Raw genomic sequence first — 55,768 nt, forward strand, 5'->3', positions numbered from 1 at the left:
CTCAGTGGCCAGAGCCATGATGAGTTACACCACTTCCTGGGACACGATCAAATGACTGTCCAAAAAAACTCATATTTCCTACGCGGTTCAGGCATGGGGGAATATTGCTTGCGCCAAACGTCGGGGCTACTGCTCAAGTGTCGCTGCAAATTCAGCGACACGGGTTTGAACGCCCGGAAATGAATAGGCGCACAGCGCCGCGAAAGCGGTATTTTTGTGCTCGCGTTATGGCGGGCTGTGCGCAGGAGGCTTCGGCCTGCCGGTTCCTATTCCCGGTCGTTCAACCTGCGTACGGTCCGCCACCTTTTGTTTGAACGCGGAAAGTGGCGAACTCCTGAACCCGAATAGGAATGCCGCTATATCACCCCCGATCCGCCTGTCGTTTGCAAAACCCTCAGCACTGCGGATAAAGAGACATACCTGCGTAAGCTCCCGGACACTCCATCCAACGAATCCGAACCAGCCCCCGCAAACACCCCCCGTTTGCTCGATACCCTCGCATTCACCTGCGCCAAACCCGTCACCCCCGAAGCCCCGTACAAACCCACGCTATTCGCCATCCAACCCGGCATCACCGCCCAGGACGCCCTGGTCTACGTTTCCAATCTGCTCGAAACGGCGGAACTCAATGGCGACGAAATCAGCCTGCACACCAACCCCGTCGAGCGGACATTGTTCTGGGGCATGCTGCATTCGGTGGAGGTAGCGCGTGCGGTGGTGGACGCCTTGCTGGAGGGTGCGTCTCCCTCCAATCAGCTATCGCCGGCGTTGGGCAACCCTCCAGATGGTTGAGGTCGCCGGCCCATAAAGCGCCCCCGTTTCCAAGGCCTGGAGTATGGAATCTTGGGAGCAACAGGAGTAAAAAATACCTTACCTGCCTCAACCCGAGGATGTGCCAATGGTCATTACGGTCAAAGAACGCGATGAAGATCACATGTCCCACGACGCCAATAACGCGGGCGTCAGGATGTGGGATGTCTATCAAGGTGATGTGCTGGTCGGCGTCTATCACAGTGAAGCGGATGCGTTGAAGTACAAGGCTTTGCTGGAGAGCGGTCGGTTGGATAACCTCAAGGCGCCTCCGAAAAACTGAGGTCAAGGCATGAAAAAGCCCAGCTTGATGCTGGGCTTTGTTTTTTCGGGAGAAACAGTGAGGCGAACCCGATTAAATCCCGGTGTCGCCCCGGGCCTGCCGCGCTGCCTTTTCCTTTTTATGGTTCTTCATGTCCTGCCTGATGCCCCAGGCGATGACAACGATCCCAAAGATAGCCATCAGAATGATTTGACTGGTAGGCATAACCCGCTCCTTGCAAAAAACGCCCATTGAACGCGTTACCCCCGCCCCTGCCAAATCGAGGGGGTTACAGAATATTTCAATGGGCGCTGCTTACCGGCTGATGGCCTTCGCCGCCTGCGCCAAACGCAGGGTCGCCTGGCGGATCTCATCCCGGTCCAGCGAGGCAAAGCCCAAGCGCAGCGCATTCTCCGCTTGGTCCATGGGCGAGAAGTGGCGGCTGTTACGTACCACCAGGTCGAGCTCCAGGGCTTTCTCCACCAGTCGGCCGACGTTTATTTCCTCGGCAAAACGGACCCACAGCGCCAGGCCGCCTTCGGGCTCCTGCACGGAAATCCGCTCGCCAAAACCCTCCACCAGGCAACGCTGCAGGGTTTCCCGACGCCGTCGATATTCCTTCGAAACCCGACGCAGGTGCTTCTTCAATTCGCCGTCATTGATCAGGTCCGTGAGCATCTGCTGCGCCACCGCATCCCCCTGGCCGAGTATCAACGCGGCATTTCGATTCAGCACCTCGATCACATTGGCGGGCGCCACCACATAGCTGCAACGGAACGTCGAGCCCAGTGACTTGGACAGCGAGCCGATATAGATCACATGCCGCTGGCTGCTGTCGCTGGCGAGGGGCAGATAGGGCCGACCGTCAAAGTGATACTCGTAGTCGTAGTCTTCCTCGATCACGCAGAAGTCATGCTGCTTGGCCAGCGCCAGCAACTGTTGCCGACGCCCGGCGTGCAGGCTGACCGTGGTGGGGAACTGGTGATGGGGCGTGAGATAGATCATCCGCACCTTATGCTGGCGACACAGCTCATCGATCTGATCGACCCGGCAGCCTTCGTTGTCCAGGTCCACGGTCACCAATTGCGCTCCCAGTCTGCGGAATATCTCCCACGCCGGCGGATAGCTCAGGCGTTCCACCAGCACCACGTCACCGGGTTCCAGCAGCGCGCTGGCGCTCAGGTACAGCGACATCTGGACGCCCTGGGTCAGGCAGATCTGCTCGGCCTCGACGGCCAGGCCGCGATTGTTGCGCAGCATCTCGGCCAGTGCCCGGCGCAACGCATGACTGGTGCCGTCGCTACCGTGGCGCACGGTATTGGACACGAAGCTCTTGCGCAGCGCATTGCGGTAGTAGCGATGCAGGACGGCTTGCGGCAGCAGACGGTGGTCACAGGCGCCATTATCGAAGAACAGCGCCCCGGGCTGATATTGCAGTGCCGTCGCTTGCTGGCCCGGAGTGAAATACGCCACGGCGGGTTGCGCCCGCAGTTCCAGCGCGAAGGACGGCGGGGCGCCGCGGGTCTTGGCCATGGGCGCCAGTTGCGCGTTGACGAAGGTGCCCCGGCGCGGTTCGCTGACCAGCCAGCCCTTGGTCATGGCTTCCTCGTACGCCAGGATCACGGTCTTGCGGTTGACGTCGAGCAGCCGCGCCATTTCCCGCGTCCCCGGCAGCAGCGTCCCGGGTGTGAGGCGCCCGTCGACAATCGCGCTCACGAGGCCTTCGACAATCTTGCGGTAGGACGCTTGAGCCGTGGTCTCCTCCAGCTTGAGCAAGGGTCGCCATTTACGCATCTGGACCATCTGAATTATCCAAAACTGGAGGTTTTAATGGTCCTAGTCTAACGCAACAATTGCACCTCATTCACCCCGAGGTCCTTATGCACACACGCCATGTCATTGAGTTGTCGCCCTCGGGCAAAACCTTCGAAGCCGGTGAAGAGTTGTTGCTCGATGCCATGCTTGCCAGCGGCTTGTCGGTGCCGTTCTCGTGCCGTCGCGGGGCCTGTGGTTCGTGCAAGGTCAAGGTGCTGGCGGGGCAGTATCGTGACAAGCTCCTGGCCGCGGATGCCCCGGCCCCTTCCTACCCGCTTGCCGCCGATGAAATGCTCTTGTGCCAGAGCCACGCCTGCGCCGATATGCGCCTGGAAATCCCCGGCTGGTCGCTGGACACGCCCACGCTGGAAATCCCCGCACGGGTCCTGAGCAAGCGCGCACTGGGCGGCGATATCACCGAGCTGGTGCTGATGCCGGAAACGCTGGCGCCGCTTGAGGTGCGCGCCGGCCAGTACGTCAGGTTTCGTCTCGACGATGGCGACAGCCGTTGTTTCTCGATTGCCAATCTCCCGGCAGAGGAGGGTGGCCGGTTGGTCTTCCAGATTCGCCGGGTCAGCGGTGGACTGTTTTCCGAGCAGATCCTGGCAACGCTGGACGTCGGTCACGCGTTGACCCTCGAAGGCCCATTGGGGGCTTGTACCTGGCAGCACGAAGACGCTCTTCCCGTGCTGCTGTTTGCCACGGGAACCGGCTACGCCGGGGTCAAGCCGCTGCTGCTGACCGCACTGGCCCGGGATGCCGAGGTGACGTTGTACTGGGGCGGCTCGCAACCGGAGGACTTTTACGACCGTGAATTCCTCGACCAGGCCTGTACCGAGCACCCGCGTTTTTCCTGGCATCCTGTGCTGTCGTCGGCGGGTCGGGTGCAGCAGGTTGCCTTTGCGCGGGCGCATCCTTGGGCGGATGCCCAGGTCTATGCCTGCGGTAACGGCTCGATGATCCGCGCGGTCCGTGAGCACTGCCTCGCGGCGGGCGTGCCGGCTCACCGGTTTGTCGCGGAAGCCTTTGTGCCCAGTGGCCTGTCGCGAGCCGAGTCGGCGGCCAAATCGCTGGATCCGGTCTGGGAAAAAGTCGGCCCGCGCTATTCCCTGGACGGCATGCTGGCCGCCCGCGAGCAATCGGTCCGCGCCCTGGCCTCGATTGCCAGTCGACTGCGGGTCGGCATGAGCACCGCCGAGGCGCTTGAGATGGCCGACCGGCAACTGCGGGCCATGGGCGCGTCGCACACTTGGCATCCGACCTACATCCGCTTTGGCGAAGACACCGTGCGCACGCCACGCCAGGGCATCGATCCGCAACGCAAGCTGCGCGCGACCGATATCGCCGTGGTCGATCTCGGCCCGGTCTGGGATGGCTATGAAGGCGACTATGGCGACACCTTCGTGTTCGGTGAACACCCGTTGCACCAGGCGTGCGTCAAGGCCTTGCACGAAGTGTTCGACGAAACCCGCGAGGCCTGGCACCAGGGGCTGACCGGCCGCGAGCTGTATGACTTCGCCGAACGCAGTGCCGCCTCGAAGGGCTGGCGGCTGGAGCGCAACCTGGCCGGACACCGTATCGCCGATTTCCCCCACGCCTTGTTCGGGCAGGAGAAGCTGGCCGAGCTGGAGCTCGTGCCGAGCGAGATGGTCTGGGTCCTGGAAATCCAGCTATGCCATCCCACCGAAGCGGTGGGGGCATTCTTCGAGGATATCCTGATCGGCGAGGGCGGCTGATGCTTGTCGCCCTTTTGCGTTCAAGCGCAAACCGCCGGCTTTAGCGCCGCCCCTCGACGACCATGCGCACGGCCAGGCCGGTAAGGACCGTGCTCATCAGCCAGCGCTGGACGATCTGCCACACCGGCCTGTTGGCGAGAAATGCCGCGATGGAGCCCGCCATGATGGCAATCACCGCGTTGACACTGACGCTGATGACGATCTGGGTAAAGCCGAGTGCAAGGGATTGCGTCAGCACGCTGTCGTGGCCGACCGGGTCGATGAATTGGGGCAACAATGACAAATACATGACCGCGACTTTGGGATTCAACAGGTTGGTGACAAAGCCCATGGTGAACAGCTTGCGCGGGCTGTCCTTGGGCAGGTCGCGCACCTGGAACGGCGAGCGGCCGCCGGGCTTGACCGCCTGCCAGGCCAGGTAGAGCAGGTAGAGCGCGCCGCCGAGGCGCAGGACGTCATAGGCGTAGGGAACCGCCAGGAGCAGGGCGGTGATGCCCAATGCGGCGCAAAACATGTAGACGACGAAACCCAAGGCCACGCCGCCCAGGGAAATCAGTCCGGCCATGCGGCCCTGGCAGATCGACCGCGAGATGAGGTAGATCATGTTCGGCCCGGGAGTCAGCACCATGCCGAGTGAGATCAGGCCGTAGGCAAGCAGGTTGGACAGTTCGGGCATGGCGTAACTCCTGGAGGCAGATGGTAGGCATCTGATGGAGCGCACGATAATAGGGCGGGCAAAGCGAGTATGTTAGATACAGATTGACCAACAAAACGTCATACAGCGCTCGCACTATTGAGCATTTGGGGGAAACGAGATGAGCGTGTCATGGCTGACCCGCCCGGCGCTGGCGTGGATGCGAGTGGAGCCAAGATGAAGCTTCTCACGCAAGGCTTCAGTAGTTTCCTGCGCCGCCGCCGCGCCCTGCGGCATTTCCGCCGGCGGCCGATGCTCGGTACCCTGGCCGCCGGCCATGCGCCGGCGGCGTCCGGGCAGCTCGCCGTCGACCTGCTGCGCGCCGCCGCCGAGCCGCAAGCCGAGGCACTGCTCCGGCTGGGTTCCGGCGTCGCGGGCCTGGCGCTCGGCGAGGCCGCCAAACGCCTGGCGCACGACGGTCCCAACGAGGTGGACCACGATAAGCCGTTGCCGGGCTGGCTACGGCTGTGGCGTTGTTACCTGAACCCGTTCAACCTGCTGCTGACGGTGCTGGCCGGCCTGTCCTGGCTGAGCGCGGACGCCAGGGCCACGCTGGTCATCGGCCTGATGGTGAGCCTGAGCACGCTGCTGCGCTTCGTGCAGGAAGGCCGCTCGCACAAGGCCGCCGAGGGCTTGCGCTCGCTGGTGGGCAATACCGCCAGCGTGATTCGCCATCAGGTCGCCACGCCGAATACCCCGCTGCGGCAAGACATCCCGGTGCGCGAACTGGTGGCCGGCGACCTGGTGGTGCTGTCCGCGGGCGACATGGTCCCGGCCGATTGCCGCGTGCTGACGGCGCGCGACCTGTTCGTGGCGCAAGCGGCGATGACCGGCGAATCCGCGCCGGTGGAGAAGTTCGTCGCGCCGCCGGAGGTTGCGGCCGGGCCGCTGGAGGCGCTGAACCTGCTGTTCATGGGCACCAGCATCGTCTCCGGCTCCGCCACGGCTCTGGTCCTGACGACCGGCTCGCGCACCTACTTCGGCGTGCTCGCGGCCAGCGCCCTGACGGTCGACCCGATGCCCAATGCCTTCCAGGCCGGGGTCAACAGCGTGAGTTGGCTGCTGATCCGCTTCGCCGCGGTCATGGTGCCCATCGTCTTCGTCCTCAACGGCTTGACCAAGGGCGACTGGCTGCAGGCGTTCCTCTTCGCCGTATCGGTCGCGGTGGGCCTTACCCCCGAAATGCTGCCGATGATAGTCACCTCCACGCTGGCCAAGGGCGCGGTGCTGCTGTCGCGCCGCAAGGTGGTGGTCAAGCGCCTGGATGCGATCCAGAACCTCGGGGCGATGGACGTGTTGTGCACCGACAAGACCGGGACGCTGACCCAGGACAAGATCGCCGTCGCACGCCACACCGATGCCTACGGCCAGGTTTCGGTTGAAGTCCTGAATTTTGCCTTTCTCAACAGCTACTACCAGACCGGCCTGAAAAACCTGCTCGACCATGCGGTGCTCGATAACGTCGAACTGGCCGAGGAGCTCAAGCTCGAGGAGGCCTACCGCAAGATCGACGAGATTCCCTTCGACTTCGTGCGCCGGCGCATGTCGGTGGTGGTGGCCGAGCGCGACGAGCGGGGCGAGCACCACGAGTTGATCTGCAAGGGCGCGCTGGAGGAGGTGCTGTCGATCTGCAGCCATGTCCGTGTCGCCCCGGCCGGCCCGCTGTCCGCGGATGCGCCGCTGGATGCCGCGGCGCTTGCTCGTGTGCAGGCCTACACCCGCGAGCTGGGTGCCGAGGGCCTGCGGGTGGTCGCGGTGGCCATGAAGGAACTGCCGCCGGAACAGACGACCTATGCCGTGGCCGATGAGGCCGGCCTGGTGCTGGTGGGCATCATCGCCTTCCTCGACCCGCCCAAGGAGTCCGCCGCTCCGGCACTCAAGGCCCTGGCCGCGCACGGCATCCGGGTCAAGGTGCTGAGCGGCGACAACGCCGCCGTGACCGCGCACGTGTGCGCCCAGGTCGGCTTGCCGAGCACGCCGATATTGCTCGGTGCGCAGGTGGAGGCCATGGATGACGCCGCCCTGCAGGTCGCCGCCGAGCAGCACGACGTGTTCAGCAAGCTCGCGCCGTTGCACAAGGAGCGTATCGTCCGGGCCCTGCGCGCCAAGGGCCACATCGTCGGCTTCATCGGCGACGGCATCAACGACGCACCGGCCCTGCGCGCCGCCGACATCGGTATCTCGGTGGACACAGCGGTGGACATCGCCAAGGAGGCGGCCGACATCATCCTGCTGGAAAAGAGCCTGCTGGTGCTGGATGAAGGGGTGATCGAGGGCCGCACCACCTTCTGCAACATGCTCAAGTACATCCGCATGACCGCCAGTTCGAACTTCGGTAACGTGCTCTCGGTGCTGGTGGCCAGTGCCTTGTTGCCATTCCTGCCGATGCTGCCGTTGCAGTTACTGCTGCAGAACCTGCTCTACGACGTGTCGCAGACCGGCATTCCATTCGACCGGGTGGATGCCGAGCTGGTGGCCAGGCCGTTGCAGTGGAACCCGGCCGATATCGGCCGTTTCATGCTGTTCTTCGGGCCGTTGTCGTCATTGTTCGACATCGTCGCCTTCGGCGTGATGTGGTGGGTGTTCGCCGCCGACAGCGTCGCGCGGCAAGGGCTGTTCCAGACCGGCTGGTTCGTCGTCGGTCTGTTGACCCAGACACTGATCGTGCACCTCATCCGCACGCCCCGGCTACCCTTCGTGCAGAGTTGGGCGGCTGCGCCGCTGCTGGTGATGACCGGGGTGATCATGCTGCTGGGCCTGTGGCTGCCGATGGGCGCGCTGGCGCCATACTTCAAGCTGCAGGCTCTGCCATTGGCCTATTTCGGCTGGCTGGCTGCCATCCTGCTGGGCTATTTCGGTCTCACGACGCTGATGAAACGTTACTACATTCGTCGCTTCGGCTGGCAGTGAGCGGTTTGGACGGCGCGCGTCCGGTCGAAACAGCTTTCCAATTTCTCAATGGAAGAATAATGTAGGTATATCTACATTTTTACGATCTGATGCTACATGAAAAATTGGCTGATTCTGATCCTGGGATTACCGACCGCAAATGCGACCGAGCGCATGCGCGCCTGGCGTGCGCTGAAAGCTTCCGGGGCCGCGGTTTTGCGCGATGGTGCCTACCTGTTGCCAGATACCGCTGCCTGTCGAGAGGCGTTGGTCGCGGTTGAGCGCGATATCTTGGCCATCAATGGCACCGCCTATGTCCTGCCTGTGGTGGATCCAGACGGTGAACGTTTTATCGGATTGTTCGATCGCAACGAGGATTACAGCAAGCTGCGTACTGAAATCGAGGAATGTCGGGGACAACTCACTGCCGAGAATGCACTGTCCAGCACAAAGCAGATTCGCAAGCTGCGCAAAAGCTACGAACAGCTGGCCAGCATCGACTACTTTCCTGGCCAACCGAAGCAGCAAGTCGACGCGGCCTTGCAGGCGCTTGAGACGGCGGTCAGCAGGGCCTTGTCGACGGACGAACCCCATAGCCGAGACCTGCCCATAACCGTACTCAACCCAGGCGATTACCAGGGGCGTGTCTGGGCAACCCGCAAGCGGCCCTGGGTTGACCGCCTGGCTTGTGCCTGGTTGATCCGTCGGTTCATTGACCCCGGCGCTCGGATCCTCTGGCTGGACAGCCCGCAGGATTGTCCGGTCGACGCGCTGGGTTTTGATTTCGATGAAGCGACCTTCAGTCACGTCGGCAACCGCGTGACCTTCGAAACCCTGCAAGCCTGTTTTGAACTCCATGCGCCCGGTCTGGGGCGCGTGGCTGCCCTGGTGCATTACCTCGACATCGGCGGTGTCCAGCCGGTCGAGGCGGTGGGGATCGAACGGGTGCTGGCCGGATTACGTGAAACCATTGGTCACGACGACCATCTGCTGGCGGCTGCGAGTGCCATCTTCGACGGTCTGCTCGCGGTGTTTGTGAAAGAGGAACAGCACAATGAGTAAGGTTTCCCCATCAGTCCTTGAAGAGGACCTGCCAAGACCTGAAACGATCAGTTTGCGTGAGGCGTTCTGGTTCTGGTTGAAGCTCGGCTTCATCAGCTTCGGTGGGCCTGCGGGGCAGATCTCGATCATGCACCAGGAGTTGGTGGAGCGACGGCGCTGGATCTCCGAACGGCGCTTCCTGCATGCCCTCAACTTCTGCATGTTGCTCCCCGGGCCGGAGGCTCAGCAGTTGGCAACCTACATCGGCTGGCTGATGCATCGAACCCGGGGCGGCGTGATTGCCGGAGGGCTCTTCATATTGCCCTCGTTGTTCATCCTGATTGCCTTGTCCTGGATGTACATCGCGTTCGGCGACGTCCCTGCGGTGGCGGGTCTTTTCTATGGCATCAAGCCGGCCGTCACGGCCATCGTGGTGCAGGCGGCTCATCGGATCGGTTCCCGAGCGTTGAAGAGCGGTTGGCTGTGGGCCATTGCGGCTGCCTCATTCGTGGCGATATTTGCCTTTGATGTTCCTTTCCCGCTGATCGTGCTGAGCGCGGCGTTGCTCGGTTACCTGGGTGGACGCCTTGCCCCGGAAAAGTTCAGGGTCGGCGGGCATAGCGCCGCCAAGAAGTCTTATGGCCCGGCCTTGATCGATGACGATACCCCGTCCCCTGAGCATGCCCGATTCAGCTGGGTAAAACTGGCCGTGCTGGTACTCGTCGGCGCTACGTTGTGGGCGTTGCCAATGGGCGTCCTGACCGTGCTCTTTGGCTGGGAAGGCACCTTGACCCAGATGGGCTGGTTCTTTACCAAGGCGGCGCTGCTGACGTTTGGGGGGGCTTATGCGGTGCTGCCTTATGTCTACCAGGGCGCGGTCGGTCACTATGGATGGCTGACCCCAACGCAGATGATCGATGGCCTGGCCCTGGGTGAAACCACCCCCGGGCCGTTGATCATGGTGGTGGCTTTCGTCGGCTTTGTCGGCGCCTATGTCTCCCAGGTGTTCGGTGCCGACCAGGTATTTCTGGCCGGAGCCCTCGCCGCCACGCTGGTGACCTGGTTTACCTTTCTACCATCGTTCCTGTTCATTCTCGTGGGTGGTCCGCTGGTGGAGGCCACGCACAACGAACTCAAGTTCACCGCGCCGCTGACCGGGATTACCGCCGCCGTGGTTGGGGTGATTCTCAATCTAGCGGTGTTCTTCGGCTATCACGTGCTGTGGCCAAAAGGGTTCAGCGACACCCTCGATTGGCCCTCTGCGTTGATCGCGATTGCGGCGGCGATTGCCTTGTTTCGCTTCAAACGTGGGGTGATTCAGGTCCTGCTGGCCTGTGCTCTGGTTGGTTTGGTCGTGCACCTGCTGCGCTAGAGCGCGCAATGCTCAACGATTCCCTGGCGGGCACCGGGCCTGCCAGATCATCCAGCCTACCATGTTCACCGGCGCGATCCTTTCCAGGCGCCAGAGCGGCATGTTGTTGGTCGGGCTGGGGTTGACGCTGCGCTGATCAGAACGGGCGGCGATTTGGTTTTCCTCGCCTTCCAGGCGCTGCTCGGCAGTGATTTTTGACTCATATCAGGTTCCTCTCGATTAAGGCCGAGGGCGGCGCTCGCCGGCCAAAACGGAGCGCTGCCGTCGTGCTATGTTCCAACGATTGCACACCGTGTGCGGCTTGATTGGCGTGTCGGCAGTCTGGGTGAAAATGCTCGATGGTCGTGTGCGTGTACGAGTTTGGTCCATCGAATCGCTGAGGAATGACTCATGCAGTTTCTTGAGAACGCACCGCGCTTTCTGTTCTTCACCGGCAAAGGTGGTGTCGGCAAAACCTCGATTGCCTGTGCCACGGCGTTGCAGCTGACCGCCCAAGGCAAGCGCGTACTGCTGGTGAGTACCGACCCGGCCTCCAACGTGGGTCAGGTATTTGGTCTCAGCATTGGCAACCAGATCACCCCTGTACCGGCCGTGGCCCATTTGTCCGCGCTCGAAATCGATCCGCAAGCCGCCGTCCAGGCCTACCGTGATCGGATTGTCGGGCCGGCGCGCGGCGTGCTGGACGCTGATGTGGTCAAAGGCATGGAAGAGCAGTTGTCCGGGGCCTGCACAACGGAAATCGCATCCTTTGATGAGTTCACCGGGTTGCTGGTGGGCTCCCGGCAGACCGCTGACTTTGACCATATCATCTTTGATACCGCACCGACCGGGCACACCATTCGCCTGCTCCAGCTGCCCGGGGCCTGGAGCGGTTTCCTCGAGGCGGGGCAAGGTGATGCTTCCTGCCTGGGGCCACTGGCGGGGCTCGACAAACAGCGGGATCAATATCGTCAAGCGGTTGCGGCGCTGGCCGATCCGGCCCGCACTCGACTGGTTTTGGTGGCCAGGGCCCAGGCGACCACCCTGCGCGAGGCGGCACGGACCCATGAGGAACTCGCGCGCATCGGTCTGAGCAAGCAGTACCTGGTGGTCAACGGCGTATTGCCTGCCACCGAGGCCGAGTCGGACCCCTTGGCCGCGGCCGTGTATGCTCGGGAGCAGGCCGCCCTGGCTGATATGCCGGAGGCACTCAAGGCCCTGCCCAGGGATCAACTGCCGCTGAAAGCCTTCGATCTGGTCGGCATCGAGGCGCTCAAGCAGTTGCTTGGTGAAGCGGTTCAAGCCGTTGAAGGATTGGAACCCGCAACGGTCGAGATGCATGCCCCCAGCTTGAGTGATCTGGTCGATGAGATTGCCGCCGATGAGCATGGGCTGGTGATGGTCATGGGCAAGGGCGGTGTCGGTAAAACCACCCTGGCGGCGGCGGTGGCCGTCGAGTTGGCGCACCGGGGGTTGCCGGTTCACCTCACCACGTCCGATCCGGCGGCCCACCTGGCCGAGACCCTGGTCGGCTCAATGAGCAACCTCACGCTCAGCCGCATTGATCCCCACGTTGAAACCCAACGTTATCGCGATCAAGTGATGGCCTCCAAGGGCGCGGGCCTTGATGAGCAAGGAAAAGCGCTGTTGGCCGAGGATCTACGCTCGCCCTGCACCGAAGAAATCGCGGTCTTCCAGGCGTTCTCGAGGGTTATTCGGGAGGCGGGTAAAAAGTTTGTGGTCATGGATACGGCACCCACCGGGCACACGCTGTTGTTGCTCGATGCCACGGGCGCCTACCATCGCGATATCGCTCGGCAAATGGCAGGCAGCAACCGGCATTTCAGTACGCCGATGATGCAACTTCAAGACCCGAAGCGAACCAAGGTCTTGCTGGTCACCCTGGCCGAGACCACACCGGTACTCGAAGCGGCCAATCTGGAAGCGGATCTGCGTCGTGCCGGCATTGAGCCCTGGGCCTGGGTGATCAACAACAGCATCGCCGCCGCCAGGACCCGATCACCTTTGCTGCGCAGGCGTGCACGTAATGAACTCAAGGAAATCGAGCAGGTGGCCCGCGAACACGCCCGACGCTATGCGGTGATTCCCTTGATGGCCGAGGAACCTATCGGGGTGGATCGGTTGCTCAGGCTCAGCGAGAGACAGAGCTGACAGACCATGCTCATGACTCAGTTCAAACGCTGATAGGCCAGCAGACGGCGTTCTGCCAATCGAAATACACCCACCAGCGCGCACGCCAGCAACATGTAGAGCAGGGCGGCAATCCCGTAGGCCTGAAAGGTCTTGAAGGTGGCGGCGTTGACATCCGTGGCGATTTTCAGGATGTCGGGAACGGTTGCGGTAAAGGCAATGGCCGTGGCGTGCAGGACAAAAATTACTTCGTTACTGTACGCGGGGAGTGCTCGGCGCAACATGCTCGGTATCAGTACGAGAACGAACAGTTGGCTACGGCTCATGCCGAGTGCCAGGGCTGCCTCGATCTCGCCGCGCGGGGTGGTGCGCAGCACGCCGGCGAGAATTTCGACGGTATAAGCGCATGTATTCAAGGCCAAAGCCAGAATCACGCAATGCATGCCGTCACGAAAGAACCACCACAGGCTCGAGGATTCTCTTATAAGGCTCAAGCTGGCCAGCCCGCTATAGATGATCAGCAGTTGCACGAACAGTGGCGTACCACGAAACACCAGGGTATAGAGCCGGATGGGCAGTGCCAGCCACTGACTGCCGTAGGTGCGTATCAGTGCCAGTGGTATCGCCGCGCACAAACCGATGACGGCTGACGTCACCAATAGCCAGAGCGTGACGGACAGACCGCTCCAGCGGTAACCGTCGGACCACAGGAAGTTCGGCCCGAACTCTTTCAGTATCTCGATCATGACGCTCTCCGTGGTGGTTCGACGTTGTAGCGTCGCTCAAGGTGTTTGAGCGCAAGACTCGAAAAGATCGCAAAGGCAAAAAATATCGCGGCAATCACCAGGTAGAAAAACATCTGCCTTGAGGTCGCATTGCCTGCCTGTTTGGCGACCTGAACCATGTCATTGAGGCCCAGCAGCGAAATCAGACCGGCACTTTTCAACAGCACTTGCCAGATATTGCCGATGCCGGGCAAGGCGAAACGCATCATTTGCGGGAACCGGATACGCCGCAGCACTTGCCAGTGGTTCATGCCATAGGCTCGCGCTGCTTCCAGTTGCCCGAACGGGATGGCCTGGAATGCGCCGCGAAAGGTCTCGGCGCAGTAGGCACCGTAGATGAATCCGAGCGTACCGATTGCCGTGCCGTAAGGGTTCAACTGGAACGTTTCCTGGTCGAACGCTTCCGCCACCTGGTTCAGCCCGATTTGCGCGCTGTAGTAAATGAGCAGCATCAACACCAGGTCCGGAACACTGCGTACCAGCGTGGTATAGACCGTGGCGAGCAGCCGTAGCGGCGCCAGGGGCGAGAGTTTGGCCAACGCGCCCAGCAGCCCCAGCGCGATGGCCACGCAGGCCGCCCAGGTGGCCACCTGGACGGTCAACCACGCGCCCTGGAAAATGAGATGGCCGTATCCCTCAAGAAACATGGTTCCAGGCTCCGCCAGGGTGGTTTATTTCGGCGAGATATCGAAGTCGAAGTATTTTTTGGCGATGCGCTCATAGGTGCCGTTCTGGTGGATCCGCTCCAGCGCCTGATTGATTTCGCCAGCCAGGGCGGTATCGTTCTTGCGCAAGCCGATCCCGGTTCCGGGGCCGAAGATTTCCGGGGATTTGACGACGTCCCCGGCATACCCGAAGCCCTTGCCGATCGGCTTTTTGAGCAACCCTTCGGAGATCGCGATGGCATCATCGAAGGCGGCGTCCAGTCGCCCGTTGATCAAGTCCGAATAGGTCAAGTCACTGCTTTGATAGGGCACGATCTCAACGCCCTTCAGGCCCCACATCCGCTTGGCATAGGTTTCGAAAACACTGCCCTGTTGCACGCCGATGCGTTTTCCGCGCAAGGATTCGGCTGTTGGCTGCAAGGGACTGCCTTCAGGGGTCACCAGGCGAGCCGGGGTGTCATAAAGGGTGTTGGAGAAAGCGATTTCGGCTTTGCGCTCTTCGGTGATCGACAGGGCCGACAGGATGCCGTCGAACTTCTTGCCTTTAAGGGCCGAGACCATCCCGTCGAAGGCGTTTTCCACCCAGACACAATGACGTTTCAGCTCGGTGCACAGGCTTTCACCCAACTCGATATCGAAACCTGTCAGCGAACCGTCCGGTTGCTTGGACTCAAAGGGCGGGTAGGTGGGGTCGACCCCGAAACGCAACTCTTGGCTGGCGCCCCAGCTCATCAGCGGACTGGCCACGAGCATCAAACCGATCAGACATTTTTTCATCGACAGGGTATCCACGACAGGTTGGTTGAACAGCCCTGGGGTTGGCCCGGGGCAGCATGCGTCAGCCTTGAGTGTTCAAGGCTTGTTTCAATTGCTCGGACCGTTCTGCGTCCAGGGCTTGAGCATGGCCAAAGCCACCGCTCCAGCCACACACTCGGGCGGCATAATCGACGCCTTGCAACAGGCACTCCGCGAGGCTGTGCCGGGCTTGCCAGGCCAGCAGAAACGCCGCGATGAAGCCGTCGCCGGCGCCCATGCTGTCGACAAACACGCAAGGCCGGCTGGGTTGTTCCTGCAAACCCTGTGCGTCGACCGCGAGGGCGCCCAGAGCCCCGCGAGTGATGACTACAATTGCCGGGCCCAGGGCCCGCATCGAGAGCGCCAGCTCATAGGCTTTCTGCGCAGGCAGGTCGGCTGCCGAGAAAAAAGCGATATCGACATGCTTGATCAGCGCCGGCCAATCGAACTCGACCCAGTTGTCCGAGAAGTCGAAGGACAGGCAGCCGCTAGCATGCCGAATCTGCGCCAGTTGATCTTCGAGACCGCTGTAGAGGCTGCTATGTGCCAGTGGGAATTGCCTGAGATAGGCCAGATCCTCGGCATTGAGGCGCAATTGTCGACACACACCGGGATCGCTGCCGAGAAACACCCGCTCACCCTCGCGGCTGTCGACACAGGCCCAGCCATTGGTCCCCGGCAGCGTTTGGCAACGGGAAGTATCCACGCCTTCCTTTTTCAGGCAATCGAGCAAGTGCCGGCCATGCCGATCATCGCCCACACAGCCCAGGTAGGCGCTGCGGGCGCCAAGTCGGGAAGCGAATACCGCGACGTTCAGCGCATTCCCGCCCGGATATTCGATATTGCGATCCAGGTACACATCCACGGTGTTATCGCCGACCGCGATCAAGCTGGTCATGCTCAGTACTCCGTTTTCCACATGTAGCGGCGAGTCGTCAGCGGTTGCTGGTGCCAGACCGCCAGATGGGCGGCGATACGTTCAGCGGCGATGCCGACGACGTAGGGCGCGACAATCGCGCGGATCTCCGGGTCGATGCCGGGCATCGGGAAATCCTTGGAGTCGTAGACCATGACCCGTTCGGTATAGCGCTGGCAGAAGCTCACGACGCGTTCCATCTGTGCTCGACTGGGATCTTCACCGACCAGCAGAAGCAGCGGGGTGGAGGCGTCGATGGCTTCGAACGGGCCATGGAAAAACTCCGCGGCCTCCACCGGCAGGCAGTGCAGCCATTGGCTTTCCATCACCACACAGACGCCGAACACATAGGCGGTGGTGAACATCGGCCCCGACGCGAGGAAGTACATGACACGATCATCTTTATAGAGGCGTGCCTCTTCGCTGGCCCGTTGGTCGTTGTTGATCGCCGCATCGGCCAACGCCTGCGGCAGCGCTTTGAGTGAGCGAGTGAGCTTGTCCAGCAGTGGCCAGCCTTCGCGCTTGGCCAGAATACCGCCGATCAATGCCTGAAGGATCATGAAGCAGCCAAAGTAAGCCTCGTCGGTGCGTCCCAGCAGGAAACAATGTTGAACGGCTTGGGCCAGCGGCAGCTCGGCGGTTTGCGTCACGCCCACCGTCAGGCATGGCTTGCCTTGCAGGAAGCGTGCGGCGGTGATGGTTTCCCGGGTTGTTCCGGACTTGGACGCGAGGACCACCAGGGTGCGCTCGTCCAGGCGCGGCGGATCGATATCGATGAAGTCGGCCGGGAAGTAACGACGCACTTCCAGTGAATGGCTATAGCGCTCAAGCCAGTACTGCAGGCCAAGCATGATGCGGTTGGGAGCGCCGCAGCTGACGAAATAGATGCGGTCAATCCGCGTTGCCAGCTCCTGGCCAAATTGCTGGGCGTCGTCGACGATTTGAACGGATTGCTGCAAGGAAGCGATAAAACCTTCCCGGTTGAACTGGATCGCCATGTGGGCTCCTTGGTGCCTTGTTGCGGTGGTTCAAGTTGCTGCTTATGACCACCATTTAGACCAAAAGCTATACCATGAAAAATACCATTACAAGGCTTTTTTCCCGTGGTCTAATGGACTGAACAGGCGGCTTCCAGGGTTTTCCTGAGCCGGGTTTCCTTTGTTATTGTCAAGTTGGCGGGTTTGCGTCGGTTTTTGTTTTTTACAGTCGCAATGGATCGCCAGAAAAAATAATCCAGGATGTAGACCATGAAAGTGCCCCCTCCCAAACCCTCCGATGTGGCGTTTCCCGTGCCCCAACGCAAACAGGTTGCCTGGCAGGCCGTACAAGCGCTGCTGGAAATGCTGGAGCGCCCTGAGTTCGGACCGACTGAGCGGATCCCGGCGGAAAGGGATCTGGCCGAACACCTGGGGATCAGCCGGATGACCTTGCGCAAGGCGCTGCAAACCCTGATCGATCGCGGGGTTCTCGAGCGTCGAGGTAATCGCGGAACCTTCGTGACCGCTCCGGGTGTCGAGCGGCCACTCAACACCGTGGCGCGCAAAGGCATCGCCGAAGTGGTTGAGCAAGCCGGGGCCCGGCCCGGCAGCAAATTGCTCTACTTCGAACAAACCCTGGCCAGCGCCCGCGTCGCCAAGCTGCTGAAAATTCGGGAAGGGGATGTGTTACTGACCATCAGGCGTCTGCGCACCGTGGACCAAAAGCCGTTCTGCATCGAGACCAGCTATATTCCTGCTGCCCGCGTGCCGGAACTGGTTGCGGGGGATCTGATCGAGGGGGCCTCGTTGTATGCCTTGTTGTTGGCGCGGTATCAGATTGAAATAGACAGCGACGAGGGGACGCTAAGCGTTGCCACAATGAATGATCAGGAGGCGCGGTTGCTGGAAGTCGATCCCGGGACGTCCGCTCTGGTTTATCGGGGGGTGATATTCGACACCCAGGGGCAGCCGGTGGAGTATCTGGTCTCGATCAATCACCCGCGGCGTGTGGTATTCAAGCTGGCGGACAGTCGGCTTGGCAGCTTTCATTCCAGTGAGTAAAGCCGCTCGAGGGTGTGGGTACCGTGCAAGCTTTGGTCAGCCTGACTTCCTCCGAAAAAACAGTTTGAAATAAGCGGCTTTTATCGCTTTCCCGTTTCAAGCCGATAATCCGCTGGAATCTCCTGGGCGATGAAGTGCTGCATATGCTGCAGAAAGCGGGCCTGCAGCTTCGACGTCGGTCCCTGAACCGGCAGCAGCATGCTGAAGTCCATTTCGATCGCCGGTTCGAACGCCCGGAATACGATGCCACTGCCGCGGTACTCGACGGCGCTGATGGCATCGACCAGGGCGACCCCCAATCCCTGTTCGACGAACATGCACATAGGCAGTGACAGCTGGGTTTCCAGGCGCAGTTCACGCTCGACCCCATGTGCGGCAAATATCGAGTCGATGTGTTGACGCGAACCGATGGATTGCGGATAGGAGATAAATGCCTCGCCGCGCAGATCCTCCGGCCGGATCGTGGCCTTGTCCTGTAGGCGGTGGTTCGCCGGCAGGGCACAGAGCATGCGGGTGGCCAACAGTTTCTCGGCCCGCGGGCTGGGGTAGGTGTTGGGCAGCACGATGATACCCAGGTCGCAGCGCTGGCCGACCACCAGGTCCACCACCTCCCGCGATGACTGCACCACCAGCGAAATCTGCACCTGGTCATGCTCGGCCATGAAGGCCGCGATGGCGCGCGGCAGGAACGACAGGCCCATGGCCGGCGCGCAGGCAATGTGCAGTGAACCGCGTTTCAAGCTGCGGATATCTTGCGCGGTCCGCGCTATACGCTCGACGCCAAGCAGTGAGCGTTGCACTTCCTGATACAGCGTCATGGCTTCGGGGGTGGGCTGGAGCCGGCCTTTGATACGGTCGAACAGGCTGAAGCCGATGTCCTCCTCGAGGCTGGCAATCAGTCGGGTCGCCGCCGGTTGCGAGATGTGCAGCATCTCGGCGGCGCGAGTCACGGTCTGGCCCAGAATCACCGCGCGAAAAGCTTCCAGCTGACGAAGGTTCATGGCGCTATCCCTTGGGAAAATCCATAACAAAAAGACATGGTCTTGCCAAAATAAAGCATTTTTCAAGCCGCTGTCAGCTCTCTAGGATCGTTTAAATCAAGATTATCCAGGCGTAATGCCTGCGCTGAGGGTGATTCCTCCGCGTGTGAGAGCGATAGCGGGACTCATGCAAAAAACTGATGTCATTGTCGTCGGCGCAGGTTTGGTGGGGTTGTCCATTGCCTATGGGCTGGCCCTGCTCGGTCGCCAGGTCAGCATCCTGGATGAAGGGGACGAGGCCTTTCGGGCCGCGCGCGGCAACTTCGGCCTGTTGTGGGTGCAGGGCAAGGGCTATGGGATGAGTCCCTATGCGCAATGGACACGTGAGTCGGTGGTGTTGTGGCCACGTTTCGCCGCCTCATTGCAGGCCGATACCGGTATTGACATCCACCTGCGCCAGGCCGGTGGATTCCAGCTGTGCCTGAGTGACGATGAGCTGGCCGAAGAAAGCCGCCGGATGCACTGGCTGCGTGAAGCCATGAACGGCGATTATCCGTTCGAACTGCTCGATTCGGCACAACTGCGCGCCCGCTTGCCTGGCGTCGGGCCGACGGTGGTGGGGGGCTGCTATTCGCCCCTGGACGGTCACGTCAATCCGTTGAAGTTGTTGCGTGCCCTGTATGCCGCCTGCCGGCTGCGCGGGGTCAGGATCATCAATGGCCAGCGGGTCGGTGCCATTGGTCAGCGCGCCTCGGGCTTTGAACTGCACGCCGGTGAACAGCGCTGGCACGCCGGGCAGGTCATCCTTGCTGCCGGACTCGGTAACCGCGAACTGGGCGCGCAGTTGGGGCTCGATGTGCCGGTGCGTCCCAATCGCGGGCAGATCCTGGTCACCGAGCGGCTCCAGCCTTTTCTGCATTACCCCACCACCTATGTGCGCCAGACCGACGAAGGCACGGTGCAGTTGGGCGATTCCCACGAGTCCGTGGGATTCGACGACGCTACCGGCAGTGCAGTGATGGGTGCCATCGCCGCGCGTGCCGTGCGCTGCTTTCCGCAGTTGGCGCAGGTACGGTTGGTTCGGGCCTGGGGGGCGCTGCGGGTGTTGAGCGCGGACGGTTTTCCAATCTACGAAGCGTCGCCGGCCTGCCCGGGGGCGGTTGTTGCCAGTTGCCACAGCGGCGTGACCCTGGCGGCGATCCACGCCTTGCGCCTGGCGCCCTGGATTGGCGGGGAGTTCGATGATCCGGCGGTGGGCGCTTTCGGTTTGCAGCGTTTCAGTCTCAAACAGGAGGGGCGTCATGTCGGCTGACACCTTGTTCCGGACCTTGGGACCTGCGGGAAAATCCGTGCGGATCGAATTCGAAGGCGCGTCGTTGTCGGTGCCCGAGGGCATTTCCCTGGCCGCTGCATTACTGCTCAGCGGCGTCACTCATACCCGTGAAAGCGCGGTCAGCGGCAGGCCCGGCGCACCCTATTGCATGATGGGCGTGTGCTTCGAGTGTCTGGTCGAGGTGGATGGGCAAGCCAATTGTCAGGCGTGCCTGTTGCCGGTTCGAGCCGGCATGCGTGTGTTCAGGCAGCGCGGTGCTCGCGATTTCCTGCTCGCCGAGCAAGGCGAGGAGGGCGCTGATGAATAAGCAAGCGCTCGACCTGATTGTGATCGGCGCCGGCCCCGCGGGAATGAGCGCCGCCCTTGAAGCCAGGCGATATGGGCTTTCGGTGGTGGTGCTGGATGAACAGGGCAGCCCCGGTGGGCAGATCTATCGCAACATCCGGCAAGCCGATGCCCGCAGTCGCGGCATATTGGGCGATGACTATGCGGCGGGGGCCGAGCTCGTCGCGCAGTTCCTCGCCTGCGGCGCCCGTTACCTGGCCAATGCGGCGATCTGGCAGGTGACGCCGCAGCGTCAGGTGCATTACCTGATCGAGGGGCGCGCGGAAATCCTGCAGGGGCGGCATGTCCTGATCGCCAGCGGTGCGTTCGAACGACCAATGCCGGTTCCCGGTTGGACCCTGCCCGGGGTCATGAGCGCCGGAGCCGGGCAGATCCTGCTCAAGAGCGCGGCGATGGTGCCGGACGGGCCGCTGCTGTTGGCGGGCTGCGGGCCGTTGTTGTACCTGCTGGCGGTGCAATACCTGCGTGCCGGCATCAGGATCGAAGCGCTGGTGGACACCAGTGGCCCGGGCGACCTGCGGCGGGCCTGGCGCAAAGTCCCTGGCGCCTTGCGCGGTTGGCGCGACTTGCTCAAGGGGCTGCGCTTGCTGGTCGCATTGAAACGCGCCGGGGTCAGGCATTTTCGGGCTGCCCGGGACTTGCGTATCGAAGGTCAGGCGCAGGCCCGGGCGCTGAGTTTCGACAGCAATGGGCGTCGCTGGACGATTCCCGCCTCCCTGGTTTTGCTGCATCAAGGTGTGGTGCCCAACACCCAGGTCAGTTGGTCATTGCGCCTCGAACATGACTGGAGCGAACAGCAGCTGTGCTGGGTTGCCCGCCGCGACAGCTGGGGTGAAAGCAGCCTGCCGGGAGTTTTTATCGCGGGTGACGGTGGGGCCATCGGCGGCGTTCAAGTGGCGCGGCTCGAAGGTCGTCTGGCCGGGCTGGCGATGGCCGCAAGGTCGGGAAAAATTGATGCGCGACAGCTGCTGCAACTCGCCACCCCTTATCGAAAGGCCTTGCGCCAACAACGTGCGGCACGGCCACTGATCGATGCCTTGTACCGCCCGCAGCAACAGAACCGTATTCCAGACGACGAGGTGATTGTCTGCCGTTGCGAGGAAGTCAGCGCCGGTGAGATCCGCCGGCACGTCGCACTCGGTTGTCTGGGCCCCAATCAGGCCAAGGCTTTCGGGCGCTGCGGCATGGGGCCTTGCCAGGGGCGCCTGTGTGGTTTGAGTGTTACTGAAATCATTGCCGGACAGCGCCAGGTCCCCGCCGCGGAGGTCGGCTACTACCGCATTCGATCGCCGCTCAAACCCATCACGCTTGCCCAACTGGCCAGCGAGACAGCCCACACCCAGGAGCACTTATGAGTCGTATTCAACGCATCGAAAGCAATCCCCGCCTGAGCCGCAGTGTCGTGCATAACGGCGTGGCCTGGCTCAGCGGCATCGTCGCCGCCGATTGCAGCCAGGACATCCAGGGCCAGACGCGCCAGGTTCTACAACGGCTCGACGAACTGCTGGAAGTCTCCGGCAGCGACAAGAGCCGTCTGCTCAGCGTGCAGATCTGGATGAAAGACATGGCTGCCGATTTCACTGGCATGAATGAAACCTGGAGCGCCTGGGTCGATGCCGGGCAGACGCCGGCACGGGCCACCGCCCAGGTGATGTTCGATGACCCGCGGATCCTCCTGGAGCTGATCGTCACCGCCGCCGTCTGAGTTTCACCGTGGTACCCGCTGCGCCAGGTCGAACCTTGCGCAACGACACAGTAGTCGACCGCCAGAGTCGCCACTCCCGCCAGTTCACATTGCTGCTGCCATAACGGACGCCTTCGCTTGCGGAGCATCCGACATAAACAACATCGCATCTGGAGCTATGAATGAACGTAAAAAGTCTTGTCCTGAAAGTCAGTCTTGCCTCGCTGCTGGCGTTTGCGGTCAACCTGCAGGCGGCGGAGCAACCGCTACGTATCGGCATCGAAGCGGCTTACCCGCCGTTTGCTTCGAAGACCCCGGATAACACCATCGTCGGCTTCGACTACGACATCGGCCAGGCGCTCTGTGCCGAGATGAAAGTCCAATGCCTGTGGCAGGAACAGGAGTTCGACGGGCTGATCCCCGCGCTCAAGGTGAAGAAAGTCGATGCGGTGATTTCATCGGTCTCCATCACCCCCGAGCGGCTGAAATCGGTCGATTTTACCGATCGCTACTACCGTATTCCGGCACGCCTGGTATTCCGCAAGGGCAGTGCTATCAGCGATATCCCCGCTCAGCTCAAAGGCAAGCGGATCGGCGTGCAGCGCGCGACCAACTTCGATCGCTACGTGACCGAAAAATTCGCGCCGGCCGGCGCCGAGGTGATCCGTTACGGGTCGCAGAACGAAGTGTTCCTCGACCTGTTGGGCGGGCGGCTCGATGCCACCATGGCCAGTTCGGTGGTGATCGATGAAAGCCTGTTGAAACGCCCGGAAGGGCGGGACTTCGAGTTCGTCGGACCGAATTTTACCGAAGAGCAATTCTTCGGTACCGGTATCGGTATTGCGGTGCGCAAGAACGATCCGCTGGCCGCTCGTTTCAATCGGGCGCTGGCGACGATTCGAGCCAATGGCACCTACGATAAAATTCGCCAGAAGTACTTCGATTTCGACATCTACGGCGAGTAACGATCGGGCGTTGTTTCGGCCCGCATGCTTGGGCATGCGGGCGTTTTCTTTATCAGTCGGAGTCAAGATGCAAACCAAGGCGTTACTGAGTGAACAGCAGGTGTCGCAATTGCTCTCGGCGGCCAAGGATCTGGCCCGGGAGCGCAACTGGCCCGTGGCGATTTGCGTGGTCGATGACGGCGGTCATCCATTGGGCCTGTTGCGCCTCGATCATACGGCGCCGATTGCCGGTTATATCGCCACGGAAAAAGCCCGCACCGCGGCGTTGGGGCGTCGCGACAGCAAGGTTTATGAAGAGATGATCAACGGCGGGCGCCCGGCATTTCTGAGTGCGCCAAACCTGCAAGGGATGCTTGAAGGCGGTGTCGCCATCTGGCACCAGGGCCACTGCATCGGTGCCATTGGGGTGTCCGGGGTCAAGGCGGAACAGGATGCCGAACTGGCTCGCTTGGTGATTGACACCCTGTTGAGTGGCGCGCTCGAAGACAGCGGACTTCACCGATGAGCGGGTGATCCGCAGCCTTGACCTGGCTCAAGCGCATCGCCGGCAATTGATGGCTGAATACGCACACAGTATCCAGTCATGTTTGCGGCATCCTCTGAGGGGAGCAATTGATGAGTGATCCGGGCTCCCAGGCAAAACCCGCGGTAGCGGTGCAATTTCCACTCGGGCTGATCACGGCATGCCTTGCCTTGGTGATCGTGTTGATACTGCCGCTACCCGCGGATTTACCTATAGTCGGGCAACGGATGTTGGCCATTCTCGTCTTCGCGGTGACGGTCTGGGTCACCGAGGCGGTGTCTTACGAAGCCAGTGCGATCATGATTACGTCGCTGATGGCGATTCTGCTCGGTACCGCCCCGACGCTGCAGAACCCCGCATTGACCTACGGCTCTTCGGCCGGCATCACCATGGCGCTCAGCGGGTTTTCCAATCCGGCCCTGGCGCTGGTGGTCGGTGCACTGTTTATCGCCGCCGCGATGACGCACACCGGGCTGGACCGGCGTATCGCGCTGGTGACGCTGGCGAAAGTCGGCGGCAGTACCCGGCGGGTATTGCTCGGGGCCATGGTGGTCATCGTCTTGCTCAGCCTGGTGGTGCCCAGCGCAACGGCGCGTAGCGCTTGCGTGGTGCCGATCATGATGGGCGTGATTGCGGCCTTCGGCGTTGCCAAACGCTCCAATATCGCGGCGGGAATCATGATCATCGTCGCGCAGGGAACGAGTATCTGGAACGTCGGTATTCAAACGGCCGCCGCGCAGAACCTGTTGACCGTCGGCTTCATGGACAAGATGCTCGGCCAGCGCGTGTCATGGATCGACTGGTTTATCGCCGGGGCGCCCTGGGCCATCGTCATGTCGGTGGTGTTGATCATCATTGTCCTGAAAATATTGCCCCCCGAAACCGACCAGGTGCCCGGTGGCAAAGCCGCTATCCTGGCCAGCCTGGCGGAGCTGGGGCCAATGACCGGCGCGCAGAAGCGCTTGGCGGTTGTTTCTGGCCTGCTGCTCCTGGCCTGGGCGACCGAAGGCAAACTGCATGCTTTCGATACGACCTCGACGACTTATGCCGGGCTGGTGCTGTTGCTGCTGCCGCGTTTCGGGGTCATGACCTGGAAGGACGTGCAAGCGCGCATCCCGTGGGGCACGGTGATTGTCTTCGGCGTCGGCATCAGCCTGGGCACCGCGCTGTTGACCACCCAGGCAGGGCAGTGGCTGGGTGCCCAGGTCGTCGGGCACACCGGCTTGGACAAAATCGGCACGCTGGGGGTTTTTGCCGTGCTCAGCGGCTTCCTGATCCTGATCCACCTGGGGTTCGCCAGTGCCACCGCGCTGACCTCGGCGCTGCTGCCGATCCTGATGGCGGTCCTGCACAACCTGCCGGGGGATTTCAGTCGGTTGGGCATGACCATGCTTTTGGGGTTCGTCGTCAGCTTCGGCTTCATACTGCCCATCAATGCGCCGCAGAATATGGTGTGCCTGGGCACGGAGACCTTCAATCCGAAACAATTCGCCCGGGTTGGCGTGGTGATTACGCTGATCGGTTATGCCTTGCTATTGGTGTTTGCCAGTACCTACTGGGCATGGCTGGGGTGGATGTGAGCGGCGTCGGGGTCGACGCTCCTCTGATGAAGTTCAGCCCAATCGGCAACGATTGGGCTTTCTCATACCGTGGGGAGCTCCTGCTTGGCCCCACGCTGCCTAGTGCTCTTGCGGCCCGTCATGCAGCAGATGAAAGATCTCCCGCTTCATCCGGATAAACCCCGGCTCCATGACCATGTCCAGGGTTCTCGGCCGGCCTATTGGAACGTCCAGCACCTCCTTGATCCGCCCCGGGCGGGCGCCCATGACGAAAATGCGGTCACCCAGCAGGATGGCTTCGTCGATGTCATGGGTCACGAACAGCACGGTCTTCTTGGTGTGTTCCCAGACCTTGAGCAGCAGTTGCTGCATTTGCAGGCGGGTCTGGCTGTCCAGTGCGCCGAAGGGCTCGTCCATCAGCAGGATCTGCGGGTCGTTGGCCAGTGCGCGGGCAATCGCGACCCGTTGCATCATGCCCCCCGAAAGCTGCTTGGAATAGTTATCGGCAAACTTCAGCAAGCCGACCTCGTTCAGGTAGTAGTCCACCGTCTCGCGGCGCTCGGCGGCGGCGATGCCACGGCGCTTGAGGCCGAACTCGATGTTCTTGCGCACCGTCAGCCAGGGAAACAGGGTGTAGCTCTGGAACACCATGCCACGGTCGGCACCCGGGCCGTCGACCAGTTGGCCGCCGACGTAGATGTCGCCCGAGGTCGGCTCGGCCAGCCCCGCCGTCAGGTAGAGCAGGCTGGACTTGCCGCAGCCCGAAGGCCCGACCAGGACCGCGAACTGCTGGTCGGGGACTTCGAACGACACGTTCTCCAGGGCGGTGAAGGTCCCGCCCGAAGGCGTCTTGTAGTGCAGGCTGACACTGTCGACGCGTAGGCGCGGGGCGGTGCTGGGGGCGATGCTCATCGGCGTGACGAGCCTGGGGGTTGTTGCCGTTACTGAGCCCATGCGGCCACCTTCAAGCGAAGAAGTCTGAACAGTTGATCGGTGACCAGCCCCAACAGGCCGATAACAGCGATCGCCAGGAAAATCACGTCGACCTGGAAGCCGCGCATGGCCTTGAGGCTGAGGTAGCCCAGGCCGCTGGAGGCGGCCACCAGTTCAGCCACCACCAGGTAGGTCCAGGCCCAGCCCATGGTCACCCGCAAGGTGTCCAGCACTCCCGGCAGCGAGGCCGGGGCGATCACGTGCACCACCGCATCCACGCGGCTGGAGCCCAGGGTGTAGGAGGCGTTGACCAGGTCCTTGGAGATGCCCTTGGACACGTCGGCGATCATCACCAGTTGCTGGAAAAACACCCCGAAGATAATCACCGAGACCCGTTGCTCCAGGCCGATGCCGATCCACAGGATGAACAGCGGCACGAACGAGGTGACCGGCAGGTAGCGGATAAAGTTGACCAGCGGTTCCAGGAACGCCTGGACCACCCGGAAACTACCCATCAGCAAGCCGATGGGCACCGCCACCACTGAAGAGATGACAAAGCCGACCATCACCACTTCGACACTGGCCCAGACATGCGGCCCCAGGGTGCCGTCGCGGCTCAGGCGCAGCGCCGCGTCGAGCACGGCGCCCGGGGTCGGCAGGAACATCGCCGGCACCACGCCGCCATAGGACAGCACGGCCCACAGCCCGATCAGCAGCGCCCAGGCCAGCCCGCTGGCGCTCCAGATCACCTGGATCGGCAAGCCGGTCTTGGGCGTGAGGCAGCGGTTCAACCACGAGTTACGCTTGGACATGCCGCCTCCTATTTCGGGGTAATGAAGCGGTTGTCGATCAGGTCGGCGTAGCTGACGTTGTAAGGCTTGCCTTGCAACTCGCTGGCGGTCTCGTTGGCCAGCTTGAGCACGCCCTCGGCGGCACCCTTGCTGCCATTACTGCCCAGCAGCGCCTCGCTCATGGCCTGGTCATAGAAGCGCACGCCCTTGGCGGCCGAGGCCAGTTCCGCCGGGTCCGCCAGGTAACCGCCGACACCCTTGGCCATGATCGCGTAGGCTTCCTGCGGGTGCTCCTGGGTGTAGCGCACCGCCTTGTACAAGCCGGCGACCAGGGCCTTGACATCCTCCGGTTGTTTTTCGACGACCTCGCAGTTCAAGGCCACGACATCGACGATCACCCCCGGGGTGCTGCTGCTGTCGACCAGCACTTTGCCGGTGTGCTTTTCACGCACGGTGGACAGGTGCGGCTCCCAGGTCACGGCGGCCGGTACGCGGCCGGCGATAAAGGCGGTGGCCGCGTCGTCGGCGGTCATGTTCTGGATGGTCAGGTCGCTCATCTTCATGCCGGCGTTCTTCAGCAGGTAGTTGAGCCAGAACTGCGAGACGGAGCCTTCGTTGACGGCCACGGCCTTGCCCTTGAGCTCCTGCAGGCTGTTGACCTCCTTGCCCACCAGCACACCGTCGCCGCCATGGCTTTCATCCAGGGCCGCAACCGCCTTGAAGCAGAACTGCGGGCGGTACTTGAGGATTTCATCCAGGGTCGAGGCCGAGCCGGACAGCTTGCCCGAGGCCTGCGCGGCCATGTACATGGAGGCTTCTTCGATGGTCGGCAGTTCCACGCTCAGGCCCTTTTCCTTGAAGTAGCCAAGGTCCTGGGCCAGGTACAGGGTGCCGTAGCCGACCCAGGTGGTATGACCGATCGACAAGCTGCCGGCCTGGGCACCCCCGGCAACGCCGACGGCGATCGCGGTCAAGGCCAGTGGACGTATGCAGCGCGAGACGAAAGACTTGATCATTGTGCACTCCCGGAATGTTGGTTTTTTAGTTGGTATATCTCGGGGCAGTGAGGCAAGACGCCAAAAACTGAACAACCTGGGTCTCTGACGGACCTTGTGCCTCTGTTGGGGCGAGATTGATATTGGCTGATGTGGCGGGCCAGGAAAATTAGTAAATATGTCGTCGCTAAAGAGGAAAAAGCTGGCTAGGCGTGCCGGGGCGCAAAGCCTCTGCGGCGGGGGTTCTGGCGCACGGGCAAGCGGGAAAGCGCCGCCGCCCGGTTGCGGGTGGCAGCGTTTTTCTGGAGCGGGCGGCGATCAGTCGGTCAGGAGCTTGTTGCTCTGAGCGCTCGTGGTTGTCAGGGGCGCGTGCAGCAGGATCAGGTCGGCGGCTTTCTCGCCGATCATGATGCACGGCGCATTGGTGTTGCCGCTGATCAGGCTCGGCATGATCGAGGCGTCGACTACCCGCAACCCCTTCAAGCCATGGACCTTCAAGTCCGGGCCGACCACGCTCATGGGGTCGACACCCATCTTGCAGGTGCCCACCGGGTGAAACACCGTCGAGGCGTAGTCACGCACGTAGGTCATCAATTGTTCGTCGCTCTGCACGGCTTCGCCGGGCAGCATCTCCTTGCCGCGAATGCCATCGAACTGCGGCGCGGCGAGAATGCGTCGGGCCAGCTTCAAGCCTTCGATCAGCACCTTGGCGTCGGCGGGGTCGGCGAGAAAGTTGAAATCGATGACCAGCTTGCGCTCACGGTCCAGGTGCAGCGCGCCGATGCTCTTGGGGCGCAAGACGCAGGTGTGCACGGCGTAGCCGTGGCCCCATTCGAACAGCCGGCCACGGTGGCTGCGATAACCGGGCACGAAGTGGAATTGCACGTCCGGCAGGGCGTCCGCCAGGGGCGTTCGGGCAAAGCCGCCGGCCTCGACGTAGTTGGTGGTCAGCCAGCCCTTGCGGGCCAGCAGGTAGCGCAGCGGTGCGCTGAGGATGCTGGGTAGAGACCCGAGGGAAAAGCCCAGGGTCAGCGGGCTCCTGGAACGAACGGTGACCAGGCCGTCGAGATGGTCCTGGAGGTTCTTGCCGACGCCGGGCAGGTCGTGCTCGACCGGGATCCCGGCGGCTTGCAGCTCCTGTGCCGGGCCGATGCCGGAGGCCAGCAGCAGCTGTGGGCTGCCCAGGGCGCCGGCGCAAAGGATGACTTCACGGTTGGCGTGCAGGGTCTGTTGGTTGCCGCCCACCTCGACCCTGACGCCCTTGGCCGTGCGCCGCTCGAGGATCAGCGAATGCACGGCGCAGTCGGTCAGCACGGTCAGGTTCGGGCGAGCGATCACCGGCGCGACGAAGGCCCGGTAGCTGGACAGGCGCCGGGCATCCTTTTGCGTCAGGTTGTAGATCCCGCAGCCTTCGAGCCGGTCGCCGTTGAAGTCATCGTTGCGACGCAGGCCCAGGCGTTCGGCGGCTTGCACGAACAGCTTCGACACTGGATTGGGATCGCGCGCGGCCTCGACATTCAGCTCACCGCGGCTGCCATGCAGGCGCGGGTCCTGGCCGAGCCGGTTGTTCTCGGATTTCTTGAAGTAGGGCAGCAGGCTGGCCCAGTCCCAGCCCGGGCAACCGGCTTGCGCCCAGCGATCGTAGTCGCTGGCGTGGCCGCGAATGTAGATCATGCTGTTCATCGAGCTGGAGCCGCCGAGGGCCTTGCCCCGTGGCGTGTGCAGCGTACGGCCGGCGAGGTTTTTCTGCGGGGCGGAGAAGAAGTTCCAGCTGTACTTTTTGCTCTTGTAGAGGGTGATGGTACCGGCCGGCGTCTGGATCCGAGGGCTGTTGTCGTGGCCGCCGGCTTCGATCAGGCACACGCTGATCGAAGGGTCGGCACTCAAGCGGTTCGCCAGCACGCAGCCCGATGAACCGGCGCCGACGATGACGTAGTCGAAATGCGTCTTCATGCGCTTTTCCCTGCTAGTTGATGGGTTGACGCGGGCGGCGGCGCCGCCCCGCGAGGTCGGGGCTACCCGGGATTCAGCGCAACTGAAACCAGGTGGTCTTCAACTGGGTGTATTTGTCGAACGAATGCAGCGACAGGTCGCGGCCAAAGCCGGACTGCTTGCCGCCGCCAAAGGGCACGCTGACGTCCAGGGCATCGACGGTGTTGACCGAGACGGTGCCGGCATTCAAGCGCGCCGCGACGCGGTGGGCGCGATTGAGGTCGTCGCTCCACAGCGAGGCGGCCAGGCCGTAGATATGCTGGTTGGCCATCTGCACGGCCTGGTCTTCATCGTCGAAGGCAGTGATCGCCAGCACCGGCCCGAAGACTTCCTCGCGGGACAGGCGCATATCGGGAGTGACCTGGGTGAACAGCGTCGGCTGGATGAAGTTGTCCGAACCGTTGATCGTCACCCGTTCACCACCGGCCACCCGGCGTGCGCCGTCGCTACTGGCCTGGTCGATGTACGCCATCACCCGTGCCGTCTGCCGGGCGTCGACCATGGCGCCCATCCGGCTGGCCGGGTCGAGCGGATCGCCCGGTTGCCAGTGGCGGGCCTGTTCCTGCAGGCGCTCGACGAACTCATCGTGAATGCAGCGCTCGACCAGCAGCCGCGAGTTGGCCGAGCAGACTTCACCCTGGTTGAAGAAGATCCCGAAGGCGGCCTTTTCCGCTGCCAGATCGAGGTCCTGGCAATCGGCGAACACCAGGTTCGGGCTCTTGCCGCCACATTCCAGCCAGACCTGCTTGAGGTTGGATTGCGCCGCGTACTGCATGAAGTATTTGCCGACCTGGGTCGAGCCGGTAAAGGCCAGCGCGTCGATATCCGGGTGCAGGCCCAAGGCGCGCCCGGCCTGTTCGCCGAGGCCGGTGAGCACATTGAACACACCGGGCGGCACACCGGCCTCAAGCGTCAGTTCGGCCAGGCGCAGGGCGGAGAAGGGCGATTGCTCGGCGGGTTTGAGAATCACGCTGTTGCCTGCCGCCAGGGCCGGCGCGAGTTTCCAGGCGGCCATGTCCAGCGGGAAGTTCCACGGCACCACGGCGGCGATCACACCCAACGGCACCCGTGTGATGGTCGCCAGGGTGCCGGGGCCGGTGGGCGCCACCTGGTCGTACAGCTTGTCGAGGCTTTCGGCGTACCAGGCAAAGACCTGGGCCGCGCCGGGTACATCGATGTTGTAGGCGTCCATCACCGGCTTGCCCATACTCAGCGAGTCGAGCAATGCCAGCTCCGCGCGATGGGCCAGGATCAGTTCGCTCAGTCGCAGCAGGACCGCCTTGCGTTCCCTGGGATGCATCCGTGCCCAGGGGCCGTTTTCGAAACGGTCGCGGGCCACGCGCACGGCCAGGTCGATATCGCTGTCCGAGCAGGCGGCGACCTGGGCGAGCAAGGCGCTGGTAGCCGGGTTGATCACGGCGAACGTGGCGCCGTCCCGCGCTGCGTGGGCCCGTCCGTCAATCCAGGCGGTATCGATCAGCCGCTGCTGCCCCGCCAGGCGCTGCCAGGTGTTCAAGTCAGTCACTGCACTCTCCAGAATAGCCGGCGATGGGCTATGTTCACGATCAGTGGTCCCGATAGTGGAGCAAGTGTTGGGGGGCACGAAATTAGTAAAAATGTCTTCGCTATCGATAAAAAAACTCACCAGGCATGCACCGGGATGGCGCACGCCTGGGCAGCTTTTTTAACGTCAGGTCCCAGGAAATAACTGGTTTCCCGTGCCTCGCGAACACCGCAAAATCGGCTCGATGCTCAAGTCGTCAGGGCCGGACGCGCAGTACGGTTCTGATCGGGGACGTATAAGCTTCTGGCAACCCGGCCCGATTCTTGATGGGTGATGTCGATGCATTCGCTTTGCCACTTCCGAGGTAGCCATGGCCGCTTACAACTTGCGACAACTCAAATATTTCGTCACCACTGTCGAGTGCGGCAGCGTCGCCGAAGCGTCGCGCAAGCTCTATATCGCCCAGCCCTCGGTGTCGACCGCGATCAAGCACCTGGAAGAAAGCTTTGCCGTGCAGTTGTTTATCCGCCATCACGCCCAGGGCGTGTCGTTGACCCCCAGCGGCGCGCGCTTCTACCGCAAGGCCCAGGAGCTGTTGCGGGTGGCCCACGAGTTCGAGCAGAACGCCCTGGCGGACAACGATGTGGTCGCCGGGCAGATCGATATCGGCTGTTTCGAAACCGTCGCGCCGCTCTACCTGCCGCGCCTGATCGCCGGTTTCCGCGACCGCTGGCCGGGGGTGGAAATCCGTATTCGCGATGGCGAGCAACAGGAGCTGGTGCAGGCGCTGACTTCGGGCAGCATCGATCTGGCCATCCTCTATGAGCATGACCTGGACAGCACGATCGACACCGTGCCGTTGATGGCCCCGCAGCAACCTTATGCGTTGCTGCCGGAAGGGCACCGTTTCGCCCACCAGGCCAAGGTGTCGTTGCACGACCTGGTGCTGGAGCCGATGGTGCTGCTGGATGTGCAACCGAGCCGGACCTACTTTGTGAGCATCTTCGAGGAGCTGGGGCTGACCCCGCATATCCTGTTCAGCTCACCGTCGATTGAAATGGTCCGCGGCATGGTCGGGCGCGGCTTCGGTTTTTCGATCCTGGTGACCCGGCCGTACTCCGATTACACCTATGATGGGCAGAAGGTGGTGCGCGTGCCGTTGGCCGAACAGGTCACCGGCTCCGGGTTGTCCGCCGCCTGGCTGCGTCGCGGGCAACTGACCAAGCCGGCGCAGTTGTTTGTCGACCATTGCCGCGAGGTGCTGGCGCCCAAGCCGGACGCCTGAGGCATCAGCTTCGCAGCGCCTGGACCAGGCGCTCGAGCATCGCCTCGCATCCCTGGAGCTGTTCGAGGCTGACGAATTCATCGGGCTTGTGGCCCTGGTCCATGCTGCCGGGGCCGCAGACCACGGTGGGGATGCCGATGGCGTCGAACAGTCCGCCTTCGGTACCGAACGCCACGGTGCTGAACTCGCTGGATCCGCAGAACTCGGCGATCAAGCGCGCCGCCTGGCCCCGTGGGTCGGTGGCCAGCCCCGGATAAGCCGACAGCTCGGAAAAGTGAATGCTGCTGCCCTCGTCAACGGCGCGCATCTTCGGCAGCACCTGCTGTTCCGCGTACAGTTCGAGCTGCTGGGCAACCTCATGGGGATCGAGGTTGGGGAGGGCGCGCACTTCGAAATCGAAGCAACAGTCGGCGGGGACGATATTCAGCGCCTTGCCACCGCTGATCAGCCCGGTCTGCACGGTGCTGAAGGGCGGATCGAAGCGCGAATCATGCAAGTGCGGGGCGCGCAGCCGCGAGCCGATACGGCCCAGTTCGCCGATCAATTCGGCGGCGTATTCGATGGCATTGACACCCTGCGGCGCATACGCCGAGTGACAGGCCGCGCCATGGACAGCGCAGCGCATCGCCAGCTTGCCCTTGTGGCCGAGCACCGGCTTGAGTTCAGTGGGCTCGCCGATGATGCACAGTAGCGGCTTGTGCGCCCGCTGTGCCAGTTCGGCGAGCAGCGAGCGCACACCCAGGCAACCGACTTCTTCGTCATAGGACAGGACAATGTGCACCGGCATGCGCAACGGTGCGGCCAGCAGTGCCGGTACGGCCGCCAGCACGCAGGCGATATAGCCCTTCATGTCGGCGCTGCCGCGGCCGTAGAGCCTGCCGTCCTTTTCGCTCAACTCGAACGGCGGCACAGTCCAGGGCTGGGCGTCCACCGGCACCACATCGGTATGGCCGGAGAGCACGATACCCGGACGGTCGTCCGGGCCCAGGGTGGCGAACAGGTTGGCCTTGCTGCGCTCGTCGTTGAAGATCAGTTCACAAGGAACCTCGAACCGCGCCAGGTAGTCGCGGACGAACTCGATCAATTGCAGGTTGGATTCGCGACTGGTGGTGTCGAAGGCGATCAGCGCGGCCAGTAGATCGCGGCTGCTGTTCATCTACTCATCCCCGGGTACGCCATAGCTGGGCGCCTTGGTCGGGTCGAGGGCGCGGACGATGTAATCCTGCACCTGCGGACTGTAGGCGGCCCACAGTTGCGCGAGCTGGCCGACCGGGTCTTCGTCCGCCCAGTCGACCCTCAGGTCGATGATCGGCCAGATCAACTCGCCGACCACCACCATGGCCGCCGAATGCACCGGGCCGGCTTCGCCACCGGCCGCCACCGCGGCTTGCATGGCGACGATCAGGCGGTCGGCGAGTTGCCCGCCGCTGGTCTCGAAGGTGTGCACCAGGGCTTCGATCACCGCCGGATTTGCCAGCATATTGCCGGCGGCGACGCACTGCTCGCCGGACAACGCATTGTGGCAGCCGAGGGTTTCAGCGCCACTGAAATGCGCGGTATTGCCCAGGTGATCGATGGCGGTCAGTTGGCGGAATTGACTGTAGCCGTTACTGGTCAGCGCCTTGTCCAGCGCTTGCGCCGGCGACAGTCCGTGCTCCAGCTGGTCGAGCACCTGCGGGCCGAGGGCGGGAAGGGTGATGTTCTGGGTGGCGACCGCCCCCACGCTGGGGCGCAGCCAGGGGCAGCGGGCGCCCACGGCAATGCTCGAAGAACTGATGGCGATGCCCAATTGACCTGTTTCGGCACAACGGGCGACGATTGAAAACGTCATGGTGGGTTGATCCTGTTTCCGTCCGGAGTCGCCATCCACGCCCCGGACAGCCTGCGCAGAGGCTGCCCGGGCCGGGAGTGGGTATGACTGCATTCTGTCCATCGGTGGCAGCGGGCGAAACGAGGTTTTTTATCGCGCTTGGTTAAGTAAAAACTTCTCAATAGGCCGTCGGACTTTACAGGCGGCCATACTCGCGCGCCGTGCGATCGACCGCGATGCGGGTCTTGTCCACCAGCTCATCGAGCTCGGCGCGTGTGGCGATCAGGGCCGGTGCCATGATCATCCGGCCCAGGGTCGAGCGGATGATCAGGCCTTCTTCAAAGCCGATGGTGCGGCAGCGCCAGGCGATCTCGTTCTCGTTGGCAAAGCGCTTGCGGCTGGCCTTGTCCTCGGCGAACTGCAGCGCGGCGACCAGACCGACGCCCTGGATTTCACCCACCAGCGGATGCTGGCCGAAGACTTCCCGCAGGCAGTTCTGCAGATAAGGCCCGGTATCGGTTTTCACCTGCCGCACCACACCTTCGTCGCGCAGGGCCTTGAGGTTGGCAATGGCCACCGCCGCCGCCACCGGGTGGCCGGAGTAGGTCAGCCCGTGGGCGAACACGCCGCCCTTTTCCACCAGGGCTTCGGCCATGCGCCGCGACAGGATCAAACCGCCCATGGGGATGTAGCCCGAGGTCAGGCCCTTGGCAATCGACAGCGTGTCGGGTTCGAAGCCGAACGTCTGGTGGGCGAACCATTCGCCGGTGCGGCCAAAGCCGCCGATGACTTCGTCGGCGCACAACAGCACATCGTATTGACGGCAGATGCGCTGGATTTCCGGCCAATAGCTGGCGGGCGGAATGATCATGCCGCCGGCGCCCTGGAACGGCTCGGCGACGAAGGCGGCGACTTTGTCGGCGCCCAGTTCGAGGATTTTCTCTTCCAGCTGGCGGGCTGCGCGCAGGCCGAATTCCTCCGGGCTCAGGTCGCCGTCGTGGGCGAACCAGTAGGGCTCGTCGATGTGCGCTACGTCCGGGATGGTGCCACCCATTTCATGCATGAATTTCATGCCGCCCAGGGCCGTCGCCGCCAGGGTCGAGCCGTGGTAGCCGTTCCAGCGGCCGATCATGATTTTTTTCTCCGGCTTGCCCATCACCTGCCAGAACCGGCGCACCGTGCGGATCAGCACCTCATTGGCCTCGGAGCCGGAGTTGGTGTAGATGGCGTGGCTGTAGTGCCCCGGCAGCAGGCTGAACAGCAGCTCGGAGAGTTCGATCACCGCCGGGTGGGTGGTGTGGAAGAACATATTGTAATAGGGCAACTGTTCCAGCTGCGCGCTGGCGGCGGCGGCGAGGTCCTTGCGGCCATAACCGAGGTTGGTGCACCACAGGCCCGACATGCCGTCCAGGTAGCGCTGGCCATCGTTGTCCCAGAGCGTCAGGCGGTCGCCGCCGACCATCACCCGCGGGCCCTCGGCATTGAGTGCTTTCTGGTCGACGAATGCATGGATGTGGTGGGCGGCGTCGGCGGCCTGGTAGTCGCGGGTGCTGCGATTGGGGTCGAGTTCGGCGGACATGGTTTATCTCCAGGGGTGGGGTGACTGAATAATATTTGGCATTGGAAAATATTTTTGTAAAGAAAATATTTGTTGGTGGAAATATATTTCCGTAGGCTGGGACCTATCGCCCAATCACATCAGGACCTACATGAGCGGACTCAGGGAGCGGCAAAAGGAACAGCGTCGGCAGGTGATCGCCGAGGCCGCGCTGGCGCTGTTCAAGGCCAACGGTTTCGCGGCCACCAGCCTGGAGCAGATCGCCAACCAGGCCGGTGTCTCGGCGCCCACGGTGGTGAATTATTTCGGCGGCAAGCAGGAAATTCTCGTGGCCTTGCTCAAGGCCCCCGACGAGCAGGCGATGCGCGAGGCGCGCGCCCATCTCGACGACAACAGCGACCCGCTGGAGGCCCTGTGCGAGCTGGAAGGGCTGATGACCCATTACCAGTTGCAGGCCATGCCCGCTTCCCTGTGGCGCGAGCTGGCGCCATCGCTGTTCACCGGCGAGTTGTCCCAGGCCTTGCAGCCGTGGAACAGCGCTGTGATTGAAGAAACCAAGGCCTTGCTCCTGCACTTCCAGCGTTTGGGAAAAGTGCGCCCGAGCGTGGATATCGAGGTGGCCGCGACGCTATTCAATCAATACGCGAATGTCGCCTTTATCCGCCTGGCCACCGAGCCGAGCCCCGACCGTGACGCCCATGCCCGGCACATGCGCAGTGTCCTGGGGTTGCTGTGTCACGGCATGCTGGTCGAGCAGGGCATCGCCGCTCCGGCGTCGGCCTGAGGTTTCCCTAGGCCTAGTTTTTTCCTGTGTTGCGACGACAAAAAACATAATTTCGCTATTCCCTGTATCTGCACAGAATGCCTGCACACCCGTCTTCGAGAAGGACACAGGCATGACAGCTGGAATCATTGAAATCGATACGCTTGTTGTGGGCGCCGGTCAGGCCGGCGTGGCCATGAGCGAGCATTTGAGCAAACTGGGCGTGCCACACCTGGTGCTTGAACGCAACCGCATCGCCGAAGCCTGGCGCAGCGGCCGCTGGGATTCGCTGGTGGCCAATGGGCCGGCCTGGCACGATCGCTTTCCCGGCCTGGAGTTCGATGACCTCAGCCCGGACGCCTTCGCGCCCAAGGAGCGGGTGGCGGATTATTTCGAGGCCTATGCGCGCAAGTTCAATGCGCCGATCCGCACCGGCGTGGAGGTCAGGACGGTCGAGCGCAACAGTGGCCGGCCGGGCTTTACCGTGGAAACTTCCGAGGGCGTGATCGAGGCCAAGCGCATTGTCGTGGCCACCGGACCTTTCCAGCACCCGGTGATCCCGGCCATTGCGCCAAAGGACCCAAGCATCCACCAGATGCATTCCGCGCAGTACCGCAATCCCCGACAACTGCCCGCAGGCGCGGTGCTGGTGGTGGGGGCCGGCTCTTCGGGGACGCAGATCGCCGATGAGCTGCAACGCAGCGGCCGCACGGTGTACCTATCGGTGGGCCAGCACGACCGGCCGCCGCGGGCCTATCGCCAGCGTGATTTCTGTTGGTGGCTGGGGGTGCTCGGCGAATGGGATGCCGTGGCCATGAAGCCGGGCCGGGAGCACGTGACCATTGCCGTCAGCGGTGCCGACGGCGGGCGCACGGTGGACTTCCGCGAACTGGCCCAACGCGGCCTGCAACTGGTGGGCCTGACCCAGTCGTTCGATAACGGCGTGGTCAGCTTCCAGGCTGATCTGGCGGATAACCTGGACCGCGGTGACGAGAACTATCTCGCGTTGCTCAATGCCGCTGACGCCTACGTCGAGCGCAACGGCCTGGACCTGCCGGCGGATCCGCAGGCCCGTCGCACCTTCCCCGATCCCGAGTGCGTGACCCGGCCGATTCTCCAGCTCGACCTGGCGGCGGCGGGCATCACCACGATCATCTGGGCCACCGGTTTTGCCACCGACTACAGCTGGATGAAGGTCGACGCCTTTGACGACAAGGGCAAGCCACGCCATCAGCGCGGTGTATCCAGCGAGCCGGGTATCTACTTCCTGGGCCTGCCATGGCAGTCACGCCGCGGTTCGTCGTTTATCTGGGGCGTTTGGCACGATGCCAAGTACATCGCCGACCAGATTGCCATCCAGCGCCAGTACCTCACCTATCGTGATGCCGCGCAGCGCGAGGCGGAGGCGGCCGGCGCCAGTCCGTCAGCGATCCGCTCCGCCGTCAGCGCTTGATGTCCGAGAGCCGCACCCGGCTGTGCGGCGCTGTATTTCTTTTGAGGAGTTGTCAATGTCCAAGCCCACCCATACGCGTATCCGCATGTTCAACACCAAGGACACCTACCCGAACCAGGCGCTGGACAATGATCTGTGCCAGGCGGTCCGCGCCGGCAACACGGTCTACGTGCGTGGTCAGATCGGCACCGACTTCGATGGCAACCTGGTGGGCCTGGGCGATCCCGGGGCGCAGGCCGAACAGGCGATGAAGAACGTCAAGCAGTTGCTCGAAGAGGCCGGCTCGGACCTGTCCCATATCGTCAAGACCACCACCTACATCATCGACCCGCGTTACCGCGAGCCTGTGTACCAGGTGGTCGGCAAATGGCTCAAGGGGGTGTTCCCGATCTCCACCGGCCTGGTGATCTCGGGGCTTGGCCAGCCGCAATGGTTGATGGAGATCGATGTGATTGCGGTGATCCCCGACAACTGGCCGGCCTCCCAGGCATAAGCCTTGTCCGGCGGACATCGATACGCCGGGCCGGGTATTTTGCAGGAGGTGATGGTTTTTTTTGGGGGGCTGGCACCAGTGGTGGCAGTACCGCCACGGCCGAGGGCCGGGTTGTCGTGAAACAGCGAGCAGTAGTGCGCTGGCCTCAGGCTTTCGCCGGCTCCGGCCATAACCCGACATGAATCAAGGCGGTCACGCCGACCCCCAGCAGTATGCCCACCAGACGATCGCGGATTTCGCTGAGGTCGGTCATCGGCGCGAAGTCGGCCAGCAGCGCCAGGGCGAAGCCGAACACGATCTGGATCCCGGCATAGCTGCTGCGCGGCGAGCCGGCGCTGACCCAGGCGGCCAGGCCCAGCACCGGCAGGCTCATCAGCAACAGGCCGACGATGCTGTCGATGCGCGGTACCACCCAGACCATGCACAACAGGGCCAGGGCGCTGCCGACCAGGCAACCGAGGATGCGCAGCAAGCCTTTGTGCAGGGTTTTTTCCAGGCTCGGCATGGCGGTGATCAGGCAGGTGAGCATGGCGGTGTGGATACCGGGCCAGTTGACCGCGGTGTAGAGCAGGTAGCACAGCAGGGTGGCGAGCAGGGTCTTGAAGGCGAACTGCGGATAAACCGGGTTTTCGAAGGCATCGGCCACCAGCAGTGGCGGCTTGGCGGTCGTTGCCTTGTCACCGGGTGGCGCAGGTGCCGGCAGCAGCAGGGTGTTGACCGCCACGGTCACCAGCGTCGGATAGGCAATCGCGACCCAGGCCCAGAGGCAGGCGCGGGTCAGGGCTTCGGGATCGTTATTGAGGTCCACCTGGCTCTGGATATAGAGGGTTACCAGGGCCACCACGAAAAACAGCGGCCCGAGCCGGCAGGTGCGCATGAAAAACACGCTGACGAAAAACACCAGGCTGGCGCCGGCGATGCGCAGCAGCGGATAGTCGAAGCTGAATTTGAGCAGCAGGATCGCCAGGCCCACGGCGAGGGTGGCACTGACGATAAACAGCGTGCCGAGCATTTTGGTCAGGGCCACGCTCGACTGGGTGACGAAAAACACCAGCACCAGGGAGATGGACAGCAACGGCACCTGCAAGCTCATGGCGAGCAGGATGACAATCGTGCAAGAGAGCAGATGACGGAAGACTGCGTCCGCCCTGCCAGGCTGATCGCTCATTTCTTCCTTGAAAATTTCCCATAACGATTGCCCCAGCGCGTTTCCCTTCATGGCGTTGCGGCCGTCGCGGCGGCTGTCGGAGCGCTACCGGTGCTGATGACCGCCACCGCCGACGCCCCGAGGCGAAACGGCTGCAGGTCCGCGCCATTGACCCGGATGCGCACCGGAAAGCGTTGCGAAACCCGGACCCAGTTGATCGACCGCGCGACCTTGGGCAAGCCGTTGATATCCGTCCCGCCATCGTCGGGAAACACGCCGAAGCCGATCGAGTCGACATTGCCACTGAATGTCCGGCGGGTATCGCTCATCAGGTAAACGCTGGCGGCGTCGCCCGGGCGAATGTTTTCCAGCTCGGTTTCACGGAAATTCGCCACCACATACCAGTGCCCCGTATCGATCAGGCTGAACACCGACTGGCCCGCCGAGGCGAACTGGCCGGCGGCGGTCTTGAGGCCCACCACGCGGCCTTCGAACGGTGCGCGAACGGTGCTGTACTCGACGTTCAGCGCGGCCCGGGCGATCTGCGCTTCAATCACCGCCCGGTGGGCCACCAGCGCATCGACACCGCTGACCGCCGCAGTGGCCTGGCGAGCTTGTAGCTGGCTGACATTGAGTTGCGACTGGGCACTGCGCCTGGAGGTTCGTGACTGGTCGATGGCCTCCGCCGAGATATATCCGTGGGCCAGCAGGGCCTCCTGGCGCTTGAGGGTGTCGCCGCTTTGCTTGGCCAGCGCCTGGACCCGCTCGATTTCGGCATGCGCCGCCGCGGCATTCAGGCGCTGGGCGGCGACCTGGCGTTCGTTCAGGCCGATCTGCCGATCCAGTTCCACCAGTGATGCCTTGGCCTCGTCCAGTGCCGCCTGGTAGGGGCGCGGATCGATGCGCATCAGTACATCGCCCTGATGGACCGGCTGGTTTTCCCGCACCGGCAGCTCGACGATGCGCCCGCTGACCTGCGGGGTGACATTGACGGTATCGGCATAGGCATAGGCGTCGTCGGTGCGCGGTTGCGCATCCAGCCGGGCGATCACCCAGAGCAACAGGCCCAGGGCGGCAATGCAGAGGGCGGCGATCAGCAGTCGACGAGGAAGGTGTGGAGACGAGTGTGTTTGCATGGGGAAACGCCCGGGTTAGAAGAAGACCAGCCAGCTCAGCAGCGAAAAAAGCAGGGCCAGCAGCGGGTAGCTCAGCACCCAGGGCCGCAGCCATGCAGTACGCTGTGTCCTGAGCAGCACGGCCCGGACCAGGAAGGTCAGCAGCACGCCGGCGATTGCGCAAAACAACCAGTCCGGGAAATACGCGCCGATCACACTGATCGACGGTGCTTGCTTGCAGCCGGCCAGGAGCAGGCCGGCCAGCGCGCCGGCCAGCGCTTTGGCGCCGCGAGGCAGGCGTCCGTGCGGACGGGGGACGCAGGGGGGCAGGGTATTCATCACGGTCGAGGTTTCTGGTCTGATAGGCGAAATGGAGCACGCCGCCGACGGCTTGTGCCCGGATCGAAGCGGGCGAGTGTTGCGCGGTCCTGCGTTGGCGATAGTTTAGCGATGGCGTCTGGGGTGAACATGATCTGTTCGGCCATTTAATTGATAGGAGTGCACTGTGATCGACCTTGGGTTCCTTTCGGCGGAGTCGACGCGCGGGTGAATAATCAACAGCGTAGCATCAGCAGTGCGGTGATCATGGCCAAGGTCGGCGCCGAGCGCGGCCTGTCGAGCATGGATTTTCTCGCGGGCTCCGGACTTGAGCCCGCCGACCTGGAAAACCCGACCAGCCTTATTACCTTCGAGCAGGAATTCCGGCTGATCCGCAACCTGCTCAAGCACTGCGGGTGCGTCACAGGCCTGGGCCTGGAAGTGGGGACGCGCTACCGCTTCACCTCACTGGCCGCACTGGGCTTTGCCCTGGTCAGCAGTTCCACCTTGCGCGATGCCTTTTCACTGATTCCGCGTTATTCCGAGTTGAACGCCAGCCTGGTGCGGGTGGCGATCGATGCCAGGGCGACGGACCTGCGAATCGAATGTGAAGAGAGCGATGTTCCCCTGGATCTGCGCCCGTTCATCGTCGAGCGGTCCTTTGTCGCCGGACTGAGGATCGCTGGCGATCTGCTTGGACGCACGGCGCTACCCCGGGCCATTGAGTTCAGCTTTGCCGAGCCGGCCGATGTTGAGCCTTATCAACGGCTGACCGGTGTGCGCCCGCGCTTCAATGCACCGAAAAGCGCCCTGGTCTTCAGTCAGGTCGATGCGGATATCCTCCTGGCATTGGCCGATCCCCTGGCGCTGCATATCGCCCATGACCAGTGTCGCCGTGGTTTGCAGGGCGCGCCGAAGAGCGGCGGGTTGGTCGGGCGGGTGCGCGAGTTACTGGCCGCGCAACCGGCCGCCATGCCGACCATGACGGCATTGGCCGAAACCCTGTGCATGTCGGTGCGGACCTTGCGGCGTCGCTTGCGCGAGGAGGGCGCGAGCTATCTCGGCTTGTGCGACGAAGTCCGTGAGGTCATGGCCGAACGTCTGTTGACGGGGTCGCGCCTGCAGATCGAGCAGATTGCCGAGACGCTGGGGTATTCCGAGTCCGCCAGCTTTATCCATGCGTTCAAGCGCTGGACGGGGGAATCGCCCCATGCCTTTCGACGGGCCCGGGCTCAGTTGCGTTCCGAGTAGGGGGGATTGGGTGCCGCCGGGCGCCTGCCATCGCTTTTGGGTAGAGCGCACTATAATTAATCAGCGTCTGTGTGGCGGTGGCGCGTACTCCACAGCCGCGCCCCAGGTATGAACAGTACGTCTGAAGGCTCGACAGAGGGTTCTGCCATGAAAAACCATTCCTTGCAGCATTACTCCCACGATCTGGGCATGGCCGTGCACGACACGTGGACCACCGCCCGGGTCAAATCCGCCCTGGCCATGGCGGACTCCGCGCAAAGCCTGCATATCCATGTGAAAACCCATGCCGGTACGGTGGCGTTGAGCGGTCGGGTACTGACCCATCGTCAGTGCGAGCAGGTCATTGAGCGGGTCCGGGCGGTGCCTGGGGTGCTCGACGTCGATGCCCGGGAGCTGCTGACCCATGTGTTCATGCCCGCCAGCTCAATGCAAGCGCCCGATGCCGAAGAGGCCAACGAGTACCGGCCACCATTGCCACGGCGCGAGGATGATCAATAAGCGCCTGATGCATCAGCGGCAGGGTCGGCTACGCGGCCCTGCCTGGCTGTTTCCCGGTCGGCCGTGCTCGCCATAAGCTTGCTCTATCCTATAGGGGGGGATAGTATGCGCGCGTCATTCATCGAGACCCGAGACGCCAGTCATGAGCGAGCACGAACATGGCCACCCCCATCCCCACCAGAGCCATGAAGCGATCATCAAGCGCCTGAAGCGTGCCGACGGCCATTTGCGCAGCATCATCGGCATGATTGAAGAAGGGCGTGAGTGCGTCGACATCGCCCAGCAACTGCATGCCGTGGAAAAAGCGGTGTGCCAGGCCAAGCGCACGCTTATCCAGGATCACATCGATCACTGTCTGGAAGATACCGTTTCGGCGCTGAACAGCGGCGAGCGCGCACCGCTGGAAGCCTTTAAACAAATCACCAAGTATCTCTAGGTTCTGACATGCCCAACTTCGCTGAACTCTTGCAACAGGGCGGTTCCCACGCCTGGCTGTACTTCCCGAGCGCGATCCTGCTCGGCGCCCTGCATGGCCTGGAACCCGGTCATTCGAAAACCATGATGGCGGCGTTTATCGTGGCGATCCGGGGCTCGGTCAAACAGGCCGTATTGCTGGGCCTGGCCGCGACGCTGTCGCACACCGCGGTAGTCTGGTTGGTGGCCATCGGCGGCATGTACCTGGGCAAGGGCCTGGACGCCCAGACCACCGAGCCTTACTTCCAGCTCGCGTCCTCGGCGCTGATCATTCTGATTGCACTCTGGATGCTCTGGCGCACCTGGCGTGGCGAGCAGATGTTCAAGTTCGAGCAAGGCGCTGACCATCATCATGGCGAGCATGATCATGCTCATGATCACCATGATGAAACACAGCGGATCGATACCGGGCACGGCCGCGTCGAACTGTCGATTTTTGAACAGGGCATGCCGCCGCACTGGCGCATGAAGACGTTGAGCGGCCATGCCTGGTCGGCTGCGGATGTGCGCCTGACGACTACCCGTCCAGACGGCAGCACCCAGACCTTTGCATTCGTCGAGCGCGAAGGGTTCCTCGAGTCGACGGTCGATATCCCGGAGCCGCATGAATTCAGCGCGCGCCTGAGTCTCGGGCATGCCGGGCACTCCCATGATTACGACCTGGAGTACCAGGAGCATGATCACGGGCATGTGCATTCCGAGCTGGAAGGCCTGGAACTGTCGATTGACGGCTATCAGGATGCCCATGAACGAGCGCATGCCAATGATATCCGCAAGCGCTTTACCAACCGCGAGGTCACCACCGGGCAGGTCATAGTGTTCGGTCTGACCGGCGGCTTGATCCCTTGTCCGGCGGCCATCACCGTCTTGTTGCTGTGTCTTCAGGTCAAGGAGGTTGCGCTGGGCGGGATGCTGGTCCTGAGCTTCAGCATCGGCCTGGCGTTGACCCTGGTCACGGTGGGGGTTGCCGCGGCGATTGGCGCCCGGCAAGCCTCCAACCGTTGGCCTTGGCTGGGCAGCGTTGCGCGCCGGGCACCTTACCTGTCCAGCGTGTTGATCATCGGTGTCGGCCTGTACGTGGGCATCCATGGCTGGATCGGCCTGAACGCCTGAGTCCCTGGACTCAGCCGTCAGGTCGCGCGGTTCGTGGCGGCAGCCGCTGCCGCCACGCTACCGTCCAAGCCGTCTGAAACCATGGGTCAATTGCCAGGATACTCGGCGATTACCTGATCGGCGTCGGATTGGCTCTGGCCTATCACCTGATAGGCCTGTTTGCTGGGGCCACTGTCCATTCCCGGCGAGCCCATGGGCATGCCGGGCACGGCGATTCCGACGAGGTCGGGGTGGTTCTTCAAGTCGCGGATCTGTGCGGCGGGCACATGCCCTTCGACGAATTTACCGTCGATCACGGCGGTGTGGCAGGAAGCCAGGCGCGGTGCAACGCCAAGGCGCTGTTTGACTTCGCTCATATTCGGTTCGACGTGGTCGCGAACGCTGAAGCCATTGCTTTCAAGATGCTTGATCCAGGCCTTGCAGCAGCCGCAGTTCGGGTCGCGGTAGACGTCGATGACCTCGGCCGCTTGGGCCGCTCCGGTCAGCAACAAGGCGCTGAGCATGGCGATGCGTAATCGGGTGTTCATGGGGGGTCTCCCGTTCAAAAAACAGCACTTGCCGACAGCAGCAAGCGCGCTGCGGCTTTTTTCTGGTTCCGGCTTTATCCTCAACCTTTCCATGGTGGCAAGGTCAAGCCGGCTTCCCTGGCTCAAACTATCGAAACACGGCGCAGGCGCAAAGCGTTGAACACCACCGATGCCGAGCTGACGCTCATGGCCAGGGCGGCAATCAGTGGGGACAGCAGGTGACCGCTCAGCGGGTAGAGCAAGCCGGCGGCCAGCGGGATGCCCATGGCGTTGTAGAGGAAAGCGAACGTCAGATTCTGGTGCATGTTTCGCACCGTGGCCAGCGACAGGCCGCGAGCCCGCAGGATGCCGAGCAGGTCGCCCTTGACCAGGGTGACCTGGGCACTGCTCATTGCCACATCGGTGCCGGTGCCCATGGCGATACCCACGTCGGCGCGGGCCAGTGCGGGGGCATCGTTGATACCGTCGCCGGCCATCGCCACGCGGTGTCCGGCTTGTTGCAGCGCCGCGACCAGGCGTTCCTTGTCTTGCGGTTTGACCTCGCCATGCACCTCCTCGATACCCAGTTGGCGAGCTACCGAGCGCGCGGTGCCGAGGCCGTCGCCAGTCGCCATGATCACCCTGACTCCATCTGCCTGCAAACGCTCCACTGCCTGTTTCGAGGTCGGCTTGATGGGGTCGGCAACCGCCAGCCAGCCTGCCAGGACGCCATTGACCGCCAGGTACATGATGCTCGTGCCGTCGCCGCGTAGCTTCTCGGCCCGCGCTTGCAAGCGCTCGGTGGTGAGGCCCGCTTCCTGCATCAACAGCGTATTGCCCAACTGCAGGTGGTGACCCTCGACCAGGCCGCTGACGCCAATACCGGAGGCGGACTCGAAGTTTTCCGCTGGGCTCAGTCTCAGGCCGATGGCGCGGGCTTGTTTGACGATCGCCTGGGCCAGCGGATGCTCGCTGCCCTGATCGAGGCTCGCGGCTAGGCGCAGCACTTCCTGCTGAGTAAATCCGGGGACGGCCTCGACGCTGTGGAACTCGGGTCGACCTTCGGTGAGAGTGCCGGTCTTGTCGACGATCAGGATATCTATCTTGCGCAGGTTCTCGATGGCGGCGGCATCGCGAAACAACACACCGCTGCCCGCTGCCTTGCCGGTGGCGACCATGACCGACATCGGTGTTGCCAGGCCAAGGGCACAGGGACAGGCGATGATCATGACCGCGACGGCATTGATCAGGCCGAACACCCAGCTTGGCTCGGGGCCCCACAGGCCCCAGCCGAGTAGCGTCAGCGCGGCGATACTGATCACCACCATGACGAAGTAACCGGCAATCACATCGGCCAGACGTTGCATCGGCGCTTTTGAGCGTTGGGCCTGCACCACCAACTGTACAATCTGTGCGAGCAGGGTGGCCGAGCCGATTTTCTGCGCCAGCATCACCAAGCTGCCGTGGCTGTTGAGGGTCGCGCCGATCAAGGGGGCGCCCGGTCGCTTCATCGTCGGTATCGGCTCGCCGGTGAGCATCGACTCGTCCACGGCGCTTTCACCTTCGAGCACCTGGCCGTCGACCGGCACTTTTTCCCCCGGTCGCACCCGTAGCCGGTCACCGCTCTGTACGTGAGCCAGGGGGATGTCTTGTTCCGTACCATCGGCATTGATCCGTCGGGCTGTTTTCGGGGCCAGTCCAAGCAGCGACTTGATGGCCGCCGAGGTTTGCGAGCGCGCCTTGAGTTCGAGCATCTGGCCGAGCAAGGTCAGCGAGATGATCACGGCCGCCGCCTCGAAGTACACGCCGATGCGGCCCGCCATCATGAAGTGGCTGGGGAAGGCGCCGGGGACCAGGGTGGCGACGACGCTGTACAGGTAGGCCGCCGCGGTACCGAGGCTGATCAGCGTCCACATGTTCGGGCTACGCTGAACCAGCGAACGCACGCCGCGCCGATAAAACGGCCAGCCGGCCCACAGCACGACGGGGCTGGCCAGTCCGAATTCGAGCCAGTTTTGCGTGCTGCCGTGGAACAGCACCAGGGCGTGGCCACCCATGGCCAGCAGGGTGACGATCACGGTCAATGGCAAGGTCCACCAGAAGCGCCGGGTGAAGTCCTTGAGTTCGGGGTTGTCTTCTTCCTCGGGTTCGGCAATCACCGGCTCCAGGGTCATACCGCACTTCGGGCAATTGCCGGGGCCGATCTGGCGGATTTCCGGATGCATGGGGCAGGTGTATTCCGTGGCCACCGCGGGTGCCGCTGTTGCAACCTGCTCGATTTCAGACTGGGCTATTGGGGGGTGCCCATGATGGTGTTCGGCGCCGTGCATGAATTAATTCCTTTTTTCATCCGGGGTGGAAGCTGAGTTTTCTCCGTGATGTCCGTGACCACCGTGGTGGTGCCCGAAGAAATGCATCAGCGGGCACAACAGCAAAATCATATAGGGCAGCAGGCCCAGCACATGGCCATAGTGCTCCCTGGCCAGATAGAACATCCCGATCAGCAGTAGCATGCCTAGTGCCATGCCGGCTCGGCTTCTCCAGAAGGTCGGTGAGGTGTTGCTGGGGTGCGGGGAATTAATCATGGTCCTGTACTCCCGAAAGAATGCTGTCCAGTGGTTCGATGCCTGGCGATTTCACCCTGGCCATGCCGGCCAGGGTGAAATCGCCGTTGCAGCTACATCGCTATGCCAGGGATCACTTGCCCATGGGCATTTTCATCATGCTCGACTGTTGATCCATCATCTTCATCATCATGTTCATCATTCCCATGCTGCCGTTGTTGCCGGACATGCCCATGCCGTTACAGTTTTGTTGCAGCATGCCCATGCCGTCTTTCATCGTCTTCATGCCTTCCTGCATGGCCGCTCTTCGCTCGGCGGGGGTCTTGGCGGCGAGCATTTTGTCGCGTGCCGCCTGCATCTTTTGCATTTGTTCGGTCATGGCCTTGTTCTGCATGGGCGTGCTTGTGTCGCTGGTTTGAGCCGGCGCGGTCGGCGTCTGTTCCGGCTGTGGCGTCTCGGCGGCCGAGACGATGAGCGGGCTGCTTACAAGCAAGGCGGCAAGGATCAGTTTCAATGAGCTATGCATGGCAATCTCCAGAGGGTGAGGACAACACAGGTAAAAGCAAGCCGCGCCGGATTGGCGCAGTCAGGGGTAGCGGCCGGGGTTCGGCGCGCTGAAAGTCGCTTTAATCGTTGAAACGGACGAAAATCAGGCGGGCAGGCGGCTTGGCTGGTGCAAGGCGCCGTAGTACGAGAAAGGGAAAAACAGACAGCGTGGCGGGGTACAACAGGAGCAACGCGGGGATCAGCAACAGCAACGTCCAACTGAACAAGTCGAACGCTTGAAAATGCGGCGAAGGACTCACGGCTATCGCCGTATCGGCACAGTGTTGCAGGCAACCAGAGCTATGGGCAGCGTGGCTGGCGCCATCTTGCGCGGTGTTCAGCGAAGCATGGCTGGTAACCGGATTGTGCTCGGGAAGTACCAGGCATCCCTGGCTCGCCGCCAAGCCAAAGGCCAACAGCCAGAGCACGATGGCCAGGCGTATGAACCTTGGTTGACGATGGCGAAACCAGTACATGACGCTTCCCCGGAATGGGTGACGGGTTGTGGTTTTTTCAAACTACAGAACCTCGAAGTGCCGCGATTGATCTACATCAAAGTATGCCGTCGGGTGACGCTGATTCAAGCGTCGGTAGCTGCGGCGCCACGGCGTTCCCGTCGCGCGGACTCCAGCCAGATCACCAGCGCCAGCAGGCTGCCACCGGCTATCAGCAGACTCAGCAGCCAACCCAGGGTCTCGGCGATCTGGGTGAAGAACAGGGTGTAGAGCTGGATGATGAAGAAGGTTGAGCCATAGCCCACCAGCATGCCGAAACGCAAACGGATCCCCAGCGCCAGAATCCCCAGGCTGACCAGCCCCCAGAGCAGGTTATACAGCACCAGTTCACCGGCATCGGCCAGGTGCCAGGGGCCATCGATCAGCTCGTAGCTGCCAAACAGCGACAGCAGCCACAGGGACATTTCGCCGACAAACAAGCCGCAGGAAATCCACACCTTGGCAAAGCCGCCATAACGCCCCAGCCACCCGGCCTCGCCGCGCAGATGCAGCACGCCCGCCGCGATCAACGCGAGCGCCGCGCCGAGAAAGCGCAGCGGGTAGTTCATGCCGAACCAGTAAGCGCCCCAGCCGGACTGATAGCCGCTGCGCCCGCCAAACCAGACAAAGAACAGCACGCTGCACAGGGTCAACAGCAAGACATTGTTCAGGGCATAACTGAGCACCAGCAGGATCAGCAGATCGACCAGCAGCAGCGCCGGCCAGTTGCCCGAGCCATCCGAATAGATCATGCCCAGCACGAAACTGCTGCCGATCAAGGCAAAGCCGCCGAGCAACTCAAGGGTGCCGCCCAGCAGTTTCAGCTGCCTGCCGATCAACCAGCGCCCGCCAACCAGTAGCCCCAGGGTTGCCAGCGCCAGGCTGGCGGCCAGTTTCGGCAGGGTGAATTCCAGGTGTTCGCGCAGAAACAGCAGCAACCCCGCCGCCAGGCTGATCGCGCCAAAGGTCAGGAACCAGCGACCCAGCGAGCGCCAGTCCCAGCGCGTCAGTACATAACGCTCGCCGATCCGTGCGTGCTGGTCGATGTCGATCTGGCCGTCTCGCAGCCATTGATCCAGTGCGTTGTGCACCTGTTGATTACGCTGATCCGGGCTCATTGTGCCGCTCCCTTGGTGCGCAGGGCCATGCGCTCGAACGACCAGCCGAGTAACAGGCCGATGAGCCCGGCCAGCGCGAAAAACGTTGCGATACCCAGGTGGTCCCAGGAGTACTCATAAAAGCGCGTGTACAGGTCGATGCCCAGGAACACCACGGCGAAACCGGTAAAGCTCGGATGCTTGAAGCGCGCGCCGACCACCAGTTGCCCGATGGCCGCCAGGGTAAACAGCCAGGTCCACAGGCGCGGGTCGCGGCCCAGGTCATCCAGGCTGAGAAACCAGAGGGAACAATTGAGGTAGAGCAGCCCGAAGATCACATACAGCCGGCCAAACCCGCAGAAGCGGCGCAACGCGCGCTCCTCGGCCAGTTGGTGAGATAAACCCAATACCGCCGCCAGCGCGGCAATGACCGCCATCGAGCGTGGGTCCTGGATGTTGAAAAAATAGCCGCCGTTCCCGACGTACCGGCCCCAGGCCCCAAGCCCGTGGAATGCGCACAGCAGGCCGAGGAGCAGCGGCCAGCGCAAACGATAACGGTAGGCGGTGAGAACGCTCAGCAGCGCCGTGATCAACAGCGCCAACGGCACATTGCCAAGCTCACCCTCGTAATTATTTGACGAGCCCAGCAACAGGCTGGCGCCGATCAGGACCAGGCCGATGGTCAGGAGCGCCACACCGGTGACCGGCGCGCGCCGGGCCGGATCGCGTGCCATGCGCACACCGACCCACCACAAGCCGGCCCCGGCGCAGAAAAACAGCACGGCGCCGACCATCACCGACTGGCTGAACAGGCTCAGGCCCCCCAGCACCGCCATGCCGATCAGCAGGACCGCACCGATTCCCAGCCATTGCAGCACGCTGGACAACAGTTGTCCCGGTTGCTCGTACGGTGCGCTCAGGCGCTTGCGGGCTTCGGCATCGATCAGGCCACGGTGATGCCAGTCGGCGATTTCGTGAACCAGCAGCTGCTTTGTCGTTTTTCTCATGGTGTCCAGCGATCCGTGATGTGAAAAATCCAATGACCTACAGAACATTAGTGTCATTCTCAACACGCGGCGTCACATTTTGAAAACCGAAGTCTGCTCAGGCTCCACACCGCTGCGGGCGGCGGCCTTTGCGCCGCACGACAGGATCAGCCTTGCACATGGCACCTGACCCGCTGCACCTCCTCTCCCAGCAAGGCCTGGGGTTTCTCGCAGCCGCTCGTGCACAGGCTGCAGCGCTCACGAAAGAAACAGCCCTGCGGAAGGCGCCGGTTCCCCGGCAGTTCGGTCGGCGCCGCCAGCTGTTCCGCATGCAGGGGGACGCCGAGGCGCGGCACCGCTTCGAGCAGCAGGCGTGTGTACGGGTGACGTGGCTGCTCCAGCACCTGGGCGGCGCTGCCCAGTTCGACGATCTGCCCCAGGTACATCACCGCCACCCGGTCGGCCATATGCCGTACGACCGAGACGTTATGGGAGATCAGGATGTAGGTCAGGTTGCGCGCGCGTTGCAGCTCCGCCAGCAGGTTGAGGATTTGCGCCTGCACCGAGATGTCCAGCGCCGAGGTCGGTTCGTCGAGGACAATGATGTCCGGGTCGGACGACAGCGCGCGGGCAATCGCGATGCGCTGGCGCTGGCCACCGGAAAACTGATGGGGGAAGCGGTCCAGGTACTCCGGGCGTATGCCGACCTGGGCCGCGACCCTGGCCGCGATCTCGCGCATCTGTGCCCGCGGTGCATGCCCCCGGGCGTACAGCGGCTCGGTGATGATCCTCCAGATCGGCAGGCGTGGATCAAGCGAGGATTGCGGGTCCTGGAACACGATCTGCACATTGCTGCTGGCCTGGCCATCGGCGCGAGCGGCCCAGCTCAGCGCGCCGCTGCTCGGTGCCAGCAAGCCCATCAACAGCTGCGCCAGGGTGCTTTTGCCGCAACCCGACTCACCGACGATACCCAGGGTTTCGCCAGCCCTGACCTGCAGGTCGATGCCGTTCAGCGCATGGGCGTAACCCCGTGGTCGGCCCAGCCAGTCATTGCTCACCGGGAACCGGACGCGCACATCCTCCAGCCGCAGAATCTCGGGCGCCATGTCGGTCATGGCGCCAATCACAGCACTGTTCATCACGAAAGCTCCTTGACCGGTAACCAGCACGCGCTTCTGCGCTGCTCATCACCGTTGATGGGGTTGAGGCTCGGGCGCCGGGCGCAGATCGGCATGCTGTGCGGGCAGCGCTCCGCGAAGGTGCAGCCCGGGGGCAGGGCGGCCAGGTTCGGCACTTGGCCGGGGATGGTCATCAGCGGCTGCCCCGGCTCGACCATCTCGGGCAGGCCGCTGAGCAACCCCCGGGTATAAGGATGCTGCGGATTGCCCATGACCTCGGCGGTACGACCCTGCTCGACCACGGCTCCGGTGTACATGACGTAAACCCGGTCGCAGAACTGCGAGACCAGGGCCATGTCGTGGGTGATCAGCAGAATGGCGGTGCCTTTCTGCCGGGCCTTTTCCCGCAGCAGCAACAGCACCTGGCGTTGCACGGTGACGTCGAGGGCGGTGGTCGGTTCGTCGGCAATCAGCAGTTGCGGTTCACAGGAGAACGCCAGCGCAATCATCACCCGCTGGCGCATACCGCCGGACAGCTCGAACGGATAGCTGTCCAGGACTTGTTCGGGGCTGGCGATATGCATGTCATGCAGCAACGCGATGGCCTTGAGGCGGGCCTCGGCGGCGCTGATCTTCTGGTGATGGATGATTACGTCGAGCATTTGCCGGCCAATGCGCCGGGTCGGGTTCAGGGCGGTCATCGGTTCCTGGAAAATCATCGCCGCATCGCGGCCGCGGATCTGCAGCAGCTCCTTTTCGGACGCGGCCAGCATGTCGCGATCGAGCATCCTCAGGCTGCCGGCGGTGATGCGATAGCTGCGCTCGGGCAACAGGCGCATGCTCAGCATCGCCGTGACCGACTTGCCCGAGCCGGACTCGCCGACCACGCCGACGATCTCGCCGGGATTGACCTGCAGCGAGACACCGTTCAAGGCCTTGACGTTGTTCTGGTACGCCGGGAATTCCAGGCTCAGGTTGTCGATGGCCAGTACTGGAGTGGAGGTGTGCATGCTCATTTCCCCTGTTGCCGTGGATCGAGCAGATCGCGCACGCCATCGCCCAGCAGGTTGAAACCGGTCGCGGTGATCAGGATCGCCAGGCCGGGAAAGGTCGAATACCACCAGTTATCGAGGATGTAGTTGCGCCCGGTGGCGACCATCGCGCCCCATTCGGCGGTCGGTTGCTGCGCGCCCAGGCCGATAAAGCCCAGGGCCGACGCCATGAGAATGGCGCTGCCGATATCCAGGCTCAGTTGCACCAGCAGCGGCGGCATGGCATTGCGCGCCACGTGCCAGTGGACCATGTGCCAGCGCCCGGCGCCGAAGGTCTGTGCGGCCTTGACGTAGCCCATCTGGCGGATACTCAGGGCCTGGCCGCGGGCCAGTCGCACATAGGACGGAATCCGTACCAGGGTGATCGCCAGCATGGCGTTGAACAGGCTGGCGCCCAACGCGGCGGCCAGGGCCATGATCAGCACCAGGGACGGCACCGACAGCATGATGTCCATCAGGCGCATGATCAGCGCGTCGAAACGCCCGCCGATCACCCCGGAAAAACAGCCGAGCAAACCACCGATCAAACACGAGGCAAAGGCCACGAACAGGCCGACGCCCACTGATTGCTGGCTGCCGAACAAGACCCGGCTGAACAGGTCCCGGCCGACCTCATCGGTGCCGAACCAATGCTCGGCGGACGGCGGCATCAGGCGCGCGCCGAGGTCCAGGGCGTTGGGATCGTGGCTGGCCAGCCAAGGGGCGAAGAGCATGCACAGCAAGACAATAAAACTGATCGTGAGGCCGGCCATGGTCAGCGGGCTGCGGCGGATCTGATAGGCCAGGTAGGCGAGCTTTTCGCCCCAGCGCGGGCCGCGCGCGGCGGTCAGGGTCACGGACATTTCAATTCACCTCGCCGATGCGTGGGTCGATCACGCGGTACAAAAGATCGATGGCCATGTTCAGCAGTACATAGATGAACGACACCAGGATCGCGAAGCCCATCACCGCCGGGAAGTCCAGCGACTGGATCGACTTGACCACATAGGCGCCCATGCCGGGCCAGGCAAACACGGTTTCGGTCAGCACGGCGCCATACAGCAGGTCACCGAGGGTCAGCCCGAGCACGGTCACTGATGGGATCAGCGCGTTGGGCAGGGCGTGGCGCAGGATCACCGTCCAGCGCGACAGACCATAGGCACGGGCGGTGCGGATATAGTCCTCGGCCAGTTGTTCGAGCATGGCCGAGCGAATCTGCCGGGCGACCACGCCGAGGGTGACGAAACCCAGGGTCGCGGCTGGCAGGATCAGGTGTTGCAGCACATCGAGAAACAGGCTGCCGTCGCCGGCAAGCAGCGCATCGATCAGGTAGAAACCGCTGAAGGTCGGCGGCGGTACCAGCCCCTCGGACAAGCGCCCGCCGCCGGGCAACCAACCGAGCTGGCCGTAGAACAGCACAATCGCCCCGAGCCCGAGCCAGAAGGCCGGGGTGGAAATACCGGTGACCGCCAGCGTGCGGGCGATCTGGTCGATGGCGCGATTGTGATAGACCGCCGACAGCACCCCCAGCGGCACGCCGACCAGGATCGCCAGCAGCAGCGCCACCAGGGCCAGCTCCAGAGTGGCGGGGAAGAACGCCTGCAGGTCTTCGAGCACCGGACGGTTGGTGCGGATCGAGGTACCCAGGTCGCCATGCAGCAGGTCCAGCAGGTAACGGCCGTATTGTTGATACAGCGGCAGGTCCAGGCCCAACTGGTGGCGGATGCCCGCCACCAGCGCATCGCTGGCGCGGTCGCCGGCGATCAGTCGGGCCGGGTCCCCGGGGATCAGGTGCGAAATTGCAAAGGTAATCAGCGAAACGCCGAACACGACCAATACCAGGCCGAGCAGGCGCTTGCGCAATAGAGTCAGGAAGGCCATTTGGCACCTCAGTCACAGCAACGACGAGAATCAGGCACCGCGCCGACCGCGAACGGCCGGCGCGGGGGAGCAGGGTTACTTGCTCATGCTGCCCAGGTTGAAGACCTGTTCGAGCATCGGGTTGAACACATAGCCTTTGACCGCATCACGCATCGGCAAGGTGTAGCTCTTCTGATAGAGGTAGGCGTAGACGCTGTCCTTGAGCACCATTTTCTGTGCGCTCTGGTACAGCTCGACGCGCTTGGCGGTGTCGCTGGTGGCGGCCGCCTCGCGGATCAGCTTGTCGACTTCGGGGTTGCTGTAGAACGAACGGTTGCCTTGCAGGCCCTGCATCTTCGAATCGAACCAGAAGTTCATGAACATGTAGGGGTCGGCAAAGTCCGGGCTCCAGGCGCCCGAGGCTATGTCGTAATCGGCCTGGCCGACACGCTCGCGCAAGGTTGCGTTGGCGAGCTTCTCCATCTTCAGGTTGATGCCCAGAGGCGCCAGTGCGGCTTGCAGTGTCAGGCCGATCGGTTCCCAGTTGGGATCCTTGTCCGAGTACATGTAGCTGAGGCTGGTGATCTTTTGCGGAGCCTTGGCCAGGCTCGCCTTGGCGGCGGCGAGGTCCTGTTTCATCGGCGGCAACGTACTGTCGTAGGCCCACATGCCGTCCGGGATCGGCCCGTTCATCAGCTTGGCCTTGTCCTTGAGAATGCCTTTGACGATGCCGTT

General features: G+C 62.8%; 55 protein-coding genes (1 of these 55 cut by a window edge). 23 read left to right on the forward strand and 32 right to left on the reverse strand.

The window, feature by feature from the left end; genetic code table 11:
* Positions 1–420: 420 nt before the first annotated feature.
* Both M5B96_RS15685 and M5B96_RS15690 read left to right on the forward strand, forming a co-directional pair.
* Positions 421–792, forward strand: a complete 372-nt coding sequence (locus M5B96_RS15685) for a hypothetical protein (RefSeq protein ID WP_248797883.1) — start codon at positions 421–423, stop codon at positions 790–792.
* Positions 793–898: 106 nt separating this feature from the next.
* Complete coding sequence (locus M5B96_RS15690; RefSeq protein ID WP_248797639.1) at positions 899–1,093, forward strand: hypothetical protein; 195 nt, start codon at positions 899–901, stop codon at positions 1,091–1,093.
* Between the two features lie 72 nt (positions 1,094–1,165).
* Here M5B96_RS15690 and M5B96_RS32535 read toward each other — a convergent pair whose 3' ends face one another.
* Together M5B96_RS32535 and M5B96_RS15695 are read right to left on the reverse strand one after the other, a co-directional pair.
* Positions 1,166–1,297: a hypothetical protein gene (locus M5B96_RS32535; protein WP_263859593.1), complete on the reverse strand. Its 132-nt coding sequence runs from the start codon at positions 1,295–1,297 to the stop codon at positions 1,166–1,168.
* Positions 1,298–1,387: 90 nt separating this feature from the next.
* Positions 1,388–2,875, reverse strand: coding sequence for a PLP-dependent aminotransferase family protein (locus M5B96_RS15695; protein ID WP_248797640.1), 1,488 nt, complete (start codon positions 2,873–2,875; stop codon positions 1,388–1,390).
* A 77-nt stretch (positions 2,876–2,952) separates the two neighbouring features.
* On the opposite strand from M5B96_RS15695, the gene M5B96_RS15700 reads away from it, so the two are divergent.
* The gene (locus tag M5B96_RS15700) at positions 2,953–4,623 is read left to right on the forward strand and encodes an NAD(P)H dependent flavin oxidoreductase family protein (protein WP_248797641.1); all 1,671 of its coding nucleotides are present in this window, start codon (positions 2,953–2,955) and stop codon (positions 4,621–4,623) included.
* Between the two features lie 40 nt (positions 4,624–4,663).
* Here M5B96_RS15700 and M5B96_RS15705 read toward each other — a convergent pair whose 3' ends face one another.
* Complete coding sequence (locus M5B96_RS15705) at positions 4,664–5,299, reverse strand: LysE family translocator (RefSeq protein ID WP_248797642.1); 636 nt, start codon at positions 5,297–5,299, stop codon at positions 4,664–4,666.
* 195 nt (positions 5,300–5,494) lie between these two features.
* On the opposite strand from M5B96_RS15705, the gene mgtA reads away from it, so the two are divergent.
* The 4 genes from mgtA (at position 5,495) to arsA (ending at position 12,770) form a co-directional block, all read left to right on the forward strand.
* Positions 5,495–8,227 (forward strand): magnesium-translocating P-type ATPase, encoded by a 2,733-nt coding sequence (gene mgtA / locus M5B96_RS15710; RefSeq protein ID WP_248797643.1) that lies wholly within the window; start codon positions 5,495–5,497, stop codon positions 8,225–8,227.
* 96 nt (positions 8,228–8,323) lie between these two features.
* Complete coding sequence (locus M5B96_RS15715) at positions 8,324–9,268, forward strand: chromate resistance protein ChrB domain-containing protein (protein WP_248797644.1); 945 nt, start codon at positions 8,324–8,326, stop codon at positions 9,266–9,268.
* Positions 9,261–10,619: a chromate efflux transporter gene (chrA, locus tag M5B96_RS15720; protein WP_248797645.1), complete on the forward strand. Its 1,359-nt coding sequence runs from the start codon at positions 9,261–9,263 to the stop codon at positions 10,617–10,619. Before M5B96_RS15715 ends, chrA begins: the two co-directional genes overlap by 8 nt.
* A gap of 390 nt (positions 10,620–11,009) precedes the next feature.
* Entirely contained in the window at positions 11,010–12,770 is a 1,761-nt protein-coding gene (gene arsA, locus M5B96_RS15725) for an arsenical pump-driving ATPase (RefSeq protein ID WP_248797646.1), read from the forward strand.
* A gap of 17 nt (positions 12,771–12,787) precedes the next feature.
* Here the strand turns inward: arsA and hisM are convergent, their stop codons facing one another.
* The 5 genes from hisM to M5B96_RS15750 all read right to left on the reverse strand — a co-directional run bounded on the left by hisM (position 12,788) and on the right by M5B96_RS15750 (position 16,908).
* Positions 12,788–13,495, reverse strand: coding sequence for a histidine ABC transporter permease HisM (hisM, locus tag M5B96_RS15730; protein ID WP_248797647.1), 708 nt, complete (start codon positions 13,493–13,495; stop codon positions 12,788–12,790).
* Entirely contained in the window at positions 13,492–14,181 is a 690-nt protein-coding gene (locus tag M5B96_RS15735) for an ABC transporter permease (RefSeq protein ID WP_248797648.1), read from the reverse strand. Before M5B96_RS15735 ends, hisM begins: the two co-directional genes overlap by 4 nt.
* Positions 14,182–14,205: 24 nt before the next feature.
* Positions 14,206–14,976: an ABC transporter substrate-binding protein gene (locus tag M5B96_RS15740; RefSeq protein ID WP_248797649.1), complete on the reverse strand. Its 771-nt coding sequence runs from the start codon at positions 14,974–14,976 to the stop codon at positions 14,206–14,208.
* A 61-nt stretch (positions 14,977–15,037) separates the two neighbouring features.
* A complete protein-coding gene (locus M5B96_RS15745; protein ID WP_248797650.1) occupies positions 15,038–15,892 on the reverse strand; it encodes a PfkB family carbohydrate kinase in 855 nt (284 codons plus the stop codon).
* Between the two features lie 2 nt (positions 15,893–15,894).
* Positions 15,895–16,908 (reverse strand): SIS domain-containing protein, encoded by a 1,014-nt coding sequence (locus tag M5B96_RS15750; RefSeq protein WP_248797651.1) that lies wholly within the window; start codon positions 16,906–16,908, stop codon positions 15,895–15,897.
* Positions 16,909–17,157: 249 nt separating this feature from the next.
* Between M5B96_RS15750 and M5B96_RS15755 the strand changes: the two genes are divergently transcribed.
* On the forward strand, positions 17,158–17,949 hold the full coding sequence (locus tag M5B96_RS15755) for a GntR family transcriptional regulator (RefSeq protein ID WP_248797652.1): 792 nt from the start codon (positions 17,158–17,160) through the stop codon (positions 17,947–17,949).
* A gap of 80 nt (positions 17,950–18,029) precedes the next feature.
* On the opposite strand, the gene M5B96_RS15760 is transcribed toward M5B96_RS15755, so the two are convergent.
* A complete protein-coding gene (locus M5B96_RS15760) occupies positions 18,030–18,950 on the reverse strand; it encodes a LysR substrate-binding domain-containing protein (RefSeq protein ID WP_248797653.1) in 921 nt (306 codons plus the stop codon).
* A 166-nt stretch (positions 18,951–19,116) separates the two neighbouring features.
* Between M5B96_RS15760 and M5B96_RS15765 the strand changes: the two genes are divergently transcribed.
* The 7 genes from M5B96_RS15765 (at position 19,117) to M5B96_RS15795 (ending at position 25,359) form a co-directional block, all read left to right on the forward strand.
* Positions 19,117–20,241, forward strand: a complete 1,125-nt coding sequence (locus tag M5B96_RS15765) for an NAD(P)/FAD-dependent oxidoreductase (protein ID WP_248797654.1) — start codon at positions 19,117–19,119, stop codon at positions 20,239–20,241.
* The gene (locus M5B96_RS15770) at positions 20,231–20,569 is read left to right on the forward strand and encodes a (2Fe-2S)-binding protein (protein WP_248797655.1); all 339 of its coding nucleotides are present in this window, start codon (positions 20,231–20,233) and stop codon (positions 20,567–20,569) included. Before M5B96_RS15765 ends, M5B96_RS15770 begins: the two co-directional genes overlap by 11 nt.
* Positions 20,562–21,962, forward strand: a complete 1,401-nt coding sequence (locus tag M5B96_RS15775; protein ID WP_248797656.1) for an FAD/NAD(P)-binding oxidoreductase — start codon at positions 20,562–20,564, stop codon at positions 21,960–21,962. Before M5B96_RS15770 ends, M5B96_RS15775 begins: the two co-directional genes overlap by 8 nt.
* Entirely contained in the window at positions 21,959–22,312 is a 354-nt protein-coding gene (locus M5B96_RS15780; protein ID WP_248797657.1) for a RidA family protein, read from the forward strand. The genes M5B96_RS15775 and M5B96_RS15780 overlap by 4 nt, the downstream gene beginning before the upstream one ends.
* A gap of 161 nt (positions 22,313–22,473) precedes the next feature.
* Positions 22,474–23,256 (forward strand): ABC transporter substrate-binding protein, encoded by a 783-nt coding sequence (locus M5B96_RS15785; RefSeq protein WP_248797658.1) that lies wholly within the window; start codon positions 22,474–22,476, stop codon positions 23,254–23,256.
* A gap of 67 nt (positions 23,257–23,323) precedes the next feature.
* Complete coding sequence (locus M5B96_RS15790; RefSeq protein ID WP_248797659.1) at positions 23,324–23,761, forward strand: heme-binding protein; 438 nt, start codon at positions 23,324–23,326, stop codon at positions 23,759–23,761.
* Positions 23,762–23,871: 110 nt separating this feature from the next.
* Positions 23,872–25,359, forward strand: a complete 1,488-nt coding sequence (locus M5B96_RS15795) for a DASS family sodium-coupled anion symporter (RefSeq protein ID WP_248797660.1) — start codon at positions 23,872–23,874, stop codon at positions 25,357–25,359.
* A 99-nt stretch (positions 25,360–25,458) separates the two neighbouring features.
* Here M5B96_RS15795 and M5B96_RS15800 read toward each other — a convergent pair whose 3' ends face one another.
* The 5 genes from M5B96_RS15800 to M5B96_RS15820 all read right to left on the reverse strand — a co-directional run bounded on the left by M5B96_RS15800 (position 25,459) and on the right by M5B96_RS15820 (position 31,574).
* Entirely contained in the window at positions 25,459–26,292 is an 834-nt protein-coding gene (locus M5B96_RS15800) for an ABC transporter ATP-binding protein (protein ID WP_248797661.1), read from the reverse strand.
* Entirely contained in the window at positions 26,280–27,083 is an 804-nt protein-coding gene (locus tag M5B96_RS15805; RefSeq protein WP_248797662.1) for an ABC transporter permease, read from the reverse strand. The genes M5B96_RS15800 and M5B96_RS15805 overlap by 13 nt, the downstream gene beginning before the upstream one ends.
* An 8-nt stretch (positions 27,084–27,091) precedes the next feature.
* Positions 27,092–28,078 (reverse strand): ABC transporter substrate-binding protein, encoded by a 987-nt coding sequence (locus M5B96_RS15810; RefSeq protein WP_248797663.1) that lies wholly within the window; start codon positions 28,076–28,078, stop codon positions 27,092–27,094.
* Positions 28,079–28,375: 297 nt separating this feature from the next.
* Entirely contained in the window at positions 28,376–30,010 is a 1,635-nt protein-coding gene (locus tag M5B96_RS15815; protein ID WP_248797664.1) for a GMC family oxidoreductase, read from the reverse strand.
* Positions 30,011–30,083: 73 nt separating this feature from the next.
* A complete protein-coding gene (locus M5B96_RS15820; protein WP_248797665.1) occupies positions 30,084–31,574 on the reverse strand; it encodes an aldehyde dehydrogenase in 1,491 nt (496 codons plus the stop codon).
* A 349-nt stretch (positions 31,575–31,923) separates the two neighbouring features.
* On the opposite strand from M5B96_RS15820, the gene M5B96_RS15825 reads away from it, so the two are divergent.
* Positions 31,924–32,838, forward strand: a complete 915-nt coding sequence (locus M5B96_RS15825; protein ID WP_248797666.1) for a LysR substrate-binding domain-containing protein — start codon at positions 31,924–31,926, stop codon at positions 32,836–32,838.
* Between the two features lie 4 nt (positions 32,839–32,842).
* Here M5B96_RS15825 and argE read toward each other — a convergent pair whose 3' ends face one another.
* From argE to M5B96_RS15840, 3 genes are all read right to left on the reverse strand, one after another.
* Positions 32,843–33,994, reverse strand: a complete 1,152-nt coding sequence (argE, locus tag M5B96_RS15830; RefSeq protein WP_248797667.1) for an acetylornithine deacetylase — start codon at positions 33,992–33,994, stop codon at positions 32,843–32,845.
* The gene (locus M5B96_RS15835) at positions 33,995–34,669 is read right to left on the reverse strand and encodes a DUF1028 domain-containing protein (protein ID WP_248797668.1); all 675 of its coding nucleotides are present in this window, start codon (positions 34,667–34,669) and stop codon (positions 33,995–33,997) included.
* A gap of 175 nt (positions 34,670–34,844) precedes the next feature.
* Positions 34,845–36,227 carry an aspartate aminotransferase family protein gene (locus M5B96_RS15840; protein WP_248797669.1) on the reverse strand — a complete coding sequence of 461 codons (1,383 nt, stop codon included), beginning with the start codon at positions 36,225–36,227 and terminating at the stop codon, positions 34,845–34,847.
* A 130-nt stretch (positions 36,228–36,357) separates the two neighbouring features.
* On the opposite strand from M5B96_RS15840, the gene M5B96_RS15845 reads away from it, so the two are divergent.
* The 3 genes from M5B96_RS15845 to M5B96_RS15855 all read left to right on the forward strand — a co-directional run bounded on the left by M5B96_RS15845 (position 36,358) and on the right by M5B96_RS15855 (position 38,915).
* Positions 36,358–36,990 (forward strand): TetR/AcrR family transcriptional regulator, encoded by a 633-nt coding sequence (locus tag M5B96_RS15845; protein WP_248797671.1) that lies wholly within the window; start codon positions 36,358–36,360, stop codon positions 36,988–36,990.
* 112 nt (positions 36,991–37,102) lie between these two features.
* Positions 37,103–38,422, forward strand: coding sequence for a flavin-containing monooxygenase (locus M5B96_RS15850; RefSeq protein WP_248797672.1), 1,320 nt, complete (start codon positions 37,103–37,105; stop codon positions 38,420–38,422).
* Between the two features lie 55 nt (positions 38,423–38,477).
* Positions 38,478–38,915, forward strand: coding sequence for a RidA family protein (locus M5B96_RS15855; protein WP_248797674.1), 438 nt, complete (start codon positions 38,478–38,480; stop codon positions 38,913–38,915).
* Positions 38,916–39,060: 145 nt separating this feature from the next.
* Here M5B96_RS15855 and M5B96_RS15860 read toward each other — a convergent pair whose 3' ends face one another.
* From M5B96_RS15860 to M5B96_RS15870, 3 genes are read right to left on the reverse strand one after another with little or no spacing between them, the layout of a single operon-like run.
* Positions 39,061–40,083, reverse strand: a complete 1,023-nt coding sequence (locus tag M5B96_RS15860) for an FUSC family protein (protein ID WP_248797675.1) — start codon at positions 40,081–40,083, stop codon at positions 39,061–39,063.
* 47 nt (positions 40,084–40,130) lie between these two features.
* Complete coding sequence (gene mdtN, locus M5B96_RS15865; protein WP_248797676.1) at positions 40,131–41,198, reverse strand: multidrug transporter subunit MdtN; 1,068 nt, start codon at positions 41,196–41,198, stop codon at positions 40,131–40,133.
* Positions 41,199–41,213: 15 nt separating this feature from the next.
* On the reverse strand, positions 41,214–41,516 hold the full coding sequence (locus tag M5B96_RS15870) for a YtcA family lipoprotein (RefSeq protein WP_248797677.1): 303 nt from the start codon (positions 41,514–41,516) through the stop codon (positions 41,214–41,216).
* 207 nt (positions 41,517–41,723) lie between these two features.
* Here M5B96_RS15870 and M5B96_RS15875 point away from each other — a divergent pair, with 207 nt between their 5' ends.
* The 4 genes from M5B96_RS15875 (at position 41,724) to M5B96_RS15890 (ending at position 44,831) form a co-directional block, all read left to right on the forward strand.
* Positions 41,724–42,746: an AraC family transcriptional regulator gene (locus M5B96_RS15875; protein ID WP_248797678.1), complete on the forward strand. Its 1,023-nt coding sequence runs from the start codon at positions 41,724–41,726 to the stop codon at positions 42,744–42,746.
* Positions 42,747–42,893: 147 nt separating this feature from the next.
* The gene (locus M5B96_RS15880) at positions 42,894–43,244 is read left to right on the forward strand and encodes a BON domain-containing protein (protein WP_248797679.1); all 351 of its coding nucleotides are present in this window, start codon (positions 42,894–42,896) and stop codon (positions 43,242–43,244) included.
* Positions 43,245–43,386: 142 nt separating this feature from the next.
* Positions 43,387–43,680, forward strand: a complete 294-nt coding sequence (locus M5B96_RS15885) for a metal-sensing transcriptional repressor (protein WP_248797680.1) — start codon at positions 43,387–43,389, stop codon at positions 43,678–43,680.
* A gap of 8 nt (positions 43,681–43,688) precedes the next feature.
* Positions 43,689–44,831: a nickel/cobalt efflux protein RcnA gene (locus tag M5B96_RS15890; protein WP_248797681.1), complete on the forward strand. Its 1,143-nt coding sequence runs from the start codon at positions 43,689–43,691 to the stop codon at positions 44,829–44,831.
* A gap of 86 nt (positions 44,832–44,917) precedes the next feature.
* Here M5B96_RS15890 and M5B96_RS15895 read toward each other — a convergent pair whose 3' ends face one another.
* The 12 genes from M5B96_RS15895 to M5B96_RS15950 form a co-directional block, all read right to left on the reverse strand.
* Positions 44,918–45,358, reverse strand: a complete 441-nt coding sequence (locus M5B96_RS15895) for a DUF411 domain-containing protein (RefSeq protein ID WP_248797683.1) — start codon at positions 45,356–45,358, stop codon at positions 44,918–44,920.
* 122 nt (positions 45,359–45,480) lie between these two features.
* Entirely contained in the window at positions 45,481–47,562 is a 2,082-nt protein-coding gene (locus M5B96_RS15900) for a copper-transporting P-type ATPase (RefSeq protein WP_248797884.1), read from the reverse strand.
* A 108-nt stretch (positions 47,563–47,670) separates the two neighbouring features.
* Positions 47,671–47,922, reverse strand: a complete 252-nt coding sequence (locus tag M5B96_RS15905) for a DUF2933 domain-containing protein (protein WP_248797685.1) — start codon at positions 47,920–47,922, stop codon at positions 47,671–47,673.
* Positions 47,923–48,034: 112 nt separating this feature from the next.
* The gene (locus M5B96_RS15910; RefSeq protein ID WP_248797687.1) at positions 48,035–48,427 is read right to left on the reverse strand and encodes a hypothetical protein; all 393 of its coding nucleotides are present in this window, start codon (positions 48,425–48,427) and stop codon (positions 48,035–48,037) included.
* Positions 48,428–48,527: 100 nt separating this feature from the next.
* A complete protein-coding gene (locus M5B96_RS15915) occupies positions 48,528–48,923 on the reverse strand; it encodes a hypothetical protein (RefSeq protein ID WP_248797689.1) in 396 nt (131 codons plus the stop codon).
* A 104-nt stretch (positions 48,924–49,027) separates the two neighbouring features.
* The gene (locus M5B96_RS15920) at positions 49,028–50,059 is read right to left on the reverse strand and encodes a DUF2157 domain-containing protein (RefSeq protein ID WP_248797691.1); all 1,032 of its coding nucleotides are present in this window, start codon (positions 50,057–50,059) and stop codon (positions 49,028–49,030) included.
* Complete coding sequence (locus tag M5B96_RS15925; protein WP_248797693.1) at positions 50,056–51,045, reverse strand: DUF2157 domain-containing protein; 990 nt, start codon at positions 51,043–51,045, stop codon at positions 50,056–50,058. The genes M5B96_RS15920 and M5B96_RS15925 overlap by 4 nt, the downstream gene beginning before the upstream one ends.
* A gap of 146 nt (positions 51,046–51,191) precedes the next feature.
* Positions 51,192–52,163: an ABC transporter ATP-binding protein gene (locus M5B96_RS15930; RefSeq protein ID WP_248797694.1), complete on the reverse strand. Its 972-nt coding sequence runs from the start codon at positions 52,161–52,163 to the stop codon at positions 51,192–51,194.
* Positions 52,163–53,152, reverse strand: coding sequence for an ABC transporter ATP-binding protein (locus M5B96_RS15935; RefSeq protein WP_248797695.1), 990 nt, complete (start codon positions 53,150–53,152; stop codon positions 52,163–52,165). Before M5B96_RS15935 ends, M5B96_RS15930 begins: the two co-directional genes overlap by 1 nt.
* A gap of 2 nt (positions 53,153–53,154) precedes the next feature.
* Positions 53,155–54,036, reverse strand: a complete 882-nt coding sequence (ddpC, locus tag M5B96_RS15940) for a D,D-dipeptide ABC transporter permease (protein WP_248797696.1) — start codon at positions 54,034–54,036, stop codon at positions 53,155–53,157.
* A 1-nt stretch (position 54,037) separates the two neighbouring features.
* Positions 54,038–55,054, reverse strand: coding sequence for an ABC transporter permease (locus M5B96_RS15945; protein WP_248797697.1), 1,017 nt, complete (start codon positions 55,052–55,054; stop codon positions 54,038–54,040).
* A 75-nt stretch (positions 55,055–55,129) separates the two neighbouring features.
* Positions 55,130–55,768 carry the 3' portion of an ABC transporter substrate-binding protein gene (locus M5B96_RS15950; RefSeq protein WP_248797698.1) on the reverse strand. It continues 942 nt past the right edge of the window, so the window shows 639 of its 1,581 coding nt (coding positions 943–1,581); the start codon falls outside the window, past its right edge — the gene reads right to left on this strand; it ends in the stop codon at positions 55,130–55,132.

Origin of the sequence: Pseudomonas sp. MWU13-2105 (assembly GCF_023242315.1) — a bacterium.
Classification (GTDB): domain Bacteria; phylum Pseudomonadota; class Gammaproteobacteria; order Pseudomonadales; family Pseudomonadaceae; genus Aquipseudomonas.

What these genes read in the sequence shown, in the direction of transcription:
- mgtA (WP_248797643.1), top strand. Translation starts at nt 5,495, where the DNA reads ATGAAGCTTCTCACGCAAGGCTTCAGTAGTTTCCTGCGCCGCCGCCGC.
- M5B96_RS15695 (WP_248797640.1), bottom strand. Translation starts at nt 2,875, where the DNA reads ATGGTCCAGATGCGTAAATGGCGACCCTTGCTCAAGCTGGAGGAGACC.
- M5B96_RS15905 (WP_248797685.1), bottom strand. Translation starts at nt 47,922, where the DNA reads ATGATTAATTCCCCGCACCCCAGCAACACCTCACCGACCTTCTGGAGA.
- M5B96_RS15785 (WP_248797658.1), top strand. Translation starts at nt 22,474, where the DNA reads ATGAACGTAAAAAGTCTTGTCCTGAAAGTCAGTCTTGCCTCGCTGCTG.
- M5B96_RS15745 (WP_248797650.1), bottom strand. Translation starts at nt 15,892, where the DNA reads ATGACCAGCTTGATCGCGGTCGGCGATAACACCGTGGATGTGTACCTG.
- argE (WP_248797667.1), bottom strand. Translation starts at nt 33,994, where the DNA reads ATGAACAGCAGCCGCGATCTACTGGCCGCGCTGATCGCCTTCGACACC.
- M5B96_RS15815 (WP_248797664.1), bottom strand. Translation starts at nt 30,010, where the DNA reads ATGAAGACGCATTTCGACTACGTCATCGTCGGCGCCGGTTCATCGGGC.
- hisM (WP_248797647.1), bottom strand. Translation starts at nt 13,495, where the DNA reads ATGATCGAGATACTGAAAGAGTTCGGGCCGAACTTCCTGTGGTCCGAC.
- arsA (WP_248797646.1), top strand. Translation starts at nt 11,010, where the DNA reads ATGCAGTTTCTTGAGAACGCACCGCGCTTTCTGTTCTTCACCGGCAAA.
- chrA (WP_248797645.1), top strand. Translation starts at nt 9,261, where the DNA reads ATGAGTAAGGTTTCCCCATCAGTCCTTGAAGAGGACCTGCCAAGACCT.
- M5B96_RS15800 (WP_248797661.1), bottom strand. Translation starts at nt 26,292, where the DNA reads ATGGGCTCAGTAACGGCAACAACCCCCAGGCTCGTCACGCCGATGAGC.
- M5B96_RS15850 (WP_248797672.1), top strand. Translation starts at nt 37,103, where the DNA reads ATGACAGCTGGAATCATTGAAATCGATACGCTTGTTGTGGGCGCCGGT.
- M5B96_RS15775 (WP_248797656.1), top strand. Translation starts at nt 20,562, where the DNA reads ATGAATAAGCAAGCGCTCGACCTGATTGTGATCGGCGCCGGCCCCGCG.
- M5B96_RS15790 (WP_248797659.1), top strand. Translation starts at nt 23,324, where the DNA reads ATGCAAACCAAGGCGTTACTGAGTGAACAGCAGGTGTCGCAATTGCTC.
- M5B96_RS15765 (WP_248797654.1), top strand. Translation starts at nt 19,117, where the DNA reads ATGCAAAAAACTGATGTCATTGTCGTCGGCGCAGGTTTGGTGGGGTTG.
- mdtN (WP_248797676.1), bottom strand. Translation starts at nt 41,198, where the DNA reads ATGCAAACACACTCGTCTCCACACCTTCCTCGTCGACTGCTGATCGCC.
- M5B96_RS15855 (WP_248797674.1), top strand. Translation starts at nt 38,478, where the DNA reads ATGTCCAAGCCCACCCATACGCGTATCCGCATGTTCAACACCAAGGAC.
- M5B96_RS15735 (WP_248797648.1), bottom strand. Translation starts at nt 14,181, where the DNA reads ATGTTTCTTGAGGGATACGGCCATCTCATTTTCCAGGGCGCGTGGTTG.
- M5B96_RS15740 (WP_248797649.1), bottom strand. Translation starts at nt 14,976, where the DNA reads ATGAAAAAATGTCTGATCGGTTTGATGCTCGTGGCCAGTCCGCTGATG.
- M5B96_RS15945 (WP_248797697.1), bottom strand. Translation starts at nt 55,054, where the DNA reads ATGGCCTTCCTGACTCTATTGCGCAAGCGCCTGCTCGGCCTGGTATTG.
- M5B96_RS15885 (WP_248797680.1), top strand. Translation starts at nt 43,387, where the DNA reads ATGAGCGAGCACGAACATGGCCACCCCCATCCCCACCAGAGCCATGAA.
- M5B96_RS15805 (WP_248797662.1), bottom strand. Translation starts at nt 27,083, where the DNA reads ATGTCCAAGCGTAACTCGTGGTTGAACCGCTGCCTCACGCCCAAGACC.
- M5B96_RS32535 (WP_263859593.1), bottom strand. Translation starts at nt 1,297, where the DNA reads ATGCCTACCAGTCAAATCATTCTGATGGCTATCTTTGGGATCGTTGTC.
- M5B96_RS15870 (WP_248797677.1), bottom strand. Translation starts at nt 41,516, where the DNA reads ATGAATACCCTGCCCCCCTGCGTCCCCCGTCCGCACGGACGCCTGCCT.
- M5B96_RS15705 (WP_248797642.1), bottom strand. Translation starts at nt 5,299, where the DNA reads ATGCCCGAACTGTCCAACCTGCTTGCCTACGGCCTGATCTCACTCGGC.
- M5B96_RS15930 (WP_248797694.1), bottom strand. Translation starts at nt 52,163, where the DNA reads ATGAACAGTGCTGTGATTGGCGCCATGACCGACATGGCGCCCGAGATT.
- M5B96_RS15920 (WP_248797691.1), bottom strand. Translation starts at nt 50,059, where the DNA reads ATGAGCCCGGATCAGCGTAATCAACAGGTGCACAACGCACTGGATCAA.
- M5B96_RS15935 (WP_248797695.1), bottom strand. Translation starts at nt 53,152, where the DNA reads ATGCACACCTCCACTCCAGTACTGGCCATCGACAACCTGAGCCTGGAA.
- M5B96_RS15840 (WP_248797669.1), bottom strand. Translation starts at nt 36,227, where the DNA reads ATGTCCGCCGAACTCGACCCCAATCGCAGCACCCGCGACTACCAGGCC.
- M5B96_RS15700 (WP_248797641.1), top strand. Translation starts at nt 2,953, where the DNA reads ATGCACACACGCCATGTCATTGAGTTGTCGCCCTCGGGCAAAACCTTC.
- M5B96_RS15825 (WP_248797666.1), top strand. Translation starts at nt 31,924, where the DNA reads ATGGCCGCTTACAACTTGCGACAACTCAAATATTTCGTCACCACTGTC.
- M5B96_RS15900 (WP_248797884.1), bottom strand. Translation starts at nt 47,562, where the DNA reads ATGCATCCGGAAATCCGCCAGATCGGCCCCGGCAATTGCCCGAAGTGC.
- M5B96_RS15755 (WP_248797652.1), top strand. Translation starts at nt 17,158, where the DNA reads ATGAAAGTGCCCCCTCCCAAACCCTCCGATGTGGCGTTTCCCGTGCCC.
- M5B96_RS15690 (WP_248797639.1), top strand. Translation starts at nt 899, where the DNA reads ATGGTCATTACGGTCAAAGAACGCGATGAAGATCACATGTCCCACGAC.
- M5B96_RS15890 (WP_248797681.1), top strand. Translation starts at nt 43,689, where the DNA reads ATGCCCAACTTCGCTGAACTCTTGCAACAGGGCGGTTCCCACGCCTGG.
- M5B96_RS15780 (WP_248797657.1), top strand. Translation starts at nt 21,959, where the DNA reads ATGAGTCGTATTCAACGCATCGAAAGCAATCCCCGCCTGAGCCGCAGT.
- ddpC (WP_248797696.1), bottom strand. Translation starts at nt 54,036, where the DNA reads ATGTCCGTGACCCTGACCGCCGCGCGCGGCCCGCGCTGGGGCGAAAAG.
- M5B96_RS15880 (WP_248797679.1), top strand. Translation starts at nt 42,894, where the DNA reads ATGAAAAACCATTCCTTGCAGCATTACTCCCACGATCTGGGCATGGCC.
- M5B96_RS15860 (WP_248797675.1), bottom strand. Translation starts at nt 40,083, where the DNA reads ATGAGCGATCAGCCTGGCAGGGCGGACGCAGTCTTCCGTCATCTGCTC.
- M5B96_RS15795 (WP_248797660.1), top strand. Translation starts at nt 23,872, where the DNA reads ATGAGTGATCCGGGCTCCCAGGCAAAACCCGCGGTAGCGGTGCAATTT.
- M5B96_RS15760 (WP_248797653.1), bottom strand. Translation starts at nt 18,950, where the DNA reads ATGAACCTTCGTCAGCTGGAAGCTTTTCGCGCGGTGATTCTGGGCCAG.
- M5B96_RS15715 (WP_248797644.1), top strand. Translation starts at nt 8,324, where the DNA reads ATGAAAAATTGGCTGATTCTGATCCTGGGATTACCGACCGCAAATGCG.
- M5B96_RS15895 (WP_248797683.1), bottom strand. Translation starts at nt 45,358, where the DNA reads ATGAACACCCGATTACGCATCGCCATGCTCAGCGCCTTGTTGCTGACC.
- M5B96_RS15915 (WP_248797689.1), bottom strand. Translation starts at nt 48,923, where the DNA reads ATGTACTGGTTTCGCCATCGTCAACCAAGGTTCATACGCCTGGCCATC.
- M5B96_RS15925 (WP_248797693.1), bottom strand. Translation starts at nt 51,045, where the DNA reads ATGAGAAAAACGACAAAGCAGCTGCTGGTTCACGAAATCGCCGACTGG.
- M5B96_RS15810 (WP_248797663.1), bottom strand. Translation starts at nt 28,078, where the DNA reads ATGATCAAGTCTTTCGTCTCGCGCTGCATACGTCCACTGGCCTTGACC.
- M5B96_RS15750 (WP_248797651.1), bottom strand. Translation starts at nt 16,908, where the DNA reads ATGGCGATCCAGTTCAACCGGGAAGGTTTTATCGCTTCCTTGCAGCAA.
- M5B96_RS15770 (WP_248797655.1), top strand. Translation starts at nt 20,231, where the DNA reads ATGTCGGCTGACACCTTGTTCCGGACCTTGGGACCTGCGGGAAAATCC.
- M5B96_RS15910 (WP_248797687.1), bottom strand. Translation starts at nt 48,427, where the DNA reads ATGCATAGCTCATTGAAACTGATCCTTGCCGCCTTGCTTGTAAGCAGC.
- M5B96_RS15835 (WP_248797668.1), bottom strand. Translation starts at nt 34,669, where the DNA reads ATGACGTTTTCAATCGTCGCCCGTTGTGCCGAAACAGGTCAATTGGGC.
- M5B96_RS15845 (WP_248797671.1), top strand. Translation starts at nt 36,358, where the DNA reads ATGAGCGGACTCAGGGAGCGGCAAAAGGAACAGCGTCGGCAGGTGATC.